The sequence below is a fragment of the Haloechinothrix alba genome (assembly GCF_900188115.1).
GTDB classification, from domain to species: domain Bacteria; phylum Actinomycetota; class Actinomycetes; order Mycobacteriales; family Pseudonocardiaceae; genus Haloechinothrix; species Haloechinothrix alba.
The window spans coordinates 57,672-114,159 of record NZ_FZNW01000015.1; the positions used below are offsets into that span (position 1 = coordinate 57,672).

Genomic DNA, 56,488 nt, shown 5'->3' on the forward strand with positions numbered 1-56,488 from the left:
GATGAAACCCATGCGCAGCGCGATCTCCTCGATACAGGCGATGCGCACCCCGGTGCGGTGCTCGAGCACCTGGACGAACTGGGCCGCGTCGAGCAGGGAGTCGTGCGTCCCGGTGTCCAGCCAGGCGAACCCGCGCCCCAGATCGACCAGCCGTGCCGTGCCCAGCTCGAGATAGGTGCGGTTGACATCGGTGATCTCCAGCTCACCCCGGCACGACGGCCGGAGGGACCGCGCGATGTCCACAACGGAGTTGTCGTAGAAGTACAGGCCGGTGATGGCTTTGTCCGAGCGAGGGCGGTCGGGCTTTTCCTCGATGGAGACCAGGTTGCCGGCATCGTCGAGCTCGCCGACGCCGTACCGGCCCGGATCGTTGACCGGGTAGCCGAACAGCGTGCAGCCCGCGACGGTGGCGACCTCCTCCTGCAGGCGGCGGGAGAATCCCTGCCCGTAGAAGATGTTGTCACCCAGCACGAGAGCCACCGGGTCCTCGCCGATGAAGTCCGCCCCGATGAGGAATGCCTCGGCGAGACCGTTCGGGGCCGGTTGCTCGGCATAGCTGAATCTGAGCCCCAGATGACGGCCGTCGCCGAGCAACTTGCGGAAGTTCGGCAGGTCAGGCGGGCTCGAGATGATCAGGATGTCCCGGATGCCCGCCAGCATCAGTACCGAGAGCGGGTAGTACACCATCGGCTTGTCGTAGACCGGCAGGAGCTGCTTGGACACGGCCTGAGTGATCGGGTACAGGCGCGAACCGCTGCCCCCGGCGAGAACGATGCCCTTCAACTCGGCCTCCCCAGCGCGATCGGCCGCCTACCGGTAGTTGACGAACTGCAGAGCGATATCGAGATCCTTGCCCTTGAGCAGGGAGATCACATCCTGCAGGTGGTCCTTCTTCTTCCCCGTTACGCGGAGCTGGTCCCCCTGGACCTGGGCCTGCACACCCTTGGGGCCCTCGTCACGGACGATCTTGGCGATCTGCTTCGCCTTCTCGGACGAGATTCCCTGCACGATCTTGCCCGCGATCTTGTACTGCTTGCCCGACGCCGCCGGCTCGCCAGGGTCGAACGCCTTGAGCGAGACGCCGCGCTTGACCAGCTTCTCCTTGAAGACGTCAAGGGCTGCGCGGACACGTTCCTCGGTCTCGGCTTCGATGGTGACCGCCTCCTCACCCGTCCAGCTCACACCGGCACCGGTGCCACGGAAATCGAAGCGGGTGGAAAGCTCCTTGTTCGCCTGGTTCAGTGCATTGTCGACCTCTTGCCGGTCGACCTTGCTCACGATGTCGAAAGACGGGTCAGCCACGGAATCTCCATACCTCGCGAATCGTCGGCCGCTGCTCGGCTGCTACGTGGCTGCACTGTAGCGCGAGTGCGGGGACGTCGGTCACTCCAGTGCCGCCCGGTGCGCCGTGTTCCCGGCCACGACGTAGCGCGGCCGGAGGGCGCGCGGGACGTCGCGCTCGGGCATCGCGGACCCCACGGAGCCTCGACCCCGTGACAGGATCCGTGTGGCCGGTTTGTATGCTGTTCGAGGTCGGCATGGTTCCGGCCCTGGCGGGTTACCCAAGCGGCCAAAGGGATCTGACTGTAAATCAGCTGGCCTAGCCTTCGGGGGTTCGAATCCCTCACCCGCCACCCAGCACAGGCGCCCCGCTGACCTGCGATAGAGCAGGCAGCGGGGCGCTTTCGTGTGTCCGGCCGTGTGCGGCTGGGTCCGGCTTCCACCGCGTGTTCGCCCCCGATATGCCCCCACGTTGTGGCCCGTGTGTGGCGACTTTCACCAGCCGCGTAGGGGATCATCCACGGGAGAGCGCGCGGCGGACTGGCCGGCGCGCCCGGCGACTACTGCCGCCCCGCGGTGAGCCACCCGCGGATCCAGCCACGCGTTCCGCCGTAGTCGATGCGGTACCAGCCGTTCCTGCTACCGGTCACGGTCACCCAGGAACGAATCCCGAGCGAGCCGAGCGTGACGTCGTTGTCCGGGCGGCTCAGGCCGTCGACGACGGCGTCGCCGTAGATGGTCACCCCGCTGACGCGCGTGCGGGTCGGGAAGTACGACGTGGGGTAGCTGACACCGCTGCTGACCCAGCCGTACTTCATGGACTGCGTCGAGGACAGGCCCGGGCATCCGCCGGTCTCGCGGCCGCGGTCGGCTGCCACGCCGCTGCGGTTCGTTGTCGGGGTGCATCGCCACTGCACGCGGTTCCACGTCCCCGACTCGCCGGTGCCGAACCCGGTCAGGCGCGTACCGCCCCGCACGACACCGATGACGGGCCCGCCGGGCGAGCGTCGTACGTTGACCGTCGCGTACCGGGTGGTGACGCGGACTCCGGTAGCGGTGGAACCGGCCGGCCGGGTTCCGGAGTGCGCGACCCAGCCCGTGCGGCCCTCGTGCCGCACCCGGTACTGCCCGCGTTCGCTTCCGGTGACAGTGACCACCGTGCCTCGCGGGATCGCTCCGAGGTAGTCGTCGCCCCGTCGCCGAGTCGACCCGTACATGCCGAGCCCGCGACGCTCGGTGACCCGTACGTCGAAGGGTCGAGCGGGCTCCACCGGTATCGGTGTCAGGCCGCTGTAGGCGCCGGGTATGTGGTCGCCGCTGTCGACCCAGCTCCCGATGGTGAGGCCGGGGATACTCAGCTGCTCGATCCTGCCGGTGACCTTGTCCACTCGCCTGATACTGAAGTGGGTGTGCGGGCCACTCATGTTGGCGTTGCCGGTACGGCTACCGTGGCCGAGGACCGTCCCACCGCCGATAGTGGCCGAGACGACGTCCCCTTCACGTACGCGCGGTTCCTCGAGCAGGTGCGTGTAGCTTGTCAAGTAGTGGTAGGAGCCGGCAGCGGTGTGCTCGATCCGTACGTACCAGCCGCTGACATCGCTCCACCCGGTCGACACCACGCGACCGGCACGGGCCGCTCGTACCGGCGTGCCGTGCGGTGCGGCGATGTCGGCCGCGCCCGGGTGGTGCACGCCGCCGACATAGGTGTCGTTCGCGGCGATCCACCCCGTGGTCGGCCAGACGAACGCGCGGCCGGTGCCCTCGGACGCGGACGTGTGGTTGGCCGGTCGTATCGCGTCGCCCGCCGCTGCGGTGCCGGCGGTGTTGGCCGTGCCTGCGATGAACATGAACGCGGCGACAACGATCGCGGAAACCGTCCGCCGGAGGTCAGTCGGCATCGCCGTCACACGCGGCTCCACGGGTCGGTTCCGGAGCCGCGCCCGCACGGCGGTCCCGGCGGGCTGGTCACCCCCGCCGGTCGGAGCTTTCCTGAGGGCTTCCCTGAGGAAAGCGTGCGGCCTGTCGCCCCGGACGGCGGGCGACGCCCGGCGAACCGGGCTGGGTGAATCGCCCGTTATGTACAGAAAGTTCCTTGCAGGGCCGATTTTCCTGCATCGCGCGCCGGAAGGGAATGGATACGCGGTGGGTTTATCGAGTTGATAGTCTCGCCCGGCGGTGACGCCCGCAGGAGGCATCGTGATCGAGCGGGTTCACCGCGTCGGCGCGGATCTGCGAAAGGATGCCGTGACGTTCGTCATCGCCTGCGACCTGGACGGGACGTTGCTCGACACGCCGGGTCTGATCGTGGAGGCCTGCACAGCGGCGTTCACCTCCATCGATGTCGCCGTCCCGGACGCTGGGGAGATTCGCGCGACCATCGGTCTCCCCCTGGAGCAGGCGTTCTCGACGCTGCTGGGGCTTCCGGAGGACGACCCGACCGTGACCAGGGGGATGCGACAGTACCGGGCGTTGTTCGACGAGATCGCCCTTCCCGAGGCGGAGAGCCTCCCGTTCCCTGGCGTGTCGCGAGGGCTGGCGACGTTGCGTGCGGCGGGGTTCACGCTGGCGGTGGCCACAAGCAAGTCCCACGCCGGCGCCCACGCCCTGCTGGCGGCTGCGGGGCTTCGGGACCGGTTCGCGATGGTCGTTGGTGCCGACCAGGTGTCGCGGCCCAAGCCGGACCCCGAGATGGCCCGCCTGATCATGCGCCGCTGCGGCGTTTCCGGCGAACGCGCCGTCATGGTCGGCGACACGAGCCACGACGTGGTGATGGCGAAGGCCGCAGGGATGCGGTCCATCGCGGTCACGTCCGGTGTACACGGAAGGGAACAGCTGGCCACCGCGGGGCCGGACCGGGTCGCAGACGACTTCGACGAGGTAGTCGCGACCATCCTGGCAGCTCGCGAGGACCCTGCCTGGTGATCTCGTACGGGGGTCACCGAGCGCCGGCAGCCGGGCGCGGCGGCGAAGGTCACCGGGGCGTGGACATGGCCCCGGTCCGGCCCGTACCCGGCGGTTGGTCACGCTCGGCTGCGACCGCGGCCCGGAAGTCGGGTTGCATTCCCCTGGCGGAGGTAGAGTGTCTGCTCGAATGTGTCTTGGCGTAGCGGCCCGGAACAAGGCAAGCTACGTACGCCGGGCCATGACGATCGACGGGCCTATCGATCGATCGATGTACTCGGCCGCTGCGGATGGCCGGGAGGAGGGTTTATGGCGGACGACGTAGGCGCCGAGGACGGTCGTGCTGCGCCGGGATCGGATCCGTCGGCCGAACAGCGGGGTCGGCCGGGCGACGAGCGTAGGTTCTACCGCTACACGCTCGTAGTCGTCGCGATCGCGCTCTCCGGCGCCGCCGCCGTCGGAGCCTGGTTGCCGTTCGACTACTCGGCTGATCTGCTGTGGATCGGGCTCGCGCTGACCGCGGGGTTCGTCATCGCCGAGCAGCTCGCCATCAACGTCGATGTCCGCAGCGGCATCTCGTGGACGATCTCGTTCACCGAGATCCCGCTGGTGATCGGTCTCATGGTCGGCCCGTTCGAGGTGGTGCTCGCCGCGCACCTGGTGGCGGGCGTCGGGACCCTGATCGCACGCAAGGTCTCCGGGCGTGTGCTCTACAACACCGGTGTGATGACCATCGAGATCACCGTGGCGTTCGCGATGGCCGGGCTGGTCGCTGCGTTGACCGGCCCCGTCGGGGCGCAGTGGCTCGCCGCCTTCGTCGGGACCGTGAGCGCGCCGGTGGCCAGCACCATCCTGGCGCTGTGCGCCGTGTGGGTGTTGCGAAGGCGGATGCGCGCGGGCACGGGCCTTCGCCTGATGGGCCGCGTGCTCGTGGTGGGTTTCATCAACGCCGCCGTCGGGCTCAGCGCCTACCTCATCGTCACCGACGTGCAGTATGCCTGGCCGCTGGTGTTCGCGGTCGCTCTCGGCCTCGCCGCGCTGTACTGGGCGTACTCCGGACTGCTGCGGGAGCAGCGTGACCTCGAGGCGCTCACCGATGTCAGCCTCATGGTCGCGCGGTCGGGGCGGCACGCCGCGGCCAAGCCCGCTGGTGACCGTGACGACCTCGCCCACGAGTTCGCCGCGAGTGAGTGGTTCACCCTTGCGGAGCGCATCAAGGATCAGCTCTCCGCGCGCCGCATCGTGCTGCGGCTGCGGCTGGACGGACCCGAGGGCACGCATACCGTCGTCGCAGGTGACCCGGTGCCCCCTGCGGGCAAGGGGCATCTGGACGACTCGATCGTGCGCCTGCCGGGCACGCACGCGCGGCTTTTCCGGGTTTCCGACGCGACGGAGGACGTCGGCGCAGCCCTGCGGGCACGTGGCGCCGAGGAGGTGCTCGTGGTGCCGCTGCGCAGTGCCAACCAGCTTCTCGGTGTGCTGGAGGCGCACGACCGGCTGTCCAGGTGGCGCGGGTTCGGGTCCGCGGACATCCAGCTCATCGGCACCATGGCGGCGCACCTGGCTACCGCGCTCGACAACCGGCGGCTGATGGCGACCCTGCGGCACGACGCTTACCACGACCCGCTGACCGGGCTGCTCAACCGGCCGGGCTTCTGCCAGGTCGCGCGAGGCACCTTGGAGGAGCAGGCCGGGACCGTCGTCGTGCGGGTCGACCTCGACGTGTTCTCCACCGTCTCCGATGCGCTCGGCTACGCGTGGGCCGACCGGATGCTGGTCGTCGCAGGTCGCCGCATGCGGGACGTGCTCGGCTCGCTGGTCCCGGTGGCGCGGCTGGAGGGCGCGTCGTTCGCCGCGCTGCTCACCGAGTGCGAGCAAGCCGAGGCGCGCACGATCGCCGAACGGCTCCGGACCGAGCTGTCGGCCCCCTACGCCGTGGACAAGCTCACCGTGGAAGCCAACGCGTCGGTGGGCTACGCCAGCATCGACGTGGAGGAGAGCCCGAGCCAGGTCGATATCAACGGCCTGTTGCAGCGCGCCGACGTCGCTGTGCGGGCCACCCGCAGTGGTGAGGAGGTGCGCGGGTACGTCCCCAGCATGGGCCAGATCTTCATGCGGCGGTTCCAGCTGGTCACGCAACTGAGGCAGGCGCTGGAGAACGGGGAGGTGTCGGTCCACTACCAGCCGAAGGTCTCGCTGCCCAGCAGGCACGTACGCGGTGTCGAGGCCCTTGTGCGCTGGGAACATCCCGAGTTCGGCAAGCTCCACCCGGACGAGTTCGTTCCGGCGATCGAGGCCGCCGGCCTGATCGGCGCGCTGACCTCGTTCGTGCTCGACGAGGCATTGGCACGTGTGCGGAGGTGGCTGGACGAGGGACTGCGCATCTCGGTGGCGGTGAACCTGTCGGTGCGCACCCTGCTGGACGCCGAGTTCCCCGAACAGGTCGCCGCGGCGCTCGAACGGTTCGCGGTGCCTCCGGAGCTGCTGACTCTGGAACTGACCGAGTCGGGTGTGATGTCCAACCCGCAACGCGCGCTGCCGGTGCTGCGCGAGCTGCACGCCCTCGGGGTCGTGCTGGCCGTCGACGACTTCGGTACCGGGTACTCCTCGCTGGCGTACCTGCGCCAGCTACCCGTGGACGAGGTCAAGATCGACAAGAGCTTCGTCCTCGGGATGGGGACGGATCTTGGCGACCTTGCAGTGGTGCGCTCCATCGTGGAGCTCGGGCACTCGCTCGGGTTGACGGTGGTCGCGGAAGGCGTCGAGGAGGACGTGGCGCGGGATCAGCTCGAATCGATGGGGTGTGATGTCGCACAGGGTTACCTGATCTCGCGACCGCTGTCCGAGCGGCGGCTGGAAGCCTGGTTGCACGCCCGCACCACCCGCGCGGTGGACCGCCAGTCGGAGGCCGTGCTCACGCTGCTCAACTGAGCGCCGGTACCGCCTGCACCCGGGTTCTCGGGTGCAGGCGGGGCATCGACCGACCCCGCTTGCCGCCCGTTCGCGGGCACTGTGTACAGTTTTTCTTGCGCTCGCGATGTTGAGCGCGCTGCCCCAATAGCTCAGTGGCAGAGCATCTCCATGGTAAGGAGAAGGTCTACGGTTCGAATCCGTATTGGGGCTCGGCTGCGTGCGCTGCTCGCCGCCTCCTGGCGTGCCGGGGTACAGGCACGTCGTTGCGCGGAAGGCAGCCCGCCGCACCGGAGGTATCCTGGTGGCGGTGTGGACGGCAACGGCGGGATAGCTCAGGTGGTTAGAGCACACGGCTCATAATCGTGGTGTCGCGGGTTCGAGTCCCGCTCCCGCTACCGCAGACCGTGTGGAGTGCGCTGCGAGGCGAGGGTCCTGGCGTGTTCCACGCGAGTTTGCCGAGGTCCGATGGCCTCGGACGAGCCAGGGCGTGGCAGCAGCCCTGGCCACCCCGGCAGGGCAACGTTTCGGCAAGCCCCGGCATGCCTGCAGGGTGGATCAACGAGTAAGCAGAGAAAGGTGCGTGCCGTGGCGACAACCGACGTACGACCGAAGATCACGCTGGCGTGCGAGGAGTGCAAGCACCGCAACTACATCACCAAGAAGAACCGGCGCAACGACCCGGACCGCTTGGAGATGAAGAAGTTCTGCATGAACTGCGGCACGCACCGGCTGCACAAAGAGACCCGCTAGGCCGGATCTCCGGTCCGGGACCGTCCCTGCGGTGGCGTGGCTCGGTGTCCCGGAGCGGTCGCGGCGCCGGGACGGCACCGTCCACCGCGCTGGGACCGGGCCGGTAGGCTGATCGCGTGGGATTGGATCAGTCGCTCATCGGCCGCTCGTACCCGCCAAGCGAGGTCTACGAGGTGAGCCGGGCCAAAATCGCGGAGTTCGCAGACGCTATCGGGGACACCAGCTCTCTCAGCCGGGATGCCGAAGCCGCGCGAGCCGCGGGCTACCCGGATGTGATCGCCCCGCCGACGTTTCTGACCATCGCGAACCTTGGCGCGATCGATGCGTTGGTCTCGGATCCGGAACTGGGGCTCGACTACGACCGGATGGTGCACGGGGACCAGAGCTTCGTTCACGAACGACCCGTGCATGCCGGGGACCGTCTCGAGGTCACCACGCATGTGGACAGTATCTTCGCCCGCGCGGGCAACGACTTCCTGACGCTGCGCGCCGAGATACACACCGACGGGGGCGAGCTGGTCTGTACCGGCCGCGCCCAGCTGGTCGTCCGGGGGGAACAATGACGATACGGGTCGGCGACGAGCTTCCGCCGCTGAGCGTCCGCGTTACGCGCGGCGACCTGGTGCGCTACGCGGGAGCCTCACTGGACTTCAACCCCATCCACTTCAGCGACCGGGTGGCATCCGAGGTCGGCTTGCCCGGCGTGATCGCGCACGGCATGTTGACGATGGGAATCGCGGGCAGGGTCGTCACCGAGTGGGTCGGCGACGCGGGACGGGTGCTGTCCTACGCCACCCGCTTCACCCGTCCCGTAGTGGTTCCGGACGACGAGGACGGCGCGCTCGTGGAGTGCTCGGGCACCGTGACTGCGGTCGAGGACGACATCGCCACGGTATCGATCACCGCCAAGTTCGAGGGCAGGCCTGTGCTGGGCAAAGCAACCGCGACCGTGCGCCTGACCTGACAGCGCACCCGGCCGGCCACCCCACCAGAACGAAGGAGCCGAATGTGACATTCGGCTCCTTCTATGAACCCGCTGTCACATTCGGCTCCAACCTGGCCGCTCAGTTGATCTCGCTGAGGAGCTCGCCCACCCGTCGAACGCCTTCGGCGAGGTCCTCCTCTGCCAGGGCGTAGGAGAACCGGAAGTAGCCGCGCGTACCGAACGCCTCGCCTGGGACCACAGCCACTTCCGCGTGCTCGAGGAGCAGGTCGGCAAGCTCGACGGTGTTCGTCGGCGTCGAGCCGCGCAACGGCTTGCCGAGCAGCGCCTTGACCGAGGGGTACGCGTAGAATGCGCCCTGCGGTGTCGGGCAGTCGACGCCGGGGATCCGGCCGAGCAGCTCGACGATCTTCCTGCGCCGGGTGTCGAAGGCAGTGCGCATCTCGGCGACGGCATCCAGCGGGCCTGCGACCGCGGCGAGCGCGGCACGCTGCGAGACGTTGGCCACGTTGCCGCACAGGTGTGACTGGTAGGACGCGGCTGCCTTGATGACGTCCTGCGGGCCCGCGATCCAGCCGACGCGCCAGCCCGTCATGGAGTAGGTCTTGGCGACCCCGTTGAGCACGAGGGTGGTGTCGGCGAGCTCCGGGACGACGGCCGAGATCGAGTGCGCCCGCGCGCCGTCGTAGACCAGGTGCTCGTAGATCTCGTCGGTGATCACCCAGATCCCGTGTTCCAGCGCCCACCTCCCGATGGCCTCGACCTCCTCCCGCGGGTAGACAGCACCGGTCGGGTTCGACGGGGAGTTGAACAGCAGCGCCTTGGTTCGCTCGGTCCGTGCGGCCTCGAGCTGCTCGACCGTGACCCGGTAGCCGGTGGACTCGTCCGCGGTGACCTGCACGGGGACGCCGCCTGCGAGCTTGATCGACTCGGGATAGGTCGTCCAGTAGGGAGCCGGGAGCAGGACCTCGTCACCCGGGTCGCAGAGCGTGGCCATCGCCGAGTACACCGCCTGCTTGCCCCCGTTGGTGACCAGGACCTGGGACGGTTCGATCTCGACGCCGGAGTCACGTTCGGTCTTGGTGGCGATCGCTTCCCGCAGCTCGGGAAGGCCCGCTGCGGCCGTGTAGCCGTGATTCACTCTCTGGTGTACCGCGTCCTCCGCGGCCGCGAGAATGTAGTCAGGCGTGGGGAAGTCTGGCTGGCCTGCACCGAACCCGATGACCGGGCGTCCCCTCGCCTTGAGCTCGCCGGCCTTCGCGTCGACCGCGAGGGTTGCCGAGGGTGTGATCGCGGCGATCCGTGTGGAGACACGCCGGGCCGACGTCGTGGGAGTTGTTGTGCGAGCACCGTCGGGTGTGACCATGGGCCCATGGTTTCACGGCCGCGGTGCGCCGCGGAAATCGCGTCGCCGGTCGGGGCGGGGTACCATCACCGGAAGTGTCGTCCGAGGGACTCGGTTGCAGCCCGTGCTGCGCGTTGCCGTACACTTTCGGAGTTGGAACCTCCACTTCATCGACCCCGCGAGGGAATCCGGGGTGGGGTCGTGGTGTCCAGCACATGTGCGGTCGGCTCGTGCAGCGGCTGTCCGGACGAAGGGGTGTAGCTCAACTGGCAGAGCAGCGGTCTCCAAAACCGCAGGTTGCGGGTTCAAGTCCTGTCACCCCTGCAAGGTGAACCATCAGGCGCAGCGGAGGAGTGGCTCGTGAGCGAGGACGGCGACAAGGACAAGGAAGACGACGCGCAGCGTCCTTCTCGTCCGGACAACGCCGCGTCTCGGCGCGGGCGGCGTGGCTCCGCGCGGAAGGGAAACGGACGGAACAACCGCGACCAGGCGAACCCGCAGCGTAAGTCGTCTGGTGCTGGTGCTGGTGCTGGTTCCTCGGGTGGTCGAGAGGGGTCCGCAGCCAAGGCGGGCACCATCGAGGAGAAGCAGCCGCTGCATCAGCGGATCGTGCGGTACATCCGCGAGGTGTTGGGCGAGCTCCGCAAGGTGGTTTGGCCGACACGGAAACAGATGAGCACGTACACGGTCGTGGTGCTGGCTTTCATGCTCTTCATGATCGGGCTCGTCTGGGCGCTGGACCTGCTGTTCGCCAGAGTGGTGTTCGCCATATTCGGCTGAGCACCTCGCCAGCGGGAGGCGCCGGATACCTTGCACACGAGACAGAGAAAGGACTTCACAGTGACGTCCGAGAACGGCGCGGCAGGGGCCGAGGAGTACACCGAGGTCGCTACTGCCGATGCCTCGACCGCTGCCGACGGTGAGCAGGGTGAGGACTTCACGGCGGATGCTTCGGAGGGCGGTGACGTGCCTGCGGCGCTTCCGGGGGAGGAAGAGCGCGAGAGCACCGAGGCTGCCGAGACGGCCGGGGACGGCCGAGCCGATGGTTCGGACGACCAGCCGGAGGACGAGGCTTCCGGCGGTACGGACGAGGTCCGGGAAGGCAGTTCGGAGGAGAGTCAGGCCGAGCCGGTGGACGAGGCCGCCGCGCTGCGCGCCGAGCTGCGTAGCAAGCCGGGACGGTGGTACGTCGTGCACTCGTACGCCGGCTACGAGAGCAGGGTCAAGACCAACCTGGAGACTCGACGGCAGACCCTGGACGTCGAGGACTACATCTTCCAGATCGAGGTGCCGACCGAGGAGGTCACCGAGATCAAGAACGGCCAGCGCAAGCAGGTCAAGCGTAAGGTGCTGCCGGGTTACGTCCTTGTCCGGATGGACCTCAACGACGCCTCCTGGAGCGCGGTCCGCAACACCCCCGGAGTAACCGGTTTCGTCGGCGCGACCTCGCACCCGTCCCCGTTGAGCGTGGACGAGGTCATGAAGTTCCTCCTGCCCAAGGAGGAGCAGGCTCCCGCTGCCAAGGAGAGCAAGGGCGCCGAGGCCGAGGCGCAGGACAAGGGGGCCGAGGTTGTCGAGGTCGATTTCGAGGTCGGCGAGTCGGTGACGGTCATGGACGGCCCGTTCGCCACGCTGCCGGCCACGATCTCCGAGGTCGACGCGGGCGCTCAGAAGCTGAAAGTGCTGGTGTCGATCTTCGGCAGGGAGACTCCCGTCGAGCTGTCGTTCAACCAGGTCTCCAAGATCTGACAGCACCGACCGGGCTTCCACCCGATACACAGGCAGGATCGGGTCGGGAACAGGCGCGGCGCCGTTCCGGTGTCGCGGACAGGTCAAGGAAATTAGGAAGCACAGGATGCCACCCAAGAAGAAGAAAAAGCTCGCAGCAATTATCAAGCTGCAGATCGAGGCCGGTCAGGCGAACCCGGCCCCGCCGGTTGGTCCAGCCTTGGGGCAGCACGGTGTGAACATCATGGAGTTCTGCAAGGCCTACAACGCCGCAACCGAGTCGCAGCGCGGCAACGTGGTGCCGGTCGAGATCTCCGTGTTCGAGGACCGCTCGTTCGACTTCAAGCTCAAGACCCCGCCTGCGGCGAAGCTGCTGCTGAAGGCCGCGGGTGTGGACAAGGGCAGCAGCGAGCCACACCGGAACAAGGTCGCCAAGGTCACCTGGGACCAGGTCAAGGAGATCGCGGAGACGAAGAAGCCCGATCTCAACGTGGAGGACGAGGAGCAGGCCGCCAAGATCGTGGCAGGCACAGCCAGGTCCATGGGGTTGACGATCGAGTAGCGATTCGCGCGCTCGCCTTCCGGGCGGGCGCACTGTGGGAGGCCGGGCGCTGGCCTGTACCACAACTGATCCACGAGAGCAGAAGGACAGCACATGACTAAGCGCAGCAAAGCCTATCGCCAGGCAGCCGAGCTGATCGACCGTGACCGGCTGTACACGCCGTTGGAGGCCGTGAAGCTCGCCCAGCAGACTTCCAAGACGAAGATGGACGCCACCGTCGAGGTCGCCATGCGGCTCGGGGTGGATCCGCGCAAGGCCGACCAGATGGTCCGCGGCACCGTGAACCTGCCGCACGGCACAGGAAAGACCGCCCGCGTCGTCGCGTTCGCCACCGGAGACAAGGCCGCGGAGGCCGAGGCCGCGGGCGCCGACGTGGTCGGGTCGGACGAACTCATCGAGCGTATCCAGGGTGGCTGGCTCGAGTTCGATGCCGCGATCGCGACGCCGGACCAGATGGCCAAGGTCGGAAAGATCGCCCGCGTGCTCGGTCCGCGCGGGCTGATGCCGAACCCGAAGACCGGCACCGTGACTGCGGATGTGACGAAGGCGATCGCCGACATCAAGGGCGGCAAGGTCAGCTTCCGCGTTGACAAGCAGGCGAACCTGCACCTGATGATCGGCAAGACCTCGTTCACGCCCGAGCAGCTCGTGGAGAACTACGCTGCGGCACTGGACGAGGTGCTGCGGTCCAAGCCGTCGGCGGCGAAGGGCCGGTTCCTGAAGAAGGTCACATTCACCACGACGATGGGGCCGGGTATACCTGTCGATCACACGCGCACTCGCCACATGCTCGGCGACGAAGCAGCGTAGCTCGACGACGGGCACGGTCACCGAGGGGAGGTCCCGGAGCGGGCCTCCCCTCGACACGTTCCGGCCGGTACCGGAGCGCCCCCGCCGGCTGCGGCGGGCGGGCGCGGGAAGCGACTCAGCCGCCGCTCTCCGTTCCGGGACAGGGATCGGGTTCGGGGTCGTGGTCGGTGATCAACCACTGCCCTTGCTCGACCCGGCTGACCGTGAACATGCCGAGCTCGGGACCGTCGCGTACCCGCATCTCGCAGGAGCTGATCCGGACGGTGTCCGCCTCCGGGGCGGGGTCCACATCCCGCGGAAAGGTGGGCTCCGCGTAGTTGTTCCGGCTGGTGACCGCCTGGTGGAGCGACTCGACGGCCGCCTGGCAGTCGGCAGCGCCCATGTTGCGCGCGAACCGCGGCTGGACGTCGTCGCCGAAGCGGCCGCAGGCCAGGTCCGCCCGTCCTTGTGCGATGTTCTGGTACACCATCCGGACGGCCTCACGCGGCGACGTGGGGAGGATCGGGTTCGTCTCGTACGTCCCGCCGCCGGTCTCCTCGGCGGGGCGGTCATCGTCGTCGGAGGAACCGAAGACGTAGTCGAAGGCGACGTTGAAGGCGATGATCAGCCCGACGAGCGCGACGGCCACGTAGATCAGCCGCCGCACGAACCTGTTCAGCAGCCGACGCCACAGTGGTGGCCGCGGTGGATACGGGTAGTACCCGTACGGGACCGGCGGCGGGGGCACGTCCGTGCTGTGCTGGGGCGCTTCGGCGCCCCGCTGGCGCTGCAGCTCCTGGAAACGCTGGAACTGTTGGAACTGCTGGAACTGGCGAAGCTGCTCGGGGTCCAGCGCAGCACCGGGATCGGTCTCGCCCTGCGATCCGGCGCCCGGCGAGGCCGGTCCGGCAGGCGCGGCGTCCGCCGGCGTGAACGGCTGCAGTGCGTCCCCGGACAGTGCGTCCCCGGGCCGGGCACCGCCGTGCTGGGAATCTCCAGGGCGGGAATCTCCAGGGTGGGGATCCGCGGGGCGGGCATCACCGGGCTCGTGCCCGGAGTGGTCATCGGCAGGCGGCTTCTCGCCCGGTCCGGGCGGCGGACCGGGCTGCTGCGGGTCCTCACCTGGCTGACTCGGCTGCTGCACCACGTCACCCATGATGCCGGATGTGCGACTGTCCGTGGTGATGTGGGAGTGCCCGAGGTGTCCGTGTTGCGGGCGGAGCGACCCCACCGAGTCGGCCTTCGGGGCGTAGGCGTATCCTTGTCTCCTGGTTCTACCGAAGACCGTTGGTCTTGAGTCGCACTCCGGTGCGTCTCAACGAAGGATCCGCAGGCGAGCGGGCGGCCGGCGTAGGAGGAACGAGGCTTCCCGGCGGGTGCTCCCGCCATGAGTGTCACGCCCCGTGCCGTCCTGTGCCGGGGCGTTTCGTCGTCTCCGGGCCTTCTGGGCCGCTCTCGGTCTGCTGATCAACTAACGCCACGAGAGGAGGCGACCATGGCGACTCGGGAGAAGGTGGAGGCCGTCGCCGAGATCGCGGATCGATTCCGCAACAGCTCGGCGGCAGTCATCACCGAGTACACGGGTCTGTCCGTGGCTCAGCTCAATCAGCTGCGTCGCACCCTCGGCTCGGGCACCAAGTACAGGATCGCGAAGAACACCCTGGTCCGGCGCGCCGTGCAGGACGCGGGCGTCGAAGGGCTCGACGAACTCTTCATCGGGCCGACGGCCATCGCGTTCGTCGAGGACGAGCCGGTCGAGGCCGCCAAGGCCCTGAAGAACTTCGCGAAGGACAACAAGGCTCTTGTGATCAAGGGCGGATACATGGACGGCCGTCCGATTTCCGTCAACGAGATCAACGAGCTCGCCGAGCTGGACAGCCGTGAGGTGCTGTTGAGCAAGGCAGCTGGTGCGTTCAAGGCCAAGATGTCCCAGGCCGCGACCATGTTCGCGGAACCTGCCTCGCAGGTTGCCCGCCTCGCCGCCGCGCTCGAGGACAAGCGTTCCGGGTCAGGCGACGAGTCGGCTGCCGCATGAGCCACGGGCTGTACACGACCCCATCACCCGCGTAGGAACAGAGAGGAAGGGCCACCATGGCCAAGATGAGCACCGAGGAGCTCCTTGACGTATTCAAGGAGATGACGCTGCTCGAGCTGTCCGACTTCGTCAAGCAGTTCGAGGAGACCTTCGACGTTACGGCCGCAGCGCCGGTGGCGGCCGCGCCTGCGGCGGCAGCCGGCGGGGGCGGCGAAGCCGAGGCCGTCGAGGAGCAGGACGAGTTCGACGTCGTGCTCGAAGGCGCCGGGGACAAGAAGATCCAGGTCATCAAGGTGATTCGCGAGGTCATCACGGGCCTGGGTCTCAAGGAGGCCAAGGAGCTGGTCGAGGAGACCCCCAAGCCGATCATGGAGAAGGTCGACAAGGAGGCCGCCGAGGCCGCCAAGGCCAAGCTCGAGGAAGCAGGCGCGAGCATCACGATCAAGTAACTCGTGCGAGCGAGTTCACGGGGCGGGCATCCGGCTGGGTGCCCGCCCCGCTCTTTATCGGCTGCGCGCACCGCCTGCGAAGACGAGGCGCGACCACGAGGCGCCCTGCCCGGGTACATGTGCTGGTGATGCGCGGTAGCCCCGCCCTCACGTGGGTGAGTGACGGTGTCGCCTGGCAACGGGACAGCAACGCTGTTTATGACGCAAGGCACAATCGGGGTATGTTCCGTGCCTACGGTGATGGCAAGCCGGGGTACGTAGTCTGTGAGAAAGACATGACCGACGAGTAACCTATCCGCGAATCGCTCGTTGCACAGGGTGGACGGGGAAGTATGTTCATTCGCGTGTGCGCACGAACCGGTCGATTCGGTTGGGTGCTCGGCGAGTGAGATCCGGGAGGTCCGATGGGTGCCGAGGTTGTCATAGAGGGGCTGTCCAAATCGTTTGGGAGTCAGCCCATCTGGCGGGATGTGTCATTGTCGCTTCCGCCGGGTGAGGTCTCGGTGATGCTCGGGCCGTCCGGTACGGGTAAGTCGGTCTTTCTGAAGTCGATGATCGGGCTGCTCAAGCCGGACACCGGCACGTGCGTGGTCAACGGTACCGACATCGTGCGGTGCTCGGAGCACAAGCTGTACGAGACGCGCAAGCTCTTCGGGGTGCTGTTCCAGGATGGCGCGCTGTTCGGGTCGATGAACCTCTACGACAACGTGGCCTTCCCGTTGCGCGAGCACACCAAGAAGAGCGAGGCCGAGATCAAGCGGATCGTCATGGAGAAGCTGGCGATGACCGGGCTGTCCGGCGCGGAGGACAAGCTGCCCGGCGAGATCTCCGGCGGGATGCGTAAGCGCGCCGGGCTGGCGCGTGCGCTGGTGCTGGACCCGGAGATCATCCTGTGTGACGAGCCGGACTCCGGGCTCGACCCGGTCCGCACGGCGTACCTGTCCCAGCTGCTGATCGACCTCAACGCGCAAATCGACGCGACGATCCTGATCGTGACGCACAACATCAACGTGGCGCGCACGGTTCCGGACAATTTGGGCATGCTCTTTCGCAAGGAGCTGGTCATGTTCGGTCCGCGCGAGGTACTTCTGACCAGTGACGAGCCCGTGGTCGAGCAGTTCCTCAACGGGCGCAGGCTCGGCCCGATCGGCATGTCCGAGGAGAAGGACAGTGCGACCATGGCCGCCGAGCAGGCCAACGTCGAGGCCGGTCACCACGACGGCGGGACCGAGGACGTGCGCGGCGTGGTGCCGCAGATCCAACCCACCCCGGGCCTGCCCGAGCGTCAGGGCGAGCGGCGCCGCAAGGACCGGGTCATGCAGATCCTGCACACCCTGTCACCGGAGGCGCAGGAAGGCATCATCGAGTCGCTCTCACCCGAGGAGCAGCAGCACTACGGGGTACGCCCCCACCAGCTCGTCGGCGCGGGACAGCACGCCGGGGGTGGCGCGGCAGGCAGCACGATGCCGTTGCCGAGCGAGCACCACGGCGAGCTGCCCGCGGAGGACGTCGCGAACCGTCCGGGCGACCGCGCCGCCGAGAGTGACAGTGGCCGGCACACCGACGCACAGTGGTGGAGCAACCAGTAGTGACCACAGCAGCACCCCCTCGTAAGATCCCCGGTCTGGGGATGTTGCGCGAGACCGGGAAGCTATTCGCGCTGGGTCTCGACGTCGCGCGTGGCTTCTTCCAGCGGCCGTTCCAGCTGCGGGAGTTCATCCAGCAGGCCTGGTTCATCGCCAACGTCAGCATCCTGCCGACGATCCTGGTCTCGGTGCCGTTCGGCGCGGTGATCGCGCTGCATCTGGGAACGTTGACCCGGCAGCTCGGCGCCGAGTCGTTCACCGGTGCGGTCAGCGTGCTCGCCGTTGTGCAGCAGGCGGCCCCTGTGGTCACCGCGCTGATCGTGGCAGGTGCCGGTGGTTCGGCGATCTGTGCCGATATCGGCTCGCGGACCATCCGCGACGAGATCGACGCGATGGAGGTGCTCGGCGTCTCCGCCGTGCAGCGACTGATCGTGCCGAGGGTGCTCGCGGCCATGCTGGTCGCGGTGCTGCTCAACGGGGTGGTCAGTGTCGTCGGCGTGCTTGGCGGGTACTTCTTCAACATCATCCTGGGTGGTGGGACACCCGGGGCGTACCTCGCGAGCTTCACGCTGCTTGCGCAGTTGCCCGACCTGTGGATCAGCACGATCAAGGCACTGATCTTCGGGTTCATCGCCGGGGTCGTCGCCTCCTACCGGGGGCTGAATCCGTCCGGTGGGCCGAAGGGAGTGGGCGACGCCGTCAACCAGTCGGTGGTCATCACCTTCCTGTTGCTGTTCTTCGTCAACTTCATCCTGACGGCGGTGTACCTGCAGGTCGTCCCGCCACCGGGGAGTTGATCGCCGATGACGATGCGAACGACCCTGACCAAGACGGCCCGCAGCGCCGTCGACCGCCCGCTTGCGGTCCTCGACGACCTCGGCGACCAGCTCTCCTTCTACGTGCGCGCGCTGGCATGGGTGCCGCGCACGCTGCGCAGGTACGTCAAGGAGGTCCTGCGTATCCTCGCCGAGGTCAGCTTCGGCAGCGGCGCGCTCGCGATGATCGCGGGCACGGTCGGCGTGATGCTCGGTATGACGCTGTTCGTGGGCACGGTCGTGGGTCTGCAGGCCTACGCCGGGCTGGACCAGCTGGGAACGGCAGCCCTTTCCGGTTTCGCCTCCGCTTACGTCAACACCCGTGAGGTGGCCCCGCTGGTGGCCGGACTCGCGTTGACCGCGACCGTCGGGGCGGGGTTCACCGCGCAGCTGGGGGCGATGCGGATCTCCGAGGAGATCGACGCCGTCGAGGTCATGGGTGTGCCGAGCCTGCCGTTCCTGGTGACGACGCGGGTCATCGCCGGGTTCGTCGCGATCATCCCGCTGTACATCATCGGGTTGCTTGCCTCGTACGCGGGATCCCGGGCGATCGTGGTGTACTTCTACGGGCAGTCGCCGGGTACTTATGACCACTATTTCGACCTGTTCCTGCCGCCCGAGGACGTGTTCATCTCGTTCTTCAAGGTGCTCGTCTTCGCGGTGATCATCATCATGTCGCACTGCTACTACGGCTACACCGCCTCGGGCGGCCCGGCAGGCGTCGGTGTCGCGGTGGGGCGGTCGGTGCGACTGACGATCGTGGTCGTCGCGCTCGTGAACTTCTTCCTCGGGTTCGCTATCTGGGGCCTGGAGACGACGGTGAGGATCGCGGGATGAGTGCGCCGGGAGCTTTTACGACGTTGCGCCGCAGGCTGCTCGGGGTGGCCTTCATCGGGTTGGTCGTGGGAGCCGTCTGGCTGAGCGTGGCGGACTTTCAGGGTGCGTTCACCCCGGTCGCCACCGTGAAACTGGAGACGGACAAGGTCGGTAACCAGCTCAAGGAACGGTCGGACGTCAAGGCGCGTGGAGTTATCGTCGGTCAGGTCGACCGGGTGGTCCCGCGCGAGGACGGTGCCACGCTGGAGCTGGCGTTGGACCCCGACAAGATCGATATCGTTCCTGCCGACGCCACGGCCCTGCTGACGCAGAAGACGTTGTTCGGCGAGCGGTTCGTCTCGCTGCAGTTCGAGGGCGAGGGCACCGGCCCGAGCCTGTCCGACGGCGACGTCATCACGCAGGACCGCACGCGTACGGCGCTCGAGCTGTACGCGGCGTTCGAGAACCTGCTCCCGACGCTGCAGGCGGTACAGCCGCAGAAGCTCAACAGCACGTTGACGGTGATGGCCAACGCGCTCGAGGGGCGTGGTGGCGAGCTCGGCGAGACTCTGACGCAGATGAGCGAGCACTTCGCCGAGCTGGAGCCGCACCTGCCCGAACTGCAGGAGAACTTCGCCAACCTCGCCGAGTACTCCCACAACCTTTCCGATGCGGTGCCCGACGTCGCGCAGATGCTGGACAACTTCGCGGCGAACGCGCGGACCGTCGTGGACAAGCAGCAGGACCTGTTCGAGCTGTACGGCAGCGTGACGACCTCGGCGCGGGACTTCGACGCGTTCCTCGAGGCGAACCGCGACAACATCATCGCGTTGAACGAGACGTCCCGCCCCGCGATGGAGACGATCGGCTTGTACTCGCCGGAGTTTCCGTGCGTGATCGGCCAGATGGCCGGCACTGTGGACCGGCTCGACGAGGCATTCGGCAAGGGCACCGAGGATCCGGGACTGCGTGCCGAGGTGGTGATCACCCCGAACAGGGGCAAGTACGAACCGGGCCAGGACGAGCCGGAGTACAACCAGTGGTCCGACGAGCTCGGCTACCGCGGACCGTACTGCGTCGACCCGGACAAGCTGCCGGATCCGCTGCCGTACCCGTACCCGCCGTTCGCGCTGGACGACGGCAGCGAGCACCCCCCACCGGCGCGGTCGGAGCTGGACGGGCAGCCGTTCCCGTGCGATGCGATCGAGACGTTCGGGCATCCGATTCCCGAGGGGTTGGACTGCGCCCCGGGTACGCGCCCCGAGGAACAGGGCGGCGGCGGATCGACTGCGGGGGCGAACCCGGCGAACTCTCCGGCCAACACGCCTGCCGAACACATGGTGCTGTCCGAGCTGGTCGGCCTGCAACTCGATAAGGACGCCGACGACATGCCTGGCTGGACCGGGCTGCTGGTCGGTCCGCTGTACCGCGGGGCGGAGGTGAGCTTCGAGTGAGCAACGCGCTGGCCATGACCTCCTCCCTGGTCAAGCTGATCATTTTCGTGGTGGTGACGGCAGTGACCACCGCGGTGCTGGGCATCAGCATCGCCAACATCAACCTGACCTCGACCGAGACCTACTCGGCGCGGTTCTCGGACGCGACCTTGCTGCTGGAGAACGACGACGTGCGCATCGCGGGGGTGCGTGTGGGTCAGGTGGAAAGCGTGCAGGTCGTGGACCGGCGCCTGGCAGAGGTGGAGTTCTCGGTGGACTCCTCGGTCGAGCTGCCCGCTGCGACCACGGCGATCATCAAGTACCGCAACATCGCCGGTCAGCGCTACGTCGCGCTGAACCCGGGCGCTGGTTCCTCGGACGAGTTGCTGCCGGTCGGTGGCAACATCCCGCTGGAACGGACCCAGCCTGCCCTGAACCTCACGGAGCTGTTCAACGGTTTCAAGCCGCTGTTCGAAGCCCTCACACCCGAGGACGTCAACAAGCTCTCGCACCAGATCATCCAGGTCATGCAGGGCGAGGCAGGCACCGTGGAAAGCCTGCTGGCGCACACCGCGTCGCTGACCGAGTCGATCGCGAACAAGGACCAGGTCATCGGCGAGGTGATCGGCAACCTGAACGAGGTCCTCGCCGCGTTGAACGAGCGCACTCCGGAGTTCAACGAGACGCTCATCCGGATGCAGGAGCTGGTCTCGGGACTGTCCGAGGACCGCGAGCACATCGGTGAGGCCGTGGAGGCCGTCGGGGAGCTGTCGTCGACGACGTCAGGGTTCCTCGAGGAGGTCCGCGGTCCGCTGCGCAACGACATCGAGCACCTGGGCGAGCTGACCGAGAACCTCAACGAGCACGAAGGCACGGTGGAACACTTCATCCAGTTCATGCCGGAGAAGCTCCGCCAGATCAGCCGGACAGGCAGCTACGGCTCGTGGTTCAACTTCTTCGAGTGCATGGCTGAGGCCGATGTCCGGCTGACGCCGGACTCCGAGCCGGTCACGATCCCGATAGGCGAGTCGGACGCTGAAAGGTGCGGACCAGCATGAAGTCCTTCCAGCAGTTCAACCCGATCCCGATCGCGCTTGTCGGTATCGTCGCGCTGGTCCTCGGGGTGGTGGCCGCGATGAACTCGGAGAAGCTACCGGTGATCGGTGCCGGAACGCTGCACTCCGCGGAGTTCGAGGAGGCAGCCGGGCTGCAGAGCGGCAACGAGGTCCGGGTGGCAGGCATCAAGGTCGGCGAGGTCGACGAGGTCAACCTCGACGGCGACAGGGTCGTGGTCGACTTCCGGGTCAAGGACACGTGGCTCGGCGACGACACGCGGGCCGGTATCGAGCTCAAGGACATGCTCGGCCAGAAGTACATGTCGCTGGACCCGGCAGGGGAGGAGGTGCTCGACCCGAGTGAGCCGATCCCGCTCGAGCGGACCAGCTCCCCGTTCGACGTCCTCGAGGCCTTCCGGGAGCTCTCCGAGACCACCGACGCCATCGACACCGAGCGGCTGGCCGAGAGCTTCGATGTGATGTCGGAGACCTTCTCCGATACCCCTGAACACGTCGAAGGCGCGCTGACCGGGCTGTCGAAGCTGTCCGACACGATCTCCGAACGGGACAGCGAGCTCAAGGAGCTGCTCACCAACACCGAACAGATCAGTCAGACGCTGAGCGAGCGCGACGAGGAGCTGGTCAAGCTCATGCGGGACGGTAACCGGCTGCTCGACGAGCTTCGCCAGCGCAAGGAGGCGATCAGCGCCCTGCTGCGCGGGACGCAGGAACTCGCCGAGCAGCTGCGGGGATTGGTCGAGGACAACCAGGAACAGCTCAACCCGGTGCTGCAGGAGCTCGACCAGTTCACGTCGATGCTGCACCGCAACAGGGAGGCGCTCAGCCAGGGACTGCAAGAGTTCGCACCGTTCATCAGGAAGTTCGCCAACGTCGTGGGTAGCGGCCGCTGGTTCGACAACTACATCTGCGGGCTGCTCCCGCCGTCGGAAGGCCCCTACAACGAGGAGGGGTGTGATCCGCGATGAGCCTGCGGACGCTCGGAAGCTACCTCTCCCACGGCCTCACGCGCTGGATCGCGATCGCCTGCGTGCTCGGGCTCGTCGTCGCCGGAGGCGTGTGGTGGCTGCAGCAGGACGGCGAGAAGACGGCGACCGCGTTCTTCCCGGCCGCCATCGGCTTGTACGAGGGCAACACCGTGCGGGTGCTCGGCGTGGACATGGGCACCGTGGAGGCGGTCGAACCGGTGGGCGACCGCGTGAAGGTCACCATGAGCTACCACAGCGAGGTGGACATCCCCGCCGACGCCAAGGCCGTGATCGTGGCACCCTCACTGGTCAGTGACCGGTACGTGCAGTTCACCCCGGCCTATACCGGTGGTCCGGTTCTGGAGGACGGGGCGATGGTCCCCCAGGAACGCACTGCCGTGCCGCTGGAGATCGACGATCTCTACGAGAGCACGAATCGGCTCGCAGACGCGCTCGGACCGGAGGGCGCCAACGAGGACGGCTCGCTGTCGAACCTGATCAGCACGCTGGCCGAGAACATGGACGGCCAGGGCGAGAACTTCAACGAGACGATCACGAAGATGGGGCAGCTGTCCGAGACCCTGTCGGGCAGCTCCGAGGAGCTGTTCGGCACGGTTCGCAACCTCGCGGAGTTCACGTCCACGCTGGCCGACAGCGACGAGGAGGTCCGGCGGTTCGAGGAACAGCTCGCCGACATCAGCGGGTTCCTGGCCGACGAGCGGGAGAACCTCGGCGCCATGGTCGAGCAGCTCGGGGTGACGCTGGACATGGTGCAGCGGTTCATCGAGGACAACCACGAGGAGATCCGGTCGAACGTCGACAAGCTGGCCGATGTCACCCAGGTACTGGTCGAGCAGCGTGCCGCGCTCGCCGAGTTCATGGATGTCGCGCCGACGGCGCTGAACAATGTCATCAACTCCTACAACGCCACCGGCGGTACGCTCGACGCCCGGGGTAACTTCAACGAGCTGACGATGTCGCCGTTCACGCTGGCCTGCTACCTGGTGGATCGTGGGCCGGAGGAGCTGGAGGCCGCAGGCGCGGCCTGCGACGAGCTCACCGGTCCGTTGCAGGGCCGGCTTCCCTCCCCCGGGGAGATGATCGAGACGATGCAGCAGGGTGAGCTTCCGCTGCCTTCCGTCGACGAGTTCTCCGGACCCACTCCGCAGGGAGGTGGTCAGTGATGGCACGTCCGTACGGAGGTAGGCGTCCGCGCAGGACCCTGATGGCGATGCTCGCCGCGGTGACGATGGCACTGACGGCTTGCGGGGAGTTCAGTGGTATCTACGACCTGCCGCTGCCGGGCGGGGCCGAGCTCGGGCCGGACCCGGTGGAGATGACCATCGAGTTCACCGACGTGCTCGACCTCGTCCCCCAGTCGACGGTGAAGTTCAACGAGGTCGATGTGGGCAGGGTCGAGGAGATCGATCTCGCAGAGGACGGCTGGCACGCCGAGGTGACGATCCTCGTCAACCGGGAGGTCGAGCTGCCTGCCAACCCCGATGCCAACATCAAGCAGACCAGCCTCTTCGGTGAGAAGTACGTCGAGCTGACCGCCCCGCCGGCGGACTCGGCGGAAGGTTCGTTGGAGGACGGCGCGCACGTCCCGCTTTCCCGCACCAGCCGCAACGTGGAGGTCGAGGAGCTGCTCGGGGCGCTGTCCATGCTGCTCAACGCCGGTGGCGTCGAGCAGATCAACACCATCACGCGTGAGCTCAACGAGCTGGCCTACGGCAACGAGACCGAGATCAAGGGCTTCCTGCGCAACGCGGAGAGCCTTGCGGCGGGGCTGGACGGGCAGACCGACGAGATCTCGGACGCGCTCGACGGGCTGAACCGGCTCTCGGCCGAGCTGAACGAGCAGAAGGACCTGATCACCGAGTCCCTCGACGATCTCGGCCCGGGCCTGGAGTCCCTGGAGCGGCAACGCGGTGACCTGGTGGAGATGCTTCGCGCCCTCGACGACTTCTCCGAGGTTGCGGTCGACACGGTCCAGCGCAGCCAGCAGGACCTGGTGGCCAACCTCGAGGCACTGGAACCGATCCTGCGCAACCTCGCCGAGGCCGATGCCGACCTACCCAAGGCGCTGGAGATCCTGGCGACCTTCCCGTTCACCGACAGCTCGACCGAGGGCATGGTCGGCGACTACGCCAACCTGTTCATCACGTTCGACCTCGAGGTGCAACAGATCCTGGAGAACTTCGGCAGGCACCGGGGTAACCCGTTCGACGGGCTGCCGATCCTGAGCGAGCTGCCCATCGGGGAGGATGAGCTCGTGGACCCGAGCCTCGTCCTTCCGTTACCGGAGTCCGAGTCCTCCGCGCCGGCACCGGAGGAGTCCACGAGTGGCTCCGATGCCGGCGACGGCTCCGCGGAAGACCCTGGACTGGTCGACGACCTGCTGTCCGGGGGTGGTAGCTGATGCTCGGCCGGTCGATACGCATCAAGCTGGTGGCCTTCGTCGTGGTGGCCTCGGTATCGGTGGTGTACGCACTCGTGCGGTTCACCGACTTCGGGGAGTACTTCGGCCAGGAGGGCTACACGGTCACCGCCGAACTGGCGGACTCGGGCGGGATCTTCAGCCACGCCGAGGTGACCTACCGCGGCGTCAATGTCGGCCGGGTGGGCGAGCTGCGGCTGGACGGGGACGGTCTCGAGGTCGACCTGCACATCGAACACGACGCCCCGGACATCCCGCGCGACCTCGATGCCATCGTCGCGAACCGGTCGGCGATCGGTGAGCAGTACGTCGACCTGCGCCCCCGGGCAAACTCAGGGCCCTATCTCGAGGAGGGGACGACGATCCCGCAGGAACGCACGTCGATCCCGCTCGGCGTGGAGGACGTGATCACCGACCTGGACAAGCTCGCCAGATCGCTGCCACACGAGGACGCACGCACCCTGGTCGACGAGTCCTACGTGGCATTCCGGGGCACCGGCGACGACCTGGAACGGTTGATGGACACCACGCGGGAGTTCGTCGCCGCATCCAGCGAGAACCTCCCGCACACGGTCCGGTTGCTGCGGTCCGGCAACACGGTCCTGGAGACGCAGAACGAGCAGGCCGGCAACTTCAAGTCCTTCTCGAGGGACCTCAACCTGCTGTCCGAGCAGCTCGTCGAGTCGGATGAGGACATCCGTAACCTCATCGACGCGACGACGCCTGCCGCGCAGCAGTTCAGCGAGGTCGTCCAGGAGATCGGCCCAGGGCTGAGCTCGTTGGTCGCCAACCTGCTGGCGGTGTCCAACGTTCAGGCCCCGCGGCTCGACGGCCTCGAGCAGGTTCTGGTCAGCTACCCCATCCTCGCCGTCGGCGCCGATGCCGTGCTGACCGACGACGGCAAGGCGCGGCTGGGCTTCGTGCTCAACCTGTTCGACCCGCCGCCGTGCACCCGTGGTTACGAGGGGACCGAACGCCGGGCGGGCACGGACGACTCGCCCGTCGAGCCGAACAGGGAGGCGTACTGCGCCGAACCGCCCGGTAGCCCGATCGCGGTGCGGGGAGCGCAGAACGCGCCGTTCGCGGGTGTGCCGTCGCTGCCATCGGAGGACGAGGTCGAGGCCAACAGCGACCGTAGCCAGGAGTCCCTCGAGGAGGAACGGCGGCGGCAGGCCGCTTCGGCCAACACGCCGGGACTGGCAGGTGGTTCGGGCTCGACGAACAACAGCCTCGCCGAGCTGCTGGGGCTGCCCGGTTAGCCGCGCAGCCCCGGCAGTCGGGGACAACGAGCCTGGGCACGGCGGCTGCGACGCGCCGTAGCGATACTGTTGACGGAAATATCACATCGATTGCCTACCCTGGAGTAGGAATGACCCGTTCAGCCGAATCACACCGTTCGCGGTACGTGCGTGCTGCGCGGGCCGTTCTCGCACCAGGGGAACTTTCCACCCGTACCGATCCGCACCCGCGGCCGAGCCGATACACGATGAGGGCTGGACAGTGACGAAGTCGGGACCGACTGGCCTGCTGACGGTCAGGAACGCGTTTGTCGCGGCGCTGGCGTTCTTCGCCGTGGCATTCGTCGCCGCGGCCGTACTCGGCGTGCTGTGGTGGACGTCGGCCTCGGGGGAGGACGCGACCATCGCGGAGCAGCGAGACGAGGTCATCGAGGCCGCGGACCGGGCGGCTCGTGCCTACACGGAGTTCGACCACGAGAACCCGGACGAGTTCCGGGACAACCAGATCGCGGTTTCCACCGAGGAGATGCGCGAACAGATCGAGCTGAGCTGGGAGAACTTGCGTGATTTCGTCGCGGAGAGCGAGCAGTCGGCGAGTACGACCGTCTTCGACATCGCTGTGGACGAGCTGGATGTCCAGGAGGGTAGTGCCGGGGTCCTCGCCGCGCTCGGCGTCGACGTGACCCAGGGCGAGGAGAGCGTATCCAAGAGGATTCGCGTGCAGCTGCACATGGAGCGGGTCGACACGGACGGGGACGAGGCGTGGAAGCTGGCCGGTATCGACCAGGTACCCGTCGTCCCGCCCGGCGAAGGTGAATGACCACTCCCCGACAGATGTGAGGATTCGGAGTTCGCGTGCCAACACCCAATCGACGGCGCCCGGGTTCATCGGGACAGCCGAACCGCCGCCGGCGAGTCGCCGGGCATGCGCGGCCGGGTACGGAGGAGGAGCAGCGGCCGTCACCGAGCCCGCGTCCGCGCCCCGCAGACGACGACACCCCGGCCGAGCAGCCACAGGACGCCGAGTCGGCCGCTGATTCAGCCACTGAATCCATCACCGGCGAGGCAGGCGGACCGGCCGAGCAGGTGGGGACGGCCGTGCCGGAGACCGGGTCGGCCGAACCCGAGCCGGCGGGATCCGACACCGCGCAGCTCGGCGAAGGCTCTATCGCCGATCGGCCCGAGGCCGGTGCGCAGCCGAGTGCGCAAGCGAGCACCGGGGCCGGGGGCGCAGCCGTCGCCGGCGAGGTCGAGCGGTCCGGAACCGCGGACGCCGCGGACGCCGCGGACGCCGCGGACGCCTCTGAGGGTGCCGGCGCGGCGGACGAGGACGTCCCGGCGCGGTCGGACGGTGACGCCGGCAGCGACGGGGACGGATCCGGAGGAACCGCGCGGCGTGGACCGTCTGCCAAGGCTCTGACGGTCGTGCTGACTGTCGCTGGGGTCGCACTGGCCGGCCTGGCCGGTTTCTTCGGCTACCAGTACAGCCAGGTCAGCGGCGCCACGTCCAACAAGGCGCTGGTCGACGCCTCTGCCACGGCGAAGGTGAAGGAGGACATCGGCTCGGCCGTCGAGCGGGTGCTCTCCTACGACCACGCGGCTATCGAGGAGACCGAGCAGGCCGCTGACGAGCTACTGATCACCGACGATGTGCGGGAGACGTACAACGATCTCTACAGCGAGGTCAAACGCATCGCACCGGAACAGGAGATGGTGCTCGAGACCCGGGTGAGCCGGTCAGCCGTGATCGAGCTCGATGACGACCGGGCGCGCCTGCTCGTGTTCGTCGACCAGTCCGCGAACCGGGAGGGCCAGGAGGAAGGCAACGTGGGCGGCAGTCAGCTCGCCGTCACCGCCCAGCGCCAGGACGGCCAGTGGAAGATCGCTCAGCTCGACACCTACACCGACCAGGACAGTGACATCGGCCGGCCCGGTTCCGGCGACGAGCAGGACACCGAGGGCGAGCAGGGCAGCGGCGACGAGCAGGACACCGAGGGCGAGCAGGGGGACGGCGACGAGCAGGACACCGGCGAGCAGGGTAACTGAGCGGTGCGCCGGGCGGTGACGCGAGGATGAACACGTACGCCGCACCGCCACCCCACTTGACTCCGAGGCCCGCGCGCGTCACGCTTGGTGGAGCACGGTCGGACGGGCCGTCGACGATCGGGTGTGTCGGTCGTGACGAGCAGCTGAGCGGCTGCGGTGTGAGTTGGGACCCCGCTGGGTGGAGCTGGGCGCGTCCCCTCGACAGCCGCGCTGTGGACGGCTAGACTGACCTTTTGCGCTGCCCGCTTTCATGCTGCGCTGAGCCGGGCGTTACGATGGTGGGCACCACCGCACCCTTGGCAGTTCGCGTAACGGAGTTGCCATGACCCTATGGCACCGTGACGTGGCTGTTCAACCGCTCATTTGTCCCCGGAAGGACGCATCTTGGCAGTCTCTCCCGCGAACCAGGCTACAACTGCGAGCACATCTGCTGTCACTTCATCGGGAATCCCAGGAGCGCCCCCTCGGGTCTCCTTCGCGAAGATTCGTGAACCTCTGGCGACTCCTGACCTGCTCGACCTGCAGCTCAGATCGTTCGAATGGTTCACAGGTGACGAGGCGTGGTTCGAGCGCGCCGTCAACGAGGGCGACGACAACCCGGTCGGCGGCCTCGAGGAGGTCCTGAGCGAGATCTCTCCGATCGAGGACTTCTCCGGCGCCATGTCGCTGTCCTTCTCCGATCCGCGCTTCGACGAGGTCAAGGCCTCCGTCGAGGAGTGCAAGGACAAGGACATGACGTACGCGGCTCCGCTGTTCGTCACCGCCGAGTTCGTCAACAACAACACCGGTGAGATCAAGTCCCAGACGGTCTTCATGGGCGACTTCCCCGTGATGACCGACAAGGGCGCGTTCATCATCAACGGCACCGAGCGGGTCGTGGTCTCGCAGCTGGTGCGCTCGCCGGGCGTGTACTTCGACCAGTCGATCGACAAGGCCTCGGACAAGGACGTCTACAGCGTCAAGGTGATCCCGAGCCGGGGCGCGTGGCTCGAGTTCGACGTCGACAAGCGGGACACCGTCGGCGTGCGCATCGACAGGAAGCGCCGGCAGCCGGTGACCGTGCTGCTGAAGGCACTGGGGTGGAGCGCGGAGGCCATTCGTGAGCGCTTCTCCTTCTCCGAGACGTTGCTGACGACGCTGGAGAAGGACCACACGGCAGGCACCGACGAGGCGCTGCTGGACATCTACCGCAAGCTGCGTCCTGGTGAGCCGCCGACCAAGGAGAGCGCCCAGACGCTGCTGGAGAACCTGTTCTTCAAGAACAAGCGCTACGACCTGGCACGCGTCGGCCGCTACAAGATGAACAAGAAGCTCGGGCTGTCGTTGCCGTACGAGGGTGGCACGCTGACCGAGGACGACATCATCACCACCATCGAGTACCTGGTGCGCCTGCACGCGGGCGAGACCGAGATGCCTGCGGGAGGTGCCCCGGGGCCCGAGGACGGCAGGACCGTCCCGGTGGAGACCGACGACATCGACCACTTCGGTAACCGGCGACTCCGTACCGTGGGGGAGCTGGTGCAGAACCAGATCCGGGTGGGGCTCTCCCGGATGGAGCGGGTTGTCCGGGAGCGGATGACCACCCAGGACGTCGAGGCGATCACCCCGCAGACCCTGATCAACATCCGGCCGGTCGTGGCGGCGATCAAGGAGTTCTTCGGGACCTCCCAGCTGTCCCAGTTCATGGACCAGGGCAACCCCATCGCCGGGCTGACGCACAAGCGTCGCCTCTCCGCGCTCGGACCCGGGGGGCTCTCCAGGGAGCGGGCGGGCATGGAGGTCCGCGACGTGCACCCCTCGCACTACGGGCGGATGTGCCCGATCGAGACGCCGGAAGGCCCGAACATCGGCCTGATCGGCTCGCTGTGCTCCTACGCGCGGGTCAACCCGTTCGGTTTCATCGAGACCCCGTACCGGAAGGTCGTCGACGGTCAGGTCACCGACCAGGTCGACTACCTGACCGCGGACGAGGAAGACCGTTTCGTCAAAGCCCAGGCCAACGCGCCGATCGACGAGAACGGCAACTTCACCGACGAGTCCGTCCTCGTGCGTAAGAAGGGTGGCGAGGTCGAGCTGGTCGCGCCCTCGGGCGTCGACTACATGGACGTCTCGCCACGGCAGATGGTCTCGGTCGCGACCGGCATGATCCCCTTCCTCGAGCACGACGACGCCAACCGCGCACTGATGGGCGCGAACATGCAGCGGCAGGCGGTGCCGCTGCTGCGGAACACCTCGCCGCTCGTGGGTACCGGTGTGGAGCTTCGTGCCGCGGTCGACGCCGGCGACGTGCTGCTCGCCGAGCAGGCCGGCATCGTGGAGGAGGTATCGGCGGACCTGATCACCGTCATGCACGACGACGGGAGCCGCAAGTCCTACGGGCTGTACAAGTACCGCAGGTCCAACCAGGGCACGTGCATCAACCACAAGCCGATCGCGCACGAGGGTCAGCGTGTGGAGGTCGGCCAGGTCATCGCCGACGGTTCCTCGACAGAGAACGGCGAGATGGCCCTCGGTAAGAACCTGCTGTGCGCGATCATGCCGTGGGAGGGGCACAACTACGAGGACGCCATCGTCATCTCCCAGCGGCTCGTCCAGGATGACGTGATGACCTCGATCCACATCGAGGAGCACGAGGTCGACGCCCGGGACACCAAGCTCGGTGCCGAGGAGATCACGCGGGACATCCCGAACGTCTCCGAGGACGTCCTCGCCGACCTCGACGAGCGCGGCATCGTCCGGATCGGTGCGGAGGTGCGCGACGGCGACATCCTCGTCGGGAAGGTCACGCCCAAGGGTGAGACCGAGCTGACTCCGGAGGAGCGCCTGCTCCGGGCCATCTTCGGGGAGAAGGCGCGCGAGGTGCGAGACACCTCGCTGAAGGTCCCGCACGGGGAGACCGGCAAGGTCATCGGCATCCGCATGTTCTCCCGTGACGAGGACGACGAGCTACCCGCGGGCGTCAACGAGCTCGTCCGCGTCTACGTCGCGAAGAAGAGCAAGATCCAGGACGGTGACAAGCTGGCCGGCAGGCACGGCAACAAGGGCGTGATCGGCAAGATCCTGCCTGAGGAGGACATGCCGTTCCTCGAGGACGGCACGCCGGTGGACATGGTGCTCAACACGCACGGTGTGCCACGACGCATGAACATCGGGCAGGTCCTCGAGATGCACCTCGGATGGCTGGCCTCCCAGGGATGGAAGGTCGAGGGGACCCCGGAGTGGGCGAAGGACCTCCCGGAGGACCTCTACGAGGTCGAGCCCGGCACGAACACCGCGACGCCGGTCTTCGACGGTGCCAAGGAGCACGAGATCACCGGGCTGCTGGAGAGCACGAACCCGAACCGGGACGGTGAGCGCCTCGTCGGTGGAGACGGTAAGGCCACGCTGTTCGACGGCAGGTCGGGCGAGCCGTACCCGTACAAGGTCGCTGTCGGGTACATGTACACGCTCAAGCTCTCCCACATGATCGACGACAAGATCCACGCACGGTCGACCGGGCCGTACTCGATGATCACCCAGCAGCCGCTCGGCGGTAAGGCACAGTTCGGTGGTCAGCGGTTCGGTGAGATGGAGTGCTGGGCGATGCAGGCCTACGGCGCGGCCTACACGCTGCAGGAGCTGCTCACGATCAAGTCGGACGACGTTGTCGGCCGCGTCAAGGTGTACGAGGCGGTCGTCAAGGGGGACAACATCCCCGAGCCGGGGATCCCCGAGTCGTTCAAGGTGTTGCTCAAGGAGCTGCAGTCGCTGTGTCTCAACGTCGAGGTGCTGTCCACCGACGGCGGCGCGATCGAGATGCGCGACTCGGATGACGAGGATCTGGAACGCGCCGCGGCCAATCTCGGCATCAACCTGTCCCGCAACGAGTCGCCCTCCGTGGACGACGTCGTGCACTGACCTCGCCCGCTCGGGCGGTTCGCGTAGAACCGCCCGAGCGAGCCGATCGGCCCCACTACTCAGCCGAACGACCAAAAGGGGAGAAGAACCGACGTGCTGGACGTCAATTTCTTCGATGAGCTCCGCATCGGCCTGGCCACAGCTGACGACATCCGCCAGTGGTCCTTTGGCGAGGTGAAGAAGCCGGAGACGATCAACTACCGCACGCTCAAGCCGGAGAAGGACGGGCTCTTCTGCGAGAAGATCTTCGGTCCGACCAGGGACTGGGAGTGCTACTGCGGTAAGTACAAGCGGGTGCGCTTCAAGGGCATCATCTGTGAGCGGTGCGGTGTCGAGGTCACCCGCGCCAAGGTCCGCCGTGAGCGGATGGGCCACATCGAGCTCGCCGCGCCCGTGACGCACATCTGGTACTTCAAGGGTGTTCCGTCCCGGCTCGGGTACCTTCTCGACCTCGCGCCGAAGGATCTCGAGAAGATCATTTACTTCGCCGCGTACGTGGTCACCAGCGTCAACGAGGAGCTGCGGCACAACGACCTTCCGACGCTGGAGAACGAGATCGCCGCCGAGCGCAAGTCGATCGAGTCCAAGCGGGACGCCGACATCGAGGCGCGTGCCCAGAAGCTCGAGTCGGACCTCGCCGAGCTCGAGTCGGAAGGCGCCAAGTCGGATACGCGCAGGAAGGTCAAGGAAGGCGGAGAGCGCGAGATGCGCCAGATCCGCGAGCAGGCCACGCGCGATCTGGACCGCCTCGAAGAGGTGTGGAACACCTTCACCAAGCTCGAGCCGCGGCAGATGATCTCGGACGAGACCCTCTACCGCGAGCTCTACGACCGTTACGGCGAGTACTTCACCGGCGGCATGGGCGCCGAGGCGATCCAGAAGCTTGCCGCCGAGTTCGATGTCGATGCCGAGGCCGAGTCGCTGCGCGAGGTCATCCGCAACGGCAAGGGGCAGCGCAAGCTCCGTGCGCTCAAGCGCCTGAAGGTGGTCTCGGCGTTCCAGGCCACCAACAACGACCCGCGTGGCATGGTGCTCGACGCGGTTCCGGTGATCCCGCCGGACCTGCGTCCGATGGTGCAACTCGACGGTGGCCGGTTCGCCACCTCCGACCTCAACGACCTGTACCGGCGAGTGATCAACAGGAACAACCGCCTCAAGCGTCTGATGGACCTCGGTGCACCCGAGATTATCGTCAACAACGAGAAGCGGATGCTCCAGGAGGCTGTCGACGCGCTGTTCGACAACGGGCGTCGCGGCCGGCCGGTCACCGGTCCGGGTAACCGGCCGCTCAAGTCGCTGTCCGACCTGTTGAAGGGGAAGCAAGGCCGGTTCAGGCAGAACCTGCTCGGCAAGCGTGTCGACTACTCGGGCCGGTCCGTCATCATCGTCGGTCCGCAGCTGAAGCTGCACCAGTGCGGGCTGCCCAAGCAGATGGCGCTGGAGCTGTTCAAGCCGTTCGTGATGAAGCGCCTTGTGGATCTCAACCACGCGCAGAACATCAAGTCCGCCAAGCGGATGGTCGAGCGATCCCGCGCCCAGGTCTGGGACGTCCTCGAAGAGGTCATCACCGAGCACCCCGTGCTGCTCAACCGGGCGCCCACGCTGCACAGGCTGGGCATTCAGGCGTTCGAGCCGCAGCTGGTCGAGGGCAAGGCCATCCAGCTGCACCCGCTGGTGTGCGAGGCGTTCAACGCCGACTTCGACGGTGACCAGATGGCGGTGCACCTGCCGCTGTCCGCGGAGGCACAGGCCGAGGCGCGGGTGCTGATGCTGTCGGCGAACAACATCCTGTCGCCGGCCTCCGGGCGGCCGCTGGCCATGCCTCGGCTGGACATGGTCACCGGCCTGTACCACCTGACACGGCAGGACGACAACGCCGAGGGTGCCGGTCTGACCTTCTCCTCGACAGCCGAGGCGATCATGGCCTTCGACAGGGGCATGATCGGTCTGCAGGCGCCGGTCAAGATCCGGATCTATGACCGTGAGCCGCCGAAGGGCGAGGAGGAGGCCTACCGCGAACAGGGTCGCGAGCCGGGTGAGCCGTGGCTGGCGGACACGACACTCGGCAGGGTCCTGTTCAACGAGCTGCTTCCACCCGACTACTCGTTCGTCAACGAGGCGTTGCCGAAGAAGAGCCAGGCATCGATCGTCAACGATCTCGCCGAGCGCTACCCGATGACGTACGTGGCGCAGATCCTCGACAAGCTCAAGGACGCCGGGTTCTACTGGGCCACCCGTTCCGGCGTGACGGTGTCCATCTCCGATGTCATCGTTCCGGAGGAGAAGTCGCGGCTGCTCGAGGAGTACGAGGAAACGGCGGCCAAGGTGGAGAAGCGCTACCAGCGCGGCCAGCTCTCGTATGCCGAGCGCAACGCCGAGCTCGTCAAGGTGTGGGCAAGGGCCACCGAGGATGTGGCCGAGGCGATGGAGGCCAGCTTCCCGGACGACAACTCGATCGCGATGATCGTGCGTTCCGGTGCAGGCGGGAACATGACCCAGGTTCGCTCGCTGGCTGGTATGCGTGGTCTGGTGTCCAACCCCACGGGTGAGTACATCCCACGCCCGATCAAGGCGAACTTCCGTGAGGGTCTGTCGGTGGCGGAGTACTTCATCTCCACGCACGGTGCTCGCAAGGGTCTCGCCGACACGGCGCTGCGTACTGCCGACTCGGGTTACCTGACGCGGCGCCTGGTCGACGTCTCCCAGGACGTCATCGTGCGCGAGCGCGACTGTGGCACCAGCCGCGGCATCCTCATGACCATCGCGGAGAAGACCGCCGACGGCTCGTTGCAGCGACCGGAGCACGTCGAGGCCAGCGTGTACGCCAGGACGCTTGCCGAGGACGCCACCGATGCCGACGGCAACGTCGCCGTCAACCGCGGTGACGACCTCGGCGACCCGGCTATCGAGAAGCTGACCTCCTTGGGGGTCACCAAGGTGCGGGTGCGTAGCGTCCTGACCTGCGAGTCGGGCACCGGCGTCTGCGCGATGTGTTACGGGCGCTCGATGGCTACCGGCAAGCTCGTCGATGTCGGTGAAGCCGTCGGTATCGTCGCGGCGCAGTCCATCGGTGAGCCCGGTACGCAGCTGACCATGCGTACCTTCCACCAGGGTGGTGTCGCCGGTGACGACATCACGACGGGTCTGCCGCGTGTGCAGGAGCTGTTCGAGGCCCGGATGCCGAAGGGCAAGGCGCCGATCGCGGACGTCGACGGGCGTATCCGGGTGGAAGAGAGCGAACGGTACTGGAAGATCACGCTGATCCCGGACGACGGCAGCGACGAGATCGTGATGGACAAGCTGTCCAGACGTCAGCGACTGGCCATCACCCCGGACGGGCCGCTCGGCGACGGCGATCATGTCGCGGTCGGCCAGCAGCTGCTGGAGGGTACGCCCGATCCGCACGAGGTGCTGCGCGTCATGGGCCCGCGGCAGGCGCAGATCCACCTCGTCGACGAGGTGCAGAAGGTGTACCGCGCGCAGGGTGTGTCTATCCACGACAAGCACATCGAGGTCGTCGTCCGGCAGATGCTGCGCCGTGTCACGGTCATCGACTCCGGTGCGACGGACTTCCTGCCGGGTGAACTGCCCGAACGGACCAAGTTCGAGGCGGTCAACCGCCAGGCTGTGGCCGAGGGCGGTGACCCGGCCTCGGGTCGACCGGTGCTGATGGGTATCACGAAGGCGTCACTGACCACGGATTCGTGGTTGTCGGCGGCCTCCTTCCAGGAGACCACTCGCGTGCTCACCGATGCCGCGATCAACGGCAGGTCGGACGCGCTGGTCGGGCTCAAGGAGAACGTGATCATCGGTAAGTTGATCCCGGCCGGTACCGGCATCAACCGGTACCGCAACATCCAGGTGCAGCCGACGGAGGAGGCCAGGGTCGCGGCATACGCGATCCCGTCCTACGACGACGGGTACTACACGCCCGACGTGTTCGGTACGGGTACCGGTGTGGCCGTGCCACTCGACGACTACGACTTCGGACGAGACTTCCGGTAGGCGCGCCTACAGGCCGGTCTCAACCGGAACCCGGATGACACGAAGGCCCGGGGACGCCCCCGCGTCCCCGGGCCTTTTCCCGTGTCGTGCCTGGCGCGTCCGAAGCCGTGTACCCGGCTCAGACGTCGGCGATCTCCTCGATCAGCTTGTCGACATCGAAGTACTGCTCCTCGGCACCTGCCGGAACCTCCTCGAGAGTGACCTCGAGGAACTCTTCCGCTTCCCGCCGGTCCAGGAACCAGGACGCCCGTCCCTGGTCGGACTCGATCTGCAGCAGCAGGAGACGCTCGTCACCGTCGTCGAAGGGGATGAAACGGACGTCACCGATGCCGGCCGGGCCGGCCACGCCTGCCATCAACAGGTCCCGTGCGAAGACCCACTCGACCCACTGATCCACGCCCGTCTGGAACGCCACGGTGATGGAGAACGGTTCCTCCGGGTGGTACGACCAGCGGGAGAGCACCGGCGTGTGCTCGCTGTGCAGGTTGATGAATCGGTCGTTGCGCGCTGCGTTGGCGTACATGTCGCCCTCCTCCTGGTCATCGTGAGCCGGTGTGGGGGCCGGCGCCGATGGGCTTGACACCGGGGAGATGGCGACGGTCGCGACTCATGACGCGATACTCCGCATCGTCAGCCGATGCGGTGTATCGGCCATCACACCCGTAACGGCGCAGCGCAGCGCGCGATAGAGGCGAGCGGCGCGACTACTGGGTCAGGCGGTGCCTGTTCCACACGTCCTGCGGGATCATCTGCCCGAAGCGGATGAGGCGGTCGATGGTGTCGCGGATGTCGGTGTCGTACATGTGTGCCTTGTCCTGGGTCCACAGCGCGCCGCCCTCGAAGACGACCATGCGCTTGTGGAACCACTTGTCGCTGGTCATAGCGTGGACGACGGGTTGCGACAGGACAGCGCCCGCGAACGCCGGTTCGGCGGTCAGTACCTGGAACAGCTCGTCGAACCGAGCGTCGCCTACGGTGTACTCCTCGAGGTCCTCGTCACTCACAAAGTGCATACTCGTCGGGTGGTTTCGGCGGAAGTTGCGCATCCGGCGCTGGATGCACAGCGTCGGTACCGATGGTGTCCGGACCTGCACCATGTGTCGTTCATAGATGATTCGCCGCGACGTATCCCCGCGACTGATTTGGGGAACCTGCATGGTCTCGCCGCGTTTCGTGTTTTCGACGCCGACATGCCCCGGGTCGTAGATGTTCCATCGGTCGATTGTTTCGCCGGTTCGCGAGTCCTTGAAGTTCCAGTTGAGCGTGTAGTCGATCACGAGGACGGTGTGCCCGTGGTAACTGGCCTCGATCACGCGGTCGAAATCGCCGTGAATGCGCGGGACGCCACCGACCCCGGTGATGGTTCTGGGGCGCACGCCGAAGCTCGGGGGATTGCTGAGGTCGTTGGATCGTTCGACGGCCGAGAGTTGCCGTGCCAGGTCGGCGACCTTCCGGTCGCGCTTTTTCTTCGCGAAGGGAATCGCGACCAGGGCGAGTACGACGAGTAATCCGATACCGGCCAGGAGGATATTGCCGAGGGTGTCCGGGTGCATGATTTCCCTTCGAATAGATCCCGCCGCGGACGGGCGATGTCGATGGGACGGGACGGCGGTCGGGTCCCGCTAGACGTCCAGGTTCTGACGGGTCCCGGTGTGCGACGGTTGCTCTTCGGGAATGTCCGGGGAACCGTCCTGGGCTTGTGCGACGTGGTGATCGGCGAACGACGGGGCCATCTCGAGTGGGGCGGCTCCCGGGTCGAAGCCTGTCCGCTGCTGGACGTACGCGCTTCCACCCGCGAAAACGGCCTCACCCACGGACGAGCCGACGGAACTGCCTGCGTTCCCGCCGAGTGCCTTGCCGAGCATGCCGCCACCGGTGCCCAGCAGCCTCTTGATCTTGTCGAAGAACGCGGAGACCTTCCTCAACAGGTCGACGAGACGTTGTACCGTGCGCCCCACTCGTGAGGAGGTGATCGCCGCCCTGGTCGCGGTGACGGCCTGGGCCGCAGCGATGGAAGAGCCCAGGCTGGCCACGCTCGAAGCCAGTGCGGGAACCCACGTCATGATCAACCATCCGACGAAGTCGGAGATCAGCGACTTGACGGCTTCCTCAACGGCCTCCATGACCATTGCGGATGCTTCGAGCATCTCGGCGACGTGGCCCGAGTGTGCCGCGATCCCGCTGATTCCGTCGGCGAAATCGGCCAGCTGGTCGCGCGCCGCGTCCGCAGCCTCGCCGTTCCATCCGGCCAGCGACGTGTCTGCGACCTCGACGAAGTTCTCGCTCATCTGTTGCAGGCCTTCGCCGATACTCACGAAGTTCCCTGCTGCGGTCTCGAGGGCGGGCGCGTCCCCCGTCACCGTGTCCAGGGCGTCTTGCAACGGCGTGATGAGCTCGAGCAAGAAATCGAGCCCGTTGCCGGCCAGCCAGCCCGCTGGATTGGTGACCATGCTCGTGACCGTGTCGGAGCATTCGGCTACGAAGCTGCCCGCGTCGGTCAGGACATCGCCGGCCTCGAGGGCCACCTCGCCGACACCGGGCTCGTTCTCACCCCCGTTGAGAAGGCCCGCGACACTCTGCCCGGCACCGAACGTGTCTCCGGCGAGGCCGACGGCACTGCCTGCTACGGGTACCTCGCCGATACCACCGGCTACGTCGATCGCCGGGCTGTCATCCGACTCGATATCGATGTCCGAGGCAACGTCCTCGACGTCAGCCATGATTCCTACCTCCGTGACGATCTGGACGGTCAAGCTCTCCGGATGCCGGGCGGTGGTGGGCACGTGTCGAGGGCGTCGAGTACGTCCTGCATGACTCGCACGGCCTCGTCCTCGCGTTCCTGGTATGCCTCGGCAGTGGCCGCGAACTTCTCGGCCGCCGTCTGTGCCCCGTCCATCAACGCCTGCATCTGCTCCTGGAGCTGATGCAGTGCCTGCGTGTACGAGTCCTTCGTGAAGATGCCGACCACGCCCCACGACTCATCCCCGACGTCGGCCTGCGCGACCAGGTCCTTGATCTGGGCGGCCTGGTCCGAGTACTGGCCGACGTCCTCCGAGTACTTCTTGATGACGTCCGGGTCCACCCGGAATCCCGCTGCGCTCATCGCCGATCCTCCTCGTCGTTCAACAGGCTGCGCAGGAACGCGTCCCCGGCGGACCCGCCCCGCTCGGACTCCGGCACCGTGCTCTCGGCGCTACCGGCGAACGACCTCCGGCCGACGTCCTCGTCGTCGAGTTCCGGCTGCCGTGCCGCACTGCCGCGAGAGCCCGTTGTCGGGCTGTCCCCCATCTGGGACCGCAGATCCTCCTTGCTGGTTCCGAGCGCCTGCGACTGGGCGTCGAGCAGCTGGTCCGCGGACCCGAACGGGGCACTCGAGGCCATGTGCGCGGCAACGATCCCGGCCTCCTCGCGCGCGGACTCGGCTACCGCCTGCTGCAAGGTGGCCATGATGGTGGCGGCGAGCGAGGCAGGCTGTTGCCGCATCGCCTCGTTACTGAGCTTCAGGTCCGTGACCGAGCCACCCGGACCCGCGGTGACGGTCACGGAACGATCCGGAGCCGTCGCGCTCACCTCGAGCGAGCGGACCTCTTCCTGCATCTCGTCGACGGTCGAGAACGTGCTGTCGAGCTGCTGGATCTTGGACTTGAACTTGTCGAACTCCGCGACGAGCCGGTCGAACTCTGCTGACACCAAAGCCCCCACGTGGTTTGTTGACGTACGTGCCGGAGGGTGACCCCCAGCCGTTCCCGGACGCACCTCATGGTGCCGCATCATCGCCGACCGTGGGGTAGGGTTCGGCTACTTTTGGTGGTCACCGCGAGGTTGGTATGATCGTGACGCGCGGTGCTTGGTACGAAGTGCCCCCCGATGTGACCCCCTCATATGAGGGTAGGTATCTTTGACGTCTGTGCCCGGCGCTGTCGGGCCACTCCGTATGCCCGCTGGGCGCGCTCAGCCGTTCACAGGTGATCGTCTGGCGCGACACGGAGACCCCCTCGGATACCTCGAGCAAGTCGTATTCGACGTTCGGCCTACGAGCGGCCGACACGCCCGACCTCGGGGACCGAGGCCAAGGCGAGAAGCAATGACGTGAACGAAAGAGAAAGCTGGTCCATTGCCCACCATCCAGCAGCTGGTCCGCAAGGGCCGCAACGACAAGGCTGCGAAGCTGAAGACCGCAGCGCTCAAGGGAAGCCCACAGCGTCGGGGTGTATGCACCCGTGTCTACACCACGACCCCTAAGAAGCCGAACTCGGCGCTGCGGAAGGTCGCACGTGTGAGGTTGACCAGTGGCATCGAGGTCACGGCTTACATCCCTGGCGAGGGCCACAACCTGCAGGAGCACTCCATGGTGCTCGTGCGTGGTGGTCGAGTGAAGGATCTTCCCGGCGTTCGCTACAAGATCGTCCGCGGTTCGCTGGACACCCAGGGTGTGAAGAACCGCAAGCAGGCGCGCAGCCGGTACGGCGCAAAGAAGGAGAAGAGCTGATGCCCCGCAAGGGTCCGGCCCCGAAGCGGCCGGTGATCTCCGATCCCGTCTACAGTTCCCCGCTGGTGAGCCAGCTGGTCAACAAGGTGTTGCGAGACGGCAAGCGCTCACTCGCGGAGCGCATCGTGTACGGGGCGCTCGAGGGCGCCCGGGAGAAGACCGGAACCGACCCGGTCATCACGCTCAAGCGGGCGTTGGACAACGTGAAGCCGACCCTCGAGGTGCGCAGCCGCCGGGTCGGTGGCGCCACCTACCAGGTTCCGGTGGAGGTGCGCGCCGGGCGTTCGACCACGCTCGCGCTCCGTTGGATCGTGCGCTACTCCAAGCAGCGCAGGGAGAAGACGATGAGCGAGCGCCTGCAGAACGAGCTGCTCGACGCGAGCAACGGCCTCGGGGCCAGCGTGAAGCGCCGCGAGGACACGCACAAGATGGCCGAATCGAACAAGGCATTCGCCCACTACCGTTGGTGACCGCCGTTCCCGACCGGGCACACACCGGTCGGGATTCACGCTGAAGACAGGGGAAACTCTCGTGGCACGCGACGTGCTGACCGACCTCAACAAGGTCCGGAACATCGGCATCATGGCGCATATCGATGCCGGCAAGACCACAACCACCGAGCGGATCCTGTTCTACACCGGGATCAACTACAAGATCGGCGAGGTGCACGACGGCGCCGCGACGATGGACTGGATGGAAGAGGAGCAGAGCAGGGGCATCACCATCACCTCTGCGGCTACCACGACCTTCTGGGGTGACTACCAGGTCAACATCATCGATACGCCGGGGCACGTCGACTTCACCGTCGAGGTGGAGCGCTCGCTGCGGGTGTTGGACGGCGCCGTCGCGGTGTTCGACGGTAAGGAAGGCGTGGAGCCCCAGTCCGAGCAGGTCTGGCGCCAGGCGGACAAGTACGAGGTACCGCGGGTTTGCTTCATCAACAAAATGGACAAGCTGGGCGCGGACTTCTACTTCACCGTCGGCACGATCTCCGACCGCCTCGGCGCGCGCCCGCTGGTGATCCAGCTACCCATCGGCTCGGAGTCCGACTTCGAGGGTGTCGTCGACCTGGTGTCGATGAAGTCCTTCACCTGGCGCGGTGACGTGCAGAAGGGCGAGAAGTACGAGATCGAGGACATCCCCTCCGATCTCGTCGAGACGGCGAACAAGTACCGCGAGCAGCTCGTGGAGGCTGTCGCGGAGACCGACGAGGCCCTGCTGGACAAGTACTTCAGTGGTGGGGAGCTCACCGAGGACGAGATCAAGGCGGGTATCCGCTCGTTGACCGTCAACCGGGAAGCGTTCCCGGTGCTGTGTGGCTCGGCGTTCAAGAACAAGGGCGTGCAGCCCATGCTCGACGCGGTGGTCGATTACCTTCCGTCCCCGCTCGATGTGCCGGCGGTGGAGGGCAAGCTGCCGGACAGCGACACCGGGGTGACACGGAATGCCGACACCACCGAGCCGTTCGCGGCGCTGGCGTTCAAGGTCGCCGCGCACCCGTTCTTCGGCAAACTCACCTACATGCGCGTGTACTCCGGCAAGATCAGCTCCGGCACGCAGGTGTTCAACGCCAGCAGGGGGCGTAAGGAGCGCATCGGCAAGCTCTTCCAGATGCACTCCAACAAGGAGAATCCTGTGGAAGAGGCTCAGGCCGGGCACATCTACGCCGTGCAGGGCCTCAAGGAGACCACCACCGGTGACACGCTGTCGGAGATCGGCAACCCGGTGGTACTCGAGTCCATGACCTTCCCCGAGCCGGTCATCTCGGTCGCGATCGAACCGAAGACTCGCTCGGACCAGGAGAAGCTGTCCACCGCCATTCAGAAGTTGGCGGAAGAGGACCCGACGTTCCGGGTCCACCTGGACGAGGAGACCGGTCAGACGATCGTCTCCGGCATGGGCGAGCTCCACCTCGACGTGCTTGTGCACAGGATGAAGTCCGACTTCAAGGTCGAGGCCAACATCGGTAAGCCGCAGGTTGCTTACCGGGAGACCATCCGGAAGCCGGTCGAAGGGCACGAGTACACGCACAAGAAGCAGACGGGTGGTTCGGGCCAGTTCGCCCGGGTGATCATCAACCTGGACCCGCTCGAGACCTCTGCGGACGGTGCGCTCTACGAGTTCGACAACAAGATCACCGGTGGCCGTGTCCCGAAGGAGTTCATCCCTTCGGTCGACGAGGGTGCTCAGGACGCCATGCAGTACGGCGTGTTGGCCGGCTACCCGCTCGTCGGGGTCAAGGTGACCTTGGTGGACGGTGCATACCACGAGGTCGACTCTTCTGAGATGGCATTCAAGGTCGCTGGTTCGATGGCGCTGAAGGAAGCCGTTCAGAAGGCCAAACCGGTACTGCTGGAACCGCTGATGGCGGTCGAGGTGACGACGCCCGAGGAATACATGGGCGAAGTCATCGGCGATCTGAACTCTCGCCGTGGTCATGTTCAGGCCATGGAGGAGCGTTCGGGAACTCGTGTCGTGAAGGCACTGGCTCCGCTGTCGGAGATGTTCGGGTACGTCGGCGACCTGCGATCGAAGACTCAGGGTCGGGCGAACTACTCGATGCACTTCGATTCCTACGGCGAGGTTCCCAGCAACGTGGCGAAGGAAATCATCGCCAAGGCGACGGGGGAGTAGAACCCCAGAGCCCCGCGGGCGGAGGGGTCCTCCCTAAGGTCCGCACAACACCGACCAGACAGATAGCGCCGGCCGATGTCACGAGTCGACGGCGCGAGCACGAGTACAAGTCCAGGAGGACATTCCAGTGGCGAAGGCGAAGTTCGAGCGGGACAAGCCGCACGTCAACATCGGCACGATCGGTCACGTCGACCACGGCAAGACCACGCTGACCGCGGCGATCACCAAGGTGCTGCACGAGAAGCACCCTGAGCTGAACAAGGTGTCGGCGTTCGAGATGATCGACAACGCGCCTGAGGAGAAGCAGCGCGGTATCACGATCAACATCGCACACGTCGAGTACCAGACGGAGACGCGCCACTACGCGCACGTCGACGCGCCCGGTCACGCCGACTACATCAAGAACATGATCACCGGCGCGGCGCAGATGGACGGGGCGATCCTTGTGGTCGCCGCTTCCGACGGCCCGATGCCGCAGACCAAGGAGCACGTGCTGCTGGCTCGCCAGGTCGGCGTGCCCTACATCGTGGTCGCGCTGAACAAGGCGGACATGGTGGATGACGCCGAGATTCTCGAGCTGGTCGAGCTCGAGGTGCGGGAGCTGCTCAACGAGTACGAGTTCCCGGGCGATGAGGCCCCGGTCATCCAGGTCTCGGCGCTCAAGGCGCTCGAGGGCGAGGAAGAGTGGGCCCAGAAGATCATGGACCTCATGAATGCCGTGGACGAAAACATCCCGGACCCGGTGCGTGCCACGGACAAGCCGTTCCTGATGCCCATCGAGGACGTGTTCACCATTACCGGCCGCGGCACCGTGGTCACGGGTCGTGTCGAGCGTGGCAAGATCAACGTCAACGAAGAGGTCGAGATCGTCGGTATCCGCGACAAGTCGACCAAGACGACGGTCACCGGTGTCGAGATGTTCCGTAAGATCCTCGACTACGGTGAGGCAGGCGACAACGTCGGGCTCCTGCTGCGCGGCATCAAGCGTGAGGACGTCGAGCGTGGGCAGGTCGTCACGAAGACCGGCGCGGTTACGCCGCACACCAACTTCGAGGCCTCGGCCTACATCCTGTCCAAGGACGAGGGTGGCCGGCACACGCCGTTCTTCAACAACTACCGCCCGCAGTTCTACTTCCGTACCACCGACGTCACCGGCGTCGTGAGCCTTCCCGAAGGCACCGAGATGGTCATGCCCGGTGACAACACCGAGATCAGTGTCGAGCTGATCCAGCCGGTCGCCATGGAGGAAGGGCTGCGGTTCGCCATCCGTGAGGGTGGCAGGACCGTCGGCGCAGGCCAGGTCACCAAGATCACCAAGTGACTCACGGGCTGAGGCGGCCGGTGCCGCCTCAGCCCGATCCCGGAACCGGGGGCGGTGACCCCCGGTTCCGGGTGGCAACACTCGATATGCGAAACTATGAGGGTTGCTCGGCACAGGGCGGCCGGTTCGCGGAACGCGGCCGCCTGTGTGTGAGTAACCGTGGGGTCGTCGGCCGCCGTCTTGTGCGAGGCCACGATCCAGGAGTGCTTCCGGATCGGAACACTCCTCACTGACACGACTTACCTGGCACGCCGACGAGTTGTCGCGGTTCTGCGTGTGCGTCAGGCGCGACACGCCCGACCGCGTGGACCGGAGGTCCTCTCGTTGACGTGCGGAAACCAGGCCCCGCGTGCGGAAAGTGTGTGCGCGGGTTCCTGGGGACAGTTAGCGGCACGAGACTGATAAGGAATGAGCTGCCACCATGGCGGGACAGAAGATCCGCATCCGGCTCAAGGCCTATGACCACGAAGCGATCGATACGAGCGCGCGCAAGATCGTCGAGACGGTGACGCGTACCGGTGCGAACGTGGTCGGGCCGGTGCCGCTGCCGACCGAGAAGAACGTCTACTGCGTCATCCGCTCGCCGCACAAGTACAAGGACTCGCGCGAGCACTTCGAGATGCGCACGCACAAGCGTCTGATCGACATCGTCGATCCGACCCCGAAGACGGTCGATGCGCTCATGCGGATCGACCTTCCGGCAAGCGTCGACGTCAACATCCAATAAGCGCAGCGCAGCGGCGGAGATTTGAGACTCATGTCTGACAGGCAAGTGAAGGGCATTCTGGGCACCAAGCTCGGTATGACCCAGCTCTTCGACGAGCGGAACCGGGTCGTCCCGGTGACCGTCGTCAAGGCTGGTCCGAACGTGGTTACCCAGGTGCGGAACAAGGACAACGACGGTTACTCGGCCGTGCAGCTGGCCTTCGGCACCGTTGATCCGCGCAAGGTCAACAAGCCGAAGTCCGGTCATTTCGAGAAGGCAGGCGTGACACCTCGGCGCCACATCGTGGAGCTGCGGACCTCGGACGCGGACAGCTACGAGGTCGGCCAGGAGATCACCGCCGAGCTGTTCGAGGCAGGCTCGACCGTCGACATCACGGGAACCAGCAAGGGCAAAGGGTTCGCGGGCACCATCAAGCGGCACGGGTTCTCGCGGCAGGGAGCCAGCCACGGTACGCAAGCCGTGCACCGCAAGCCGGGCGCCATCGGCGGGGCCGCGACACCTGGTCGCGTGTTCAAGGGCAAGAAGATGCCCGGTCGTATGGGCAACAGCAAGGTCACCACGCAGGGCCTGACCGTGCACGACGTGCGTGCGGACGACGGATTGCTCCTGATCAAGGGTGCCGTTCCGGGCCCGAAGGGTGGACTCGTGTTGGTCAAGTCCGCCGCGAAGGGTGGTGTGCAGGCATGAGCACGATCGAGGTGAAGAGCCCCGCCGGTAAGCCCGACGGCACCGTCGAGCTACCCGACGAGGTCTTCGACGCGCAGGCGAACATCCCGTTGATGCACCAGGTGGTCACAGCTCAGCTGGCGGCCGCGCGGCAGGGCACGCACGACACCAAGACACGCGGCGAGACTCGAGGCGGCGGCAAGAAGCCGTACCGGCAGAAGGGCACCGGCCGCGCACGGCAGGGCTCCACCCGGGCCCCGCAGTTCGTCGGCGGCGGCACCGTGCACGGGCCGACTCCGCGCGACTACAGCCAGCGGACGCCGAAGAAGATGAAGGCGGCGGCGCTCCGTGGCGCACTGTCCGACCGGGCGAGGGCAGGCCAGGTACACGTGATCAGCGAGCTGGTCGGTGGTGAGCAGCCGTCGACCAAGACCGCGAAGGCGGCCATCGCCGCCGTCTCCGAGGCCAAGCGTGTGCTGGTGGTACTCGACCGCACGGACAAGTCCGCCTGGCTGTCCGCGCGGAACCTGCCGTACGTCCACTTGATCACTCCGGACCAGCTCAACACCTATGACGTGCTGGTCAACGACGACGTGATCTTCACAAAGTCCGCGCTCGAGGCCTTCCTGTCCGGTTCCGCATCGGGCAAGACCCGCACGAGCGACGCCGAAGGGAGTGACGAGCAGTGAGCAGCGTGGCGATCCCGGATCATCGCGACGTGCTGATCGCGCCGGTCATCTCCGAGAAGTCCTACGGGCTGCTCGAGGAGAACAAGTACACGTTCCTTGTCCGCCCGGACGCCAACAAGACGCAGATCAAGATCGCGGTCGAGAAGGTCTTCGACGTCAAGGTCGTCGGCGTGAACACGCTCAACCGGCAGGGCAAGCGTAAGCGGACCAGGTTGGGATACGGCAAGCGGAAGGACACCAAGCAAGCCGTGGTGACCCTGTCCGCGGACAGCAAGCCGATCGAGATATTCGGCTCAGCCGTCTAGAGGGTGAGGACTGCGTAGAAATGGGCATCCGCAAGCACAAGCCTACGAGCGCCGGACGGCGTGGCTCGAGCGGTTCGGACTTTACAGGGGTCACCCGGTCGACACCGGAGAAGTCGCTGGTCCGTCCGCTGCCGAAGCAAGGTGGGCGAAACTCCTCCGGCAAGATCACGACCCGGCACAAGGGTGGCGGGCACAAGCGCGCATACCGCGTGGTCGACTTCCGGAGATACGACAAGGATGGTGTACCTGCCAAGGTGGCACACATCGAGTACGACCCGAACCGCACCGCCCGTATCGCGCTGCTGCACTATGCCGACGGGGAGAAGCGCTACATCATCGCCCCGGACAAGGTGAAGCAGGGCGACACGATCGAGAACGGCGCCGGAGCCGACATCAAGCCCGGCAACAACCTGCCGCTGCGCAACATCCCGACGGGTACGGTCGTCCACGCCATCGAGCTTCGTCCCGGTGGCGGAGCCAAGATCGCGCGTTCGGCCGGTTCGAGGGTGCAGCTGGTGGCCAAGGAGGGCCGCAACGCCCAGCTGCGGATGCCCTCCGGCGAGATCCGCAACGTGGACGTACGCAACCGCGCCACGGTCGGTGAGGTCGGCAACTCCGAGCACTCGAACATCAACTGGGGCAAGGCGGGCCGCAGCCGCTGGCGTGGCAAGCGCCCCACGGTGCGTGGTGTCGTGATGAACCCGATCGACCACCCGCACGGTGGTGGTGAGGGCAGGACCTCCGGTGGTCGCCACCCGGTGAACCCGAACGGTCGTCCGGAGGGCCGCACGCGCAAGCGTAAGCCGAGTGACCAGATGATCGTACGTCGCCGCCGTACCGGCAAGAGGCGCTGAGCAGGGAGGTAATCGCATATGCCACGCAGCCTCAAGAAGGGCCCGTTCGTGGACGGCCACCTGCTCAAGAAGGTGGACGCGCTGAACGAGTCCGGCAAGAAGACCGTGATCAAGACGTGGTCGCGCCGGTCGACCGTCACGCCCGACTTCCTCGGGCACACGATTGCCGTGCACGACGGGCGTAAGCATGTCCCGGTGTTCATCACCGAGGCGATGGTCGGTCACAAGCTCGGGGAGTTCGCGCCGACGCGGACATTCAAGGGCCACGTCAAGGACGACCGGAAGTCACGCCGCCGCTGAGCGGGCACGAAGGCAGTGTGCGGGCCAGTTCCGCACCCGAGAGCAAGAAGGAAGCAGCGATGAACGCCCAAGTGAACGCTACGGACACGGCAGTGTCGGAATCAGAGCTGCCTACCGCCGTGGCGCGGGCTCGCTTCGTCCGTGACTCGCCGATGAAGGTGCGCCGGGTGATCGAGCTGATCAAGGGTCGCAGCGCCAACGAGGCCTTGGCCGTGCTCCGGTTCGCCCCGCAGACGGCCAGCAAGCAGCTGGCCAAGGTGGTCGCCAGTGCCGTCGCCAACGCGGAGAACAACCTCGGTCTCGACCCGGACACGCTGTGGATCCGTAACGCCACCGCGGACGAGGGGCCGACGCTCAAGCGGATCCGGCCGCGCGCGCAGGGACGTGCGTACCGGATCAGGCGGCGCACGAGCCACATCACCGTCGTTGTCGAGTCCCGCCCCAAGGGCGAGCCGACCAAGAGGAAGAACAAGAAGAAGCAGTCCGGCGCGAAGGCCGATGACAGCGTGAAGGCAGGTGGCCAGTAGTGGGCCAGAAGATCAACCCGCACGGCTTCCGGCTGGGCATCACCACCGACTGGAAGTCCCGCTGGTACGCCGACAAGCAGTACGCGGACTATGTCGCCGAGGACGTCAAGATCCGCAAGCTGCTCTCGACGGGCATGGAGCGCGCGGGTATCTCGAAGGTCGAGATCGAGCGGACCCGGGACAGGGTGCGTGTGGACATCCACACCGCGCGGCCCGGCATCGTGATCGGCCGTCGAGGCGCCGAGGCGGACCGTATCAGGGGCTCGTTGGAGAAGCTCACCGGTAAGCAGGTGCAGCTCAACATTCTCGAGGTGAAGAACCCCGAGGCGGACGCCCAGCTGGTCGCCCAGGGAATCGCCGAGCAGCTGTCGAACCGTGTCGCCTTCCGCCGTGCGATGCGCAAGGCCATCCAGACCACGATGCGGTCACCGCAGGTGAAGGGCATCCGCGTACAGTGCAGCGGTCGCCTCGGCGGCGCGGAGATGTCGCGCTCCGAGCACTACCGTGATGGTCGTGTTCCGCTGCACACGCTGCGTGCCGACATCGACTACGGCTTCTTCGAGGCCCGTACGACGTTCGGCCGTATCGGCGTCAAGGTCTGGATCTACAAGGGCGATCTGGTCGGCGGCTTGAAGGCGCGCGAGGCGCGTGACTCGGCTGCTGCCTCGGAGCGGGCGCCGCGCAAGGAGCGGGGTGAGCGTTCGGGCCGTGGCCGCCGCTCGGGAGCAGCGGGCACCACCGCTTCCGGCACCGAGTCCAGCCGTTCGGCTGCCGAGGAGGCCAAGCAGACACGGACGAGCCAGGACGCCGCCATCGACGCCGCGCCCGAGGTCGCCGACAAGGCGGGCGAGGCCGGCTCCACAGACGAGAACGGGGAGGGCTGAGTAGTGCTCATCCCACGCAAGGTCAGGTACCGCAAGCAGCATGCGCCGAAACGGAGCGGGCGAGCCAAGGGCGGCACCAGCGTGAGCTTCGGCGAGTACGGTATTCAGGCGCTCGAGCACGGTTACGTGACGAACAGGCAGATCGAGTCGGCACGTATCGCCATGACGCGGCACGTCAAGCGTGGCGGGAAGATCTGGATCAATATCTTCCCCGACCGGCCGCTGACGAAGAAACCCGCGGAGACCCGCATGGGTTCGGGCAAGGGCTCGCCGGAGTGGTGGGTCGCGAACGTCAAGCCGGGGCGCGTGATGTTCGAGATGAGCTTCCCCAACGAGCCGATGGCCAAGGAAGCGCTGCGTCGGGCGATTCACAAGCTGCCGATGAAGTGCCGGATCGTGACCCGTGAAGGTGGTGAGTTCCAGTGAGCAAGACGGGCGGAGGAGTTGCCGCTTCGGAACTGCGTGAGCTCACTTCCGAGGAGCTTGTACTGCGGTTGAAGGAGTCCAAAGAGGAGCTGTTCAACCTCCGGTTCCAGATGGCGACAGGTCAGCTGGACAACAACCGGCGGCTGCGGACGGTCCGTACGGACATCGCGCGGATCTACACGGTCATGCGCGAGCGTGAGCTTGGACTTTCCCTTTCCCCTGACGAGGTAGACACCGAAGAGGACGCCACCGTATGAGCGAGCAGCAGATCGAGAAGAAGCCTGCGCAGAAGGTCGATTCCGGCCGTAACTACCGGAAGGTTCGGCAGGGTCTCGTCGTCTCGGACAAGATGAACAAGACGATCACCGTCGAGCTCGAGGACCGCAAGAAGCACTCGCTGTACGGCAAGATCATGCGCTCGACCAAGCGAGTCAAGGCGCACGACGAGGAGAACACGGCCGGCCCGGGCGACAGGGTGCTCATCATGGAGACCCGCCCGATGTCGGCGACGAAGCGTTGGCGGCTCGTACGAGTCGTCGAGCAGGCCAAGTAACAAGCAGGGGGCAGTAAGCCCCGCAAGTTCCGCAAGGCTCGGGCGAGAACCGAGAACCGGCGAGACACACAGGAGTTGACGTGATCCAGCAGGAGTCGCGACTACGCGTCGCCGACAACACGGGTGCGAAGGAGATCCTGACCATCCGTGTGCTCGGTGGCTCCGGACGACGCTACGCGAGCATCGGCGATGTCATCGTCGCCACCGTGAAAGACGCCATGCCTGGGGCCAACGTAAAGCGGGGCGATGTGGTCAAGGCCGTCATCGTCCGCACGGTGAAGGAGAAGCGTCGCCAGGACGGCTCCTACATCCGGTTCGACGAGAACGCCGCTGTGCTCATCAAGAACGACAACGACCCACGCGGTACTCGTATCTTCGGACCTGTTGGCCGCGAGCTGCGCGATCGCAAGTTCATGAAGATCATTTCGCTCGCACCGGAGGTGTTGTAGGTGAAGGTGCGTAAGGGCGACACGGTCCAGGTCATCGCCGGTAAGGACAAGGGCGCCAAGGGCAAGGTGATCCATTCCTACCCCGAGGACAACAAGGTTCTCGTCGAGGGCGTCAACCGGATCAAGAAGCACACCCGCATCAGCCAGACGCAACGGGGCGGCCAGTCGGGCGGGATCGTGACGCAGGAAGCGCCGATCCACGTGTCCAACGTGCAGGTTGTCGATGCGGACGGTAAGCCGACGAGGGTCGGCTACCGCTTCGATGAGGAAGGCAAGAAGGTTCGCGTCTCGCGTAGGACGGGTGAGGACATCTGATGACTGCTCCTACAACCAACGACGAGCAGACCGCTGCCGCCGCGGGCGGCGAGAGGCCGGTACCGCGGCTCAAGACTCGGTACAGGGACGAGATCGCGAGCGAGCTTCATGAGCAGTTCGGCTACTCGAACGTGCACCTGATCCCACGACTCACCAAGGTCGTGGTGAACATGGGGATCGGGGAGGCAGCGCGAGACGGCAAGCTGATCGAGGGTGCCGTGCGCGACCTCGCTGCCATCACGGGGCAGAAGCCCGAGGTGCGCAAGGCTCGTAAGTCGATTGCGCAGTTCAAGGTGCGTGAGGGCATGCCCATCGGTGTTCGCGCGACGCTACGCGGGGACAGGATGTGGGAGTTCCTCGACCGGCTGCTGACGATCGCGCTGCCGCGCATCAGGGATTTCCGGGGGCTGTCCGGCGAGCAGTTCGACGGGCACGGCAACTACACGTTCGGCCTGAGCGAGCAGTCGATGTTCCACGAACTGAACCCGGATGACATCGATCGTGCTCGCGGCATGAACATCACGGTTGTCACCACGGCGAGCGCCGACGACGAGGGTCGGGCGCTGCTGACCAAGCTCGGATTCCCGTTCAAGGAGAGCTGAACGACATGGCCAAGAAATCGCTGATCGCCAAGGCCGCGCGCAAGCCCAAGTTCTCGGTCCGCGGTTACACGCGGTGCCAGAAGTGCGGCAGGCCAAGGTCGGTCTATCGCAAGTTCGGGTTGTGCCGTGTGTGCTTCCGCCAGATGGCGCACGCCGGCGAGCTGCCTGGCGTGCACAAATCAAGCTGGTAACGACTCCACGTTCGCCACAGGCCTCGGCCGCACCGGGTGTGACCCGGGGAACCAGGGCGAGAAAGGTTGACAGGTCACCATGACGATGACCGACCCGATCGCAGACTTCCTGACACGTCTGCGAAACGCGAGTTCGGCGTTCCACGACGAGGTCGTGCTGCCGCATTCCAAACTGAAGGCCAACATCGCCGAGATCCTCAAGCGTGAGGGCTACATCTCGGACTACCGCGACGAAGCAGGCGAGAAGCACAAGAACCTGGTCGTGACGTTGAAGTACGGCCCCAACCGCGAGCGCGGTATCGCGGGGCTGCGCCGCGTGTCCAAGCCAGGACTGCGGGTCTACGCGAAGTCGACGGAGATGCCGAAGGTGCTCGGCGGGCTCGGCGTCGCGATCATCTCGACCTCGTCGGGATTGCAGACCGACCGGCAGGCAATGCGTAACGGTGTGGGCGGGGAAGTCCTCGCCTACGTGTGGTGAGAGAGGGGAGTCAGGTATGTCCCGTATCGGAAAGCATCCGATCACCGTCCCCTCCGGGGTCGAAGTGTCCATCGACGGCCAGCACGTCGCGGTCAAGGGGCCGAAGGGCACGCTCGAGCACACCGTTCCCGAGCCGATCAGGGTATCCCGTGCCGAGGACGGCAGCCTCGAGGTGACCCGTCCGGACGACGAGCGCTACTCACGTTCACTGCACGGCCTCACCCGAACACTGATCAACAACTTGGTTGTCGGTGTCACCGAGGGTTTCGAGAAGAAGCTCGAGATCCACGGTGTGGGATACCGCGTGCAGGCGAAGGGCTCGGACCTCGAGTTCTCGCTGGGCTTCTCGCACCCGGTGACGGTTCCTGCCCCGGAGGGGATCACCTTCTCGGTGGAGAACCCGACGAAGTTCTCGGTGTCCGGAATCGACAAGCAGAAGGTCGGCCAGACGGCTGCCGTCATCCGTAAGCTGCGCCGTCCGGATCCGTACAAGGGCAAGGGTGTGCGCTACGAGGGTGAGCGCATCCGTCGCAAGGTCGGAAAGACGGGTAAGTGATCATGAGCGAGACGACGAACAGGAAGCCCGTCGGCAAGGACGTGTCCACCCGGCGGCGAGTTGCCAAGGCCCGCAGGCACTTCCGGCTCCGCAAGAAGATCAACGGAACGCCCCAGCGGCCGCGCCTTGCGGTGCACCGTTCCTCTCGGCACATCACCGTGCAGGTGATCGACGACACGGCCGGTCACACGATGGCCTCGGCGTCGAGCCTGGAAGGCGATGTACGCGAGCTGGCGGGCGACAAGAAGGCCAAGGCGGCCAAGGTCGGCGAGCTGGTTGCCGACCGTGCCAAGGGCGCAGGCGTCAGCGCTGTCGTGCTCGACCGGGGCGGCAACGACTACCACGGCCGGATCGCCGCGTTGGCCGACGCCGCTCGCGAGGCGGGCTTGGAGTTCTAGATGTTGTTCAGCAGTATCGATGACGGAAGGAAAGTCTGATGCCGGGACGTACCCGAGCTACCGGCGGCCAGGGCGGCCCAGGCAACGACCGCGAGCGCGGTGGTGGCAAGGACCGCAGGGACCGTCGTGACGGCGGCCGCGGCGGGGCGGCCCAAGAGAAGTCCACGTACCTGGAGCGCGTTGTCGCGATCAACCGCGTAGCCAAGGTGGTCCAGGGAGGTCGGCGTTTCAGCTTCACCGCCCTGGTCGTCGTGGGTGACGGTGACGGGCACGTCGGCGTCGGCTACGGCAAGGCCAAGGAGGTGCCTTCGGCGATCGCCAAGGGCGTCGAGGAGGCGAAGAAGAACTTCTTCCGTGTGCCGCGTATCGCTGGCAGCATTCCGCACCCGGCTCAGGGCGAGGCCTCGGCAGGCGTCGTGCTGCTGCGTCCGGCGAGCCCCGGTACCGGAGTCATCGCCGGTGGACCGGTCCGTGCGGTGCTCGAGTGCGCCGGCGTGCACGACGTGTTGACCAAGTCGCTGGGTAGCGACAACGCGCTCAATATCGTGCATGCGACCGTGGACGCGCTCAAGCAGCTGCAGCTTCCGGAGCAGGTGGCTGCCCGTCGGGGCCTGCCGCTCGAGGACGTCGCGCCTGCGCGCATGCTGCGGCAGCGTGCCGGACAGGAGGTGTGACGGCATGGCACAACTCAAGATCACACAGGTGAAGAGCAAGATCGGTGCCAGGCAGAACCATCGCGACACACTACGTACGCTCGGTCTGCGCAAGATCCGGCAGTCCGTGGTGCGCGATGACACTCCCGAGGTGCGTGGACTGGTGCACACAGTCAAGCACCTGGTGAAGGTCGAGGAGGTCGCGTAATGGCCATTAAGATTCACCACCTCCGGCCCGCCCCGGGCGCCAAGACCGACAAGACACGCGTCGGGCGCGGTGAGGCTTCCAAGGGCAAGACCGCCGGTCGCGGTATGAAGGGAACCAAGGCGCGTAAGAACGTGCCTGCCGGGTTCGAGGGTGGCCAGATGCCACTCCAGATGCGGCTGCCGAAGCTGCGCGGCTTCAAGAACCAGTTCCGCACCGAGTACCAGCCCGTCAACGTCGGCGAGATCGCCCGTGCGTTCCCGCAGGGAGGTACGGTCGCTGCGGCCGACCTCGCGGCGAAGGGCCTCGTGCGCAAGGGCAAGCTGGTCAAGGTCCTCGGGGATGGCGACGTCGCGGGCGTGAAGCTGGACGTCACGGCGGACAAGTTCTCCGCATCGGCGCAGTCCAAGCTCGAGTCCGCAGGCGGTTCGGCCACGACGGCCCCGACCCGGACCCGCTGACCCGCCAGTCCCTGGCCGCGACACCCGAGCTCGAGACGACCCCCTGCTGTGCCCTCCCGCCACGGCAGGGGGTCGCTCCATGCGCACCCCCTTCCCGCCGTCGCGCGTCCGGTGCGCTGCCCGCCGTGCACGTTTAGCGGGCTAACCGTGCATCCGGGTCACCGACGAAGGGACCGGTGACGGGATCCGTGCTCGGTTTATAGAGTCGTCGCGGTGCGTACTGAGCCAGCGGTAAGTACGCGCGCCGATGTGCAGGCTAGCTGCACGACGCCCGCGTTCGGCTGTTAGAGTCACGAGAGCTCCCCTGGTCACTGTGCCGGGTGTGCCGCTGGCCAGGCTGCCAGTGAGTATTGCCGTTTCCAGCCGGTGGTAAGCCGGCAGAGCCAATCGCCGGTGTCCCGACCGGCGATGCCGAGGAGGTCTCCCGGGTGCTTAGCGCAATCCGCTCGGCCATCGCCACCCCGGACCTGCGCAGGAAGATCCTGTTCGTCCTCATGATCGTGGCGGCTTATCGGCTCGGTGCGATCATCCCGGCGCCCGGGGTCTCCTACACTGCTGTGCAGGCTGCCAGGGAGGAACAGGGCGACGATGTCCTGTTCTCGCTCATGGACCTGTTCAGCGGCGGTGCGCTGACCCAGCTGTCGATCTTCGCGACCGGCATCATGCCGTACATCACGGCGAGCATCATCGTCCAGCTGCTGACCGTGGTGATTCCGCACTTCGAGCAGCTGAAGAAGGAAGGTCAGTCGGGTCAGGCCAAGCTGACGCAGTACACCCGGTACCTCGCGCTCGCACTCGCCTGCTTGCAGGCCACCGGCCTCGTCGCGCTCGCGTCGAGCGGCCAGCTGTTCGGTGGCGTCGAGGATCCCGTCATCCCGGACGACAGCGTCGCGACCACAGCGATGATGGTTCTCGCGATGACGGCCGGTACCGCGACGATGATGTGGTTCGGTGAGCTCATCACCGAACGCGGCATCGGCAACGGTATGTCGCTGCTGATCTTCCTGAACATTGCCTCGCAGATCCCCATCGAGGGCGGCAACATCCTGCAGAGTCGCGGGGAGGCCGTCTTTGTCGTCGTCTGTGTGCTGGCTCTTGCGGTGATCACGAGCGTGATCTTCGTCGAGCAGGGACAACGTCGAATCCCCGTGCAGTACGCCAAGCGCATGGTCGGCCGCAGGATGTATGGAGGGACGTCGACATACCTGCCGATCAAGGTGAACCAGGCAGGCGTCATCCCGGTCATCTTCGCGTCCTCCCTGCTGTACCTGCCTGACTTGTTGCAGCGGTTGGCCGCCGAGCAGACGGATGTCACCTGGCTCCAGACATTCATTCAAGATCACGTGGTCGATCAGTCGAGTCCGGTGCACATCGCCGGCTACTTCGCGCTGATCATGTTCTTCACGTACTTCTACATCTCGATCACGTTCAACGTGGACGACCGCGCGGAAGAGATGAAGAAGTTCGGTGGGTTCGTTCCGGGTATCCGACCGGGCCGTCCGACCGCCGAGTACTTGCGGTTCGTGCTCGGGCGAATCACGCTGCCCGGGTCGATCTACCTCGGTACTGTGGCCATCCTTCCGAACTTCTTCCTCGCTGTGACGGATCCGGGTCAGAACATCAACTTCCCGTTCGGCGGCACTGCAGTGCTGATCATGGTGGGCGTCGGGCTCGACACGGTGAAGCAGATCGAAAGCCAGCTGATGCAGCGCAACTATGAAGGGTTCCTCCGATGACGCGTCTTGTTCTGGTCGGTCCCCCGGGAGCGGGTAAGGGCACGCAGGCCGCGGCT

General features: G+C 66.4%; 61 protein-coding genes and 4 tRNA genes (2 of these 65 only partly in view). 55 read left to right on the top strand and 10 right to left on the bottom strand.

Annotation, left to right across the window (positions count from 1 at the left end; genetic code table 11):
• A protein-coding gene (gene rfbA, locus CHB84_RS15255; RefSeq protein ID WP_089302287.1) for a glucose-1-phosphate thymidylyltransferase RfbA crosses the window boundary here: on the bottom strand, positions 1–783 show its 5' portion. 99 nt of this gene lie to the left of the window's left edge; the window shows 783 of its 882 coding nt (coding positions 1–783); it begins with the start codon at positions 781–783; its stop codon lies beyond the left edge, outside the window.
• A gap of 27 nt (positions 784–810) precedes the next feature.
• A complete protein-coding gene (locus CHB84_RS15260) occupies positions 811–1,302 on the bottom strand; it encodes a YajQ family cyclic di-GMP-binding protein (protein WP_089302288.1) in 492 nt (163 codons plus the stop codon).
• A 250-nt stretch (positions 1,303–1,552) separates the two neighbouring features.
• Here CHB84_RS15260 and CHB84_RS15265 point away from each other — a divergent pair.
• Positions 1,553–1,634, top strand: a tRNA-Tyr gene (locus CHB84_RS15265).
• A 207-nt stretch (positions 1,635–1,841) separates the two neighbouring features.
• On the opposite strand, the gene CHB84_RS15270 is transcribed toward CHB84_RS15265, so the two are convergent.
• A complete protein-coding gene (locus CHB84_RS15270) occupies positions 1,842–3,476 on the bottom strand; it encodes a peptidoglycan DD-metalloendopeptidase family protein (protein ID WP_089302289.1) in 1,635 nt (544 codons plus the stop codon).
• Between the two features lies 1 nt (position 3,477).
• On the opposite strand from CHB84_RS15270, the gene CHB84_RS15275 reads away from it, so the two are divergent.
• The 7 genes from CHB84_RS15275 to CHB84_RS15305 all read left to right on the top strand — a co-directional run bounded on the left by CHB84_RS15275 (position 3,478) and on the right by CHB84_RS15305 (position 8,809).
• On the top strand, positions 3,478–4,203 hold the full coding sequence (locus tag CHB84_RS15275) for an HAD family hydrolase (protein ID WP_217898576.1): 726 nt from the start codon (positions 3,478–3,480) through the stop codon (positions 4,201–4,203).
• A gap of 288 nt (positions 4,204–4,491) precedes the next feature.
• Positions 4,492–7,113: an EAL domain-containing protein gene (locus CHB84_RS15280; protein ID WP_089302290.1), complete on the top strand. Its 2,622-nt coding sequence runs from the start codon at positions 4,492–4,494 to the stop codon at positions 7,111–7,113.
• A 120-nt stretch (positions 7,114–7,233) separates the two neighbouring features.
• A tRNA-Thr gene (locus CHB84_RS15285) sits at positions 7,234–7,305 on the top strand.
• Positions 7,306–7,416: 111 nt separating this feature from the next.
• Positions 7,417–7,490 (top strand) — tRNA-Met (locus tag CHB84_RS15290).
• Between the two features lie 190 nt (positions 7,491–7,680).
• Entirely contained in the window at positions 7,681–7,845 is a 165-nt protein-coding gene (gene rpmG / locus CHB84_RS15295) for a 50S ribosomal protein L33 (protein WP_089302291.1), read from the top strand.
• A 116-nt stretch (positions 7,846–7,961) separates the two neighbouring features.
• Entirely contained in the window at positions 7,962–8,408 is a 447-nt protein-coding gene (locus CHB84_RS15300) for an FAS1-like dehydratase domain-containing protein (protein ID WP_089302292.1), read from the top strand.
• Positions 8,405–8,809 (top strand): MaoC/PaaZ C-terminal domain-containing protein, encoded by a 405-nt coding sequence (locus CHB84_RS15305; RefSeq protein WP_089302293.1) that lies wholly within the window; start codon positions 8,405–8,407, stop codon positions 8,807–8,809. Before CHB84_RS15300 ends, CHB84_RS15305 begins: the two co-directional genes overlap by 4 nt.
• A 100-nt stretch (positions 8,810–8,909) precedes the next feature.
• Here the strand turns inward: CHB84_RS15305 and CHB84_RS15310 are convergent, their stop codons facing one another.
• Positions 8,910–10,154 (bottom strand): pyridoxal phosphate-dependent aminotransferase, encoded by a 1,245-nt coding sequence (locus tag CHB84_RS15310; RefSeq protein ID WP_089302294.1) that lies wholly within the window; start codon positions 10,152–10,154, stop codon positions 8,910–8,912.
• Between the two features lie 230 nt (positions 10,155–10,384).
• Here CHB84_RS15310 and CHB84_RS15315 point away from each other — a divergent pair.
• The 5 genes from CHB84_RS15315 to rplA all read left to right on the top strand — a co-directional run bounded on the left by CHB84_RS15315 (position 10,385) and on the right by rplA (position 13,233).
• Positions 10,385–10,457: transfer RNA gene (locus CHB84_RS15315), tRNA-Trp, on the top strand.
• A gap of 36 nt (positions 10,458–10,493) precedes the next feature.
• Positions 10,494–10,913 carry a preprotein translocase subunit SecE gene (gene secE, locus CHB84_RS15320; protein ID WP_089302295.1) on the top strand — a complete coding sequence of 140 codons (420 nt, stop codon included), beginning with the start codon at positions 10,494–10,496 and terminating at the stop codon, positions 10,911–10,913.
• Positions 10,914–10,973: 60 nt separating this feature from the next.
• A complete protein-coding gene (gene nusG, locus CHB84_RS15325) occupies positions 10,974–11,882 on the top strand; it encodes a transcription termination/antitermination protein NusG (protein WP_089302296.1) in 909 nt (302 codons plus the stop codon).
• A 106-nt stretch (positions 11,883–11,988) separates the two neighbouring features.
• On the top strand, positions 11,989–12,423 hold the full coding sequence (gene rplK, locus CHB84_RS15330; RefSeq protein ID WP_089302297.1) for a 50S ribosomal protein L11: 435 nt from the start codon (positions 11,989–11,991) through the stop codon (positions 12,421–12,423).
• A 93-nt stretch (positions 12,424–12,516) separates the two neighbouring features.
• Positions 12,517–13,233 (top strand): 50S ribosomal protein L1, encoded by a 717-nt coding sequence (rplA, locus tag CHB84_RS15335; protein WP_089302298.1) that lies wholly within the window; start codon positions 12,517–12,519, stop codon positions 13,231–13,233.
• A gap of 115 nt (positions 13,234–13,348) precedes the next feature.
• Here rplA and CHB84_RS15340 read toward each other — a convergent pair whose 3' ends face one another.
• A complete protein-coding gene (locus CHB84_RS15340) occupies positions 13,349–14,368 on the bottom strand; it encodes a hypothetical protein (RefSeq protein WP_141134706.1) in 1,020 nt (339 codons plus the stop codon).
• A gap of 339 nt (positions 14,369–14,707) precedes the next feature.
• Here CHB84_RS15340 and rplJ point away from each other — a divergent pair, with 339 nt between their 5' ends.
• The 15 genes from rplJ to CHB84_RS15420 all read left to right on the top strand — a co-directional run bounded on the left by rplJ (position 14,708) and on the right by CHB84_RS15420 (position 36,013).
• Positions 14,708–15,247: a 50S ribosomal protein L10 gene (gene rplJ, locus CHB84_RS15345; RefSeq protein WP_089302300.1), complete on the top strand. Its 540-nt coding sequence runs from the start codon at positions 14,708–14,710 to the stop codon at positions 15,245–15,247.
• Positions 15,248–15,303: 56 nt separating this feature from the next.
• Positions 15,304–15,696, top strand: coding sequence for a 50S ribosomal protein L7/L12 (gene rplL / locus CHB84_RS15350; protein ID WP_089302301.1), 393 nt, complete (start codon positions 15,304–15,306; stop codon positions 15,694–15,696).
• Between the two features lie 404 nt (positions 15,697–16,100).
• The gene (locus CHB84_RS15355) at positions 16,101–17,285 is read left to right on the top strand and encodes an ABC transporter ATP-binding protein (protein ID WP_089302302.1); all 1,185 of its coding nucleotides are present in this window, start codon (positions 16,101–16,103) and stop codon (positions 17,283–17,285) included.
• 41 nt (positions 17,286–17,326) lie between these two features.
• A complete protein-coding gene (locus CHB84_RS15360) occupies positions 17,327–18,079 on the top strand; it encodes an MlaE family ABC transporter permease (protein WP_089302303.1) in 753 nt (250 codons plus the stop codon).
• Positions 18,080–18,091: 12 nt separating this feature from the next.
• Positions 18,092–18,934: an MlaE family ABC transporter permease gene (locus CHB84_RS15365; protein WP_089302379.1), complete on the top strand. Its 843-nt coding sequence runs from the start codon at positions 18,092–18,094 to the stop codon at positions 18,932–18,934.
• Entirely contained in the window at positions 18,931–20,367 is a 1,437-nt protein-coding gene (locus CHB84_RS15370; RefSeq protein ID WP_089302304.1) for an MCE family protein, read from the top strand. The genes CHB84_RS15365 and CHB84_RS15370 overlap by 4 nt, the downstream gene beginning before the upstream one ends.
• Before the next feature lie 14 nt (positions 20,368–20,381).
• Positions 20,382–21,404, top strand: coding sequence for an MCE family protein (locus tag CHB84_RS15375; RefSeq protein ID WP_089302380.1), 1,023 nt, complete (start codon positions 20,382–20,384; stop codon positions 21,402–21,404).
• Positions 21,401–22,387, top strand: a complete 987-nt coding sequence (locus tag CHB84_RS15380) for an MCE family protein (RefSeq protein WP_089302305.1) — start codon at positions 21,401–21,403, stop codon at positions 22,385–22,387. The genes CHB84_RS15375 and CHB84_RS15380 overlap by 4 nt, the downstream gene beginning before the upstream one ends.
• Positions 22,384–23,571 (top strand): MCE family protein, encoded by a 1,188-nt coding sequence (locus tag CHB84_RS15385; protein WP_089302306.1) that lies wholly within the window; start codon positions 22,384–22,386, stop codon positions 23,569–23,571. Before CHB84_RS15380 ends, CHB84_RS15385 begins: the two co-directional genes overlap by 4 nt.
• Complete coding sequence (locus CHB84_RS15390) at positions 23,571–24,809, top strand: MCE family protein (RefSeq protein ID WP_089302307.1); 1,239 nt, start codon at positions 23,571–23,573, stop codon at positions 24,807–24,809. Before CHB84_RS15385 ends, CHB84_RS15390 begins: the two co-directional genes overlap by 1 nt.
• A complete protein-coding gene (locus tag CHB84_RS15395; protein WP_089302308.1) occupies positions 24,809–26,086 on the top strand; it encodes an MCE family protein in 1,278 nt (425 codons plus the stop codon). Before CHB84_RS15390 ends, CHB84_RS15395 begins: the two co-directional genes overlap by 1 nt.
• A gap of 241 nt (positions 26,087–26,327) precedes the next feature.
• Complete coding sequence (locus CHB84_RS15400) at positions 26,328–26,885, top strand: hypothetical protein (protein WP_089302309.1); 558 nt, start codon at positions 26,328–26,330, stop codon at positions 26,883–26,885.
• A gap of 35 nt (positions 26,886–26,920) precedes the next feature.
• Positions 26,921–28,111, top strand: a complete 1,191-nt coding sequence (locus CHB84_RS22975; protein WP_176439982.1) for a hypothetical protein — start codon at positions 26,921–26,923, stop codon at positions 28,109–28,111.
• A 384-nt stretch (positions 28,112–28,495) separates the two neighbouring features.
• On the top strand, positions 28,496–32,008 hold the full coding sequence (gene rpoB, locus CHB84_RS15415) for a DNA-directed RNA polymerase subunit beta (RefSeq protein WP_089302312.1): 3,513 nt from the start codon (positions 28,496–28,498) through the stop codon (positions 32,006–32,008).
• A 93-nt stretch (positions 32,009–32,101) separates the two neighbouring features.
• Complete coding sequence (locus tag CHB84_RS15420; protein ID WP_089302313.1) at positions 32,102–36,013, top strand: DNA-directed RNA polymerase subunit beta'; 3,912 nt, start codon at positions 32,102–32,104, stop codon at positions 36,011–36,013.
• A 118-nt stretch (positions 36,014–36,131) separates the two neighbouring features.
• On the opposite strand, the gene CHB84_RS15425 is transcribed toward CHB84_RS15420, so the two are convergent.
• From CHB84_RS15425 to CHB84_RS15445, 5 genes are all read right to left on the bottom strand, one after another.
• Positions 36,132–36,536 (bottom strand): SsgA family sporulation/cell division regulator, encoded by a 405-nt coding sequence (locus CHB84_RS15425; RefSeq protein ID WP_089302314.1) that lies wholly within the window; start codon positions 36,534–36,536, stop codon positions 36,132–36,134.
• Positions 36,537–36,717: 181 nt separating this feature from the next.
• The gene (locus CHB84_RS15430; RefSeq protein ID WP_089302315.1) at positions 36,718–37,566 is read right to left on the bottom strand and encodes a hypothetical protein; all 849 of its coding nucleotides are present in this window, start codon (positions 37,564–37,566) and stop codon (positions 36,718–36,720) included.
• Between the two features lie 69 nt (positions 37,567–37,635).
• Positions 37,636–38,733, bottom strand: a complete 1,098-nt coding sequence (locus CHB84_RS15435) for a WXG100 family type VII secretion target (protein WP_141134707.1) — start codon at positions 38,731–38,733, stop codon at positions 37,636–37,638.
• A 29-nt stretch (positions 38,734–38,762) separates the two neighbouring features.
• Entirely contained in the window at positions 38,763–39,116 is a 354-nt protein-coding gene (locus CHB84_RS15440; RefSeq protein ID WP_089302317.1) for a type VII secretion target, read from the bottom strand.
• Complete coding sequence (locus CHB84_RS15445) at positions 39,113–39,703, bottom strand: YbaB/EbfC family nucleoid-associated protein (RefSeq protein ID WP_089302318.1); 591 nt, start codon at positions 39,701–39,703, stop codon at positions 39,113–39,115. Before CHB84_RS15445 ends, CHB84_RS15440 begins: the two co-directional genes overlap by 4 nt.
• Before the next feature lie 424 nt (positions 39,704–40,127).
• Here CHB84_RS15445 and rpsL point away from each other — a divergent pair, with 424 nt between their 5' ends.
• The 27 genes from rpsL to CHB84_RS15580 form a co-directional block, all read left to right on the top strand.
• A complete protein-coding gene (gene rpsL / locus CHB84_RS15450; protein ID WP_089302319.1) occupies positions 40,128–40,502 on the top strand; it encodes a 30S ribosomal protein S12 in 375 nt (124 codons plus the stop codon).
• On the top strand, positions 40,502–40,972 hold the full coding sequence (gene rpsG / locus CHB84_RS15455) for a 30S ribosomal protein S7 (RefSeq protein WP_089302320.1): 471 nt from the start codon (positions 40,502–40,504) through the stop codon (positions 40,970–40,972). Before rpsL ends, rpsG begins: the two co-directional genes overlap by 1 nt.
• Before the next feature lie 61 nt (positions 40,973–41,033).
• The gene (gene fusA / locus CHB84_RS15460; RefSeq protein WP_089302321.1) at positions 41,034–43,136 is read left to right on the top strand and encodes an elongation factor G; all 2,103 of its coding nucleotides are present in this window, start codon (positions 41,034–41,036) and stop codon (positions 43,134–43,136) included.
• Positions 43,137–43,263: 127 nt separating this feature from the next.
• Entirely contained in the window at positions 43,264–44,457 is a 1,194-nt protein-coding gene (gene tuf, locus CHB84_RS15465; RefSeq protein ID WP_089302322.1) for an elongation factor Tu, read from the top strand.
• Positions 44,458–44,878: 421 nt separating this feature from the next.
• Complete coding sequence (rpsJ, locus tag CHB84_RS15470; protein WP_089302323.1) at positions 44,879–45,184, top strand: 30S ribosomal protein S10; 306 nt, start codon at positions 44,879–44,881, stop codon at positions 45,182–45,184.
• Between the two features lie 30 nt (positions 45,185–45,214).
• Complete coding sequence (gene rplC, locus CHB84_RS15475; protein WP_089302324.1) at positions 45,215–45,871, top strand: 50S ribosomal protein L3; 657 nt, start codon at positions 45,215–45,217, stop codon at positions 45,869–45,871.
• Positions 45,868–46,539 (top strand): 50S ribosomal protein L4, encoded by a 672-nt coding sequence (gene rplD / locus CHB84_RS15480; protein WP_089302325.1) that lies wholly within the window; start codon positions 45,868–45,870, stop codon positions 46,537–46,539. The genes rplC and rplD overlap by 4 nt, the downstream gene beginning before the upstream one ends.
• Complete coding sequence (gene rplW / locus CHB84_RS15485) at positions 46,536–46,844, top strand: 50S ribosomal protein L23 (RefSeq protein ID WP_089302326.1); 309 nt, start codon at positions 46,536–46,538, stop codon at positions 46,842–46,844. The genes rplD and rplW overlap by 4 nt, the downstream gene beginning before the upstream one ends.
• Before the next feature lie 20 nt (positions 46,845–46,864).
• The gene (gene rplB, locus CHB84_RS15490; RefSeq protein WP_089302327.1) at positions 46,865–47,698 is read left to right on the top strand and encodes a 50S ribosomal protein L2; all 834 of its coding nucleotides are present in this window, start codon (positions 46,865–46,867) and stop codon (positions 47,696–47,698) included.
• 18 nt (positions 47,699–47,716) lie between these two features.
• Positions 47,717–47,998: a 30S ribosomal protein S19 gene (gene rpsS / locus CHB84_RS15495; RefSeq protein WP_089302328.1), complete on the top strand. Its 282-nt coding sequence runs from the start codon at positions 47,717–47,719 to the stop codon at positions 47,996–47,998.
• 71 nt (positions 47,999–48,069) lie between these two features.
• Entirely contained in the window at positions 48,070–48,525 is a 456-nt protein-coding gene (rplV, locus tag CHB84_RS15500) for a 50S ribosomal protein L22 (protein WP_425432309.1), read from the top strand.
• Positions 48,525–49,409, top strand: coding sequence for a 30S ribosomal protein S3 (rpsC, locus tag CHB84_RS15505; RefSeq protein ID WP_089302330.1), 885 nt, complete (start codon positions 48,525–48,527; stop codon positions 49,407–49,409). Before rplV ends, rpsC begins: the two co-directional genes overlap by 1 nt.
• A gap of 3 nt (positions 49,410–49,412) precedes the next feature.
• A complete protein-coding gene (rplP, locus tag CHB84_RS15510; protein ID WP_089302331.1) occupies positions 49,413–49,835 on the top strand; it encodes a 50S ribosomal protein L16 in 423 nt (140 codons plus the stop codon).
• Complete coding sequence (gene rpmC / locus CHB84_RS15515; protein ID WP_089302332.1) at positions 49,832–50,092, top strand: 50S ribosomal protein L29; 261 nt, start codon at positions 49,832–49,834, stop codon at positions 50,090–50,092. The genes rplP and rpmC overlap by 4 nt, the downstream gene beginning before the upstream one ends.
• Entirely contained in the window at positions 50,089–50,388 is a 300-nt protein-coding gene (gene rpsQ, locus CHB84_RS15520; RefSeq protein WP_089302333.1) for a 30S ribosomal protein S17, read from the top strand. Before rpmC ends, rpsQ begins: the two co-directional genes overlap by 4 nt.
• Before the next feature lie 80 nt (positions 50,389–50,468).
• The gene (gene rplN / locus CHB84_RS15525; RefSeq protein WP_089302334.1) at positions 50,469–50,837 is read left to right on the top strand and encodes a 50S ribosomal protein L14; all 369 of its coding nucleotides are present in this window, start codon (positions 50,469–50,471) and stop codon (positions 50,835–50,837) included.
• Positions 50,838–51,152 (top strand): 50S ribosomal protein L24, encoded by a 315-nt coding sequence (rplX, locus tag CHB84_RS15530; RefSeq protein ID WP_089302335.1) that lies wholly within the window; start codon positions 50,838–50,840, stop codon positions 51,150–51,152. It abuts the gene before it with no gap.
• Entirely contained in the window at positions 51,152–51,754 is a 603-nt protein-coding gene (gene rplE, locus CHB84_RS15535; protein ID WP_089302336.1) for a 50S ribosomal protein L5, read from the top strand. The genes rplX and rplE overlap by 1 nt, the downstream gene beginning before the upstream one ends.
• A 5-nt stretch (positions 51,755–51,759) precedes the next feature.
• Positions 51,760–51,945, top strand: a complete 186-nt coding sequence (locus CHB84_RS15540; RefSeq protein ID WP_089302337.1) for a type Z 30S ribosomal protein S14 — start codon at positions 51,760–51,762, stop codon at positions 51,943–51,945.
• A gap of 79 nt (positions 51,946–52,024) precedes the next feature.
• Positions 52,025–52,423 (top strand): 30S ribosomal protein S8, encoded by a 399-nt coding sequence (gene rpsH, locus CHB84_RS15545; RefSeq protein WP_089302338.1) that lies wholly within the window; start codon positions 52,025–52,027, stop codon positions 52,421–52,423.
• Between the two features lie 16 nt (positions 52,424–52,439).
• Positions 52,440–52,979 (top strand): 50S ribosomal protein L6, encoded by a 540-nt coding sequence (rplF, locus tag CHB84_RS15550; RefSeq protein ID WP_089302339.1) that lies wholly within the window; start codon positions 52,440–52,442, stop codon positions 52,977–52,979.
• 2 nt (positions 52,980–52,981) lie between these two features.
• Complete coding sequence (gene rplR, locus CHB84_RS15555; RefSeq protein WP_089302340.1) at positions 52,982–53,377, top strand: 50S ribosomal protein L18; 396 nt, start codon at positions 52,982–52,984, stop codon at positions 53,375–53,377.
• A 38-nt stretch (positions 53,378–53,415) separates the two neighbouring features.
• Positions 53,416–54,051 carry a 30S ribosomal protein S5 gene (gene rpsE / locus CHB84_RS15560; RefSeq protein ID WP_089302341.1) on the top strand — a complete coding sequence of 212 codons (636 nt, stop codon included), beginning with the start codon at positions 53,416–53,418 and terminating at the stop codon, positions 54,049–54,051.
• 4 nt (positions 54,052–54,055) lie between these two features.
• Complete coding sequence (rpmD, locus tag CHB84_RS15565) at positions 54,056–54,238, top strand: 50S ribosomal protein L30 (RefSeq protein ID WP_089302342.1); 183 nt, start codon at positions 54,056–54,058, stop codon at positions 54,236–54,238.
• Positions 54,238–54,696 (top strand): 50S ribosomal protein L15, encoded by a 459-nt coding sequence (gene rplO / locus CHB84_RS15570; protein WP_089302343.1) that lies wholly within the window; start codon positions 54,238–54,240, stop codon positions 54,694–54,696. Before rpmD ends, rplO begins: the two co-directional genes overlap by 1 nt.
• Before the next feature lie 428 nt (positions 54,697–55,124).
• Positions 55,125–56,432, top strand: a complete 1,308-nt coding sequence (secY, locus tag CHB84_RS15575; protein ID WP_089302344.1) for a preprotein translocase subunit SecY — start codon at positions 55,125–55,127, stop codon at positions 56,430–56,432.
• Positions 56,429–56,488, top strand: the beginning of a protein-coding gene (locus tag CHB84_RS15580; protein WP_089302345.1) for an adenylate kinase. The gene runs 504 nt beyond the window's last position; 60 of the gene's 564 nt are visible here — the first part of the coding sequence; it begins with the start codon at positions 56,429–56,431; its stop codon lies off the right edge, out of view. Before secY ends, CHB84_RS15580 begins: the two co-directional genes overlap by 4 nt.

Excerpts from the sequence above, each read along its gene's own strand:
- rplC (WP_089302324.1), top strand. The coding sequence starts at position 45,215 with ATGTCTGACAGGCAAGTGAAGGGCATTCTGGGCACCAAGCTCGGTATG.
- CHB84_RS15390 (WP_089302307.1), top strand. The coding sequence starts at position 23,571 with ATGGCACGTCCGTACGGAGGTAGGCGTCCGCGCAGGACCCTGATGGCG.
- rplE (WP_089302336.1), top strand. The coding sequence starts at position 51,152 with ATGACTGCTCCTACAACCAACGACGAGCAGACCGCTGCCGCCGCGGGC.
- rplA (WP_089302298.1), top strand. The coding sequence starts at position 12,517 with ATGACTAAGCGCAGCAAAGCCTATCGCCAGGCAGCCGAGCTGATCGAC.
- rpsG (WP_089302320.1), top strand. The coding sequence starts at position 40,502 with ATGCCCCGCAAGGGTCCGGCCCCGAAGCGGCCGGTGATCTCCGATCCC.
- CHB84_RS15380 (WP_089302305.1), top strand. The coding sequence starts at position 21,401 with ATGAAGTCCTTCCAGCAGTTCAACCCGATCCCGATCGCGCTTGTCGGT.
- rplB (WP_089302327.1), top strand. The coding sequence starts at position 46,865 with ATGGGCATCCGCAAGCACAAGCCTACGAGCGCCGGACGGCGTGGCTCG.
- CHB84_RS15370 (WP_089302304.1), top strand. The coding sequence starts at position 18,931 with ATGAGTGCGCCGGGAGCTTTTACGACGTTGCGCCGCAGGCTGCTCGGG.
- CHB84_RS15375 (WP_089302380.1), top strand. The coding sequence starts at position 20,382 with ATGACCTCCTCCCTGGTCAAGCTGATCATTTTCGTGGTGGTGACGGCA.
- CHB84_RS15430 (WP_089302315.1), bottom strand. The coding sequence starts at position 37,566 with ATGCACCCGGACACCCTCGGCAATATCCTCCTGGCCGGTATCGGATTA.
- CHB84_RS15280 (WP_089302290.1), top strand. The coding sequence starts at position 4,492 with ATGGCGGACGACGTAGGCGCCGAGGACGGTCGTGCTGCGCCGGGATCG.
- rpsJ (WP_089302323.1), top strand. The coding sequence starts at position 44,879 with ATGGCGGGACAGAAGATCCGCATCCGGCTCAAGGCCTATGACCACGAA.
- rpmD (WP_089302342.1), top strand. The coding sequence starts at position 54,056 with ATGGCACAACTCAAGATCACACAGGTGAAGAGCAAGATCGGTGCCAGG.
- rpsH (WP_089302338.1), top strand. The coding sequence starts at position 52,025 with ATGACGATGACCGACCCGATCGCAGACTTCCTGACACGTCTGCGAAAC.
- rpsS (WP_089302328.1), top strand. The coding sequence starts at position 47,717 with ATGCCACGCAGCCTCAAGAAGGGCCCGTTCGTGGACGGCCACCTGCTC.
- CHB84_RS15305 (WP_089302293.1), top strand. The coding sequence starts at position 8,405 with ATGACGATACGGGTCGGCGACGAGCTTCCGCCGCTGAGCGTCCGCGTT.
- rpsE (WP_089302341.1), top strand. The coding sequence starts at position 53,416 with ATGCCGGGACGTACCCGAGCTACCGGCGGCCAGGGCGGCCCAGGCAAC.
- rplR (WP_089302340.1), top strand. The coding sequence starts at position 52,982 with ATGAGCGAGACGACGAACAGGAAGCCCGTCGGCAAGGACGTGTCCACC.
- CHB84_RS15395 (WP_089302308.1), top strand. The coding sequence starts at position 24,809 with ATGCTCGGCCGGTCGATACGCATCAAGCTGGTGGCCTTCGTCGTGGTG.
- CHB84_RS15355 (WP_089302302.1), top strand. The coding sequence starts at position 16,101 with ATGGGTGCCGAGGTTGTCATAGAGGGGCTGTCCAAATCGTTTGGGAGT.
- rplO (WP_089302343.1), top strand. The coding sequence starts at position 54,238 with ATGGCCATTAAGATTCACCACCTCCGGCCCGCCCCGGGCGCCAAGACC.
- rplL (WP_089302301.1), top strand. The coding sequence starts at position 15,304 with ATGGCCAAGATGAGCACCGAGGAGCTCCTTGACGTATTCAAGGAGATG.
- CHB84_RS15425 (WP_089302314.1), bottom strand. The coding sequence starts at position 36,536 with ATGTACGCCAACGCAGCGCGCAACGACCGATTCATCAACCTGCACAGC.
- rplD (WP_089302325.1), top strand. The coding sequence starts at position 45,868 with ATGAGCACGATCGAGGTGAAGAGCCCCGCCGGTAAGCCCGACGGCACC.
- CHB84_RS15310 (WP_089302294.1), bottom strand. The coding sequence starts at position 10,154 with ATGGTCACACCCGACGGTGCTCGCACAACAACTCCCACGACGTCGGCC.
- CHB84_RS15365 (WP_089302379.1), top strand. The coding sequence starts at position 18,092 with ATGCGAACGACCCTGACCAAGACGGCCCGCAGCGCCGTCGACCGCCCG.
- rplF (WP_089302339.1), top strand. The coding sequence starts at position 52,440 with ATGTCCCGTATCGGAAAGCATCCGATCACCGTCCCCTCCGGGGTCGAA.
- CHB84_RS15440 (WP_089302317.1), bottom strand. The coding sequence starts at position 39,116 with ATGAGCGCAGCGGGATTCCGGGTGGACCCGGACGTCATCAAGAAGTAC.
- CHB84_RS15385 (WP_089302306.1), top strand. The coding sequence starts at position 22,384 with ATGAGCCTGCGGACGCTCGGAAGCTACCTCTCCCACGGCCTCACGCGC.
- rpsQ (WP_089302333.1), top strand. The coding sequence starts at position 50,089 with ATGAGCGAGCAGCAGATCGAGAAGAAGCCTGCGCAGAAGGTCGATTCC.
- CHB84_RS15340 (WP_141134706.1), bottom strand. The coding sequence starts at position 14,368 with ATGGGTGACGTGGTGCAGCAGCCGAGTCAGCCAGGTGAGGACCCGCAG.
- CHB84_RS15435 (WP_141134707.1), bottom strand. The coding sequence starts at position 38,733 with ATGGCTGACGTCGAGGACGTTGCCTCGGACATCGATATCGAGTCGGAT.
- rplK (WP_089302297.1), top strand. The coding sequence starts at position 11,989 with ATGCCACCCAAGAAGAAGAAAAAGCTCGCAGCAATTATCAAGCTGCAG.
- rplJ (WP_089302300.1), top strand. The coding sequence starts at position 14,708 with ATGGCGACTCGGGAGAAGGTGGAGGCCGTCGCCGAGATCGCGGATCGA.
- CHB84_RS15540 (WP_089302337.1), top strand. The coding sequence starts at position 51,760 with ATGGCCAAGAAATCGCTGATCGCCAAGGCCGCGCGCAAGCCCAAGTTC.
- CHB84_RS15360 (WP_089302303.1), top strand. The coding sequence starts at position 17,327 with ATGTTGCGCGAGACCGGGAAGCTATTCGCGCTGGGTCTCGACGTCGCG.
- CHB84_RS15270 (WP_089302289.1), bottom strand. The coding sequence starts at position 3,476 with ATGCCTCCTGCGGGCGTCACCGCCGGGCGAGACTATCAACTCGATAAA.